The organism is Bradyrhizobium rifense (genome assembly GCF_008123425.1).
GTDB lineage: Bacteria > Pseudomonadota > Alphaproteobacteria > Rhizobiales > Xanthobacteraceae > Bradyrhizobium > Bradyrhizobium rifense.
Genome location: NZ_VSSS01000079.1, coordinates 1 through 40,510, shown reverse-complemented (window position 1 = coordinate 40,510; position 40,510 = coordinate 1). Strand labels below are relative to the sequence as shown.

At 61.9% G+C, this 40,510-nt stretch carries 36 protein-coding genes and 1 pseudogene; 20 read left to right on the top strand and 17 right to left on the bottom strand.

What is annotated here, in order from left to right; genetic code table 11:
* Positions 1 to 259: 259 nt before the first annotated feature.
* The 3 genes from FXB40_RS41885 to FXB40_RS41875 all read right to left on the bottom strand — a co-directional run bounded on the left by FXB40_RS41885 (position 260) and on the right by FXB40_RS41875 (position 2,397).
* Complete coding sequence (locus tag FXB40_RS41885; RefSeq protein ID WP_246208285.1) at positions 260 to 898, bottom strand: ABC transporter substrate binding protein; 639 nt, start codon at positions 896 to 898, stop codon at positions 260 to 262.
* The gene (locus tag FXB40_RS41880; RefSeq protein WP_148778101.1) at positions 868 to 1,224 is read right to left on the bottom strand and encodes a hypothetical protein; all 357 of its coding nucleotides are present in this window, start codon (positions 1,222 to 1,224) and stop codon (positions 868 to 870) included. The genes FXB40_RS41885 and FXB40_RS41880 overlap by 31 nt, the downstream gene beginning before the upstream one ends.
* A gap of 249 nt (positions 1,225 to 1,473) precedes the next feature.
* Positions 1,474 to 2,397, bottom strand: coding sequence for an ABC transporter substrate-binding protein (locus FXB40_RS41875; RefSeq protein ID WP_148778100.1), 924 nt, complete (start codon positions 2,395 to 2,397; stop codon positions 1,474 to 1,476).
* 283 nt (positions 2,398 to 2,680) lie between these two features.
* Between FXB40_RS41875 and FXB40_RS41870 the strand changes: the two are divergent.
* Positions 2,681 to 3,443 (top strand): annotated as a pseudogene (locus FXB40_RS41870) (IS5 family transposase).
* A 233-nt stretch (positions 3,444 to 3,676) separates the two neighbouring features.
* Here the strand turns inward: FXB40_RS41870 and FXB40_RS41865 are convergent.
* From FXB40_RS41865 to FXB40_RS41850, 3 genes are all read right to left on the bottom strand, one after another.
* Positions 3,677 to 4,012: a hypothetical protein gene (locus tag FXB40_RS41865; protein ID WP_148778099.1), complete on the bottom strand. Its 336-nt coding sequence runs from the start codon at positions 4,010 to 4,012 to the stop codon at positions 3,677 to 3,679.
* A gap of 11 nt (positions 4,013 to 4,023) precedes the next feature.
* Positions 4,024 to 4,530 (bottom strand): septal ring lytic transglycosylase RlpA family protein, encoded by a 507-nt coding sequence (locus FXB40_RS50615; protein ID WP_430648183.1) that lies wholly within the window; start codon positions 4,528 to 4,530, stop codon positions 4,024 to 4,026.
* 1,031 nt (positions 4,531 to 5,561) lie between these two features.
* Positions 5,562 to 6,272, bottom strand: a complete 711-nt coding sequence (locus tag FXB40_RS41850) for a hypothetical protein (RefSeq protein ID WP_148778097.1) — start codon at positions 6,270 to 6,272, stop codon at positions 5,562 to 5,564.
* 315 nt (positions 6,273 to 6,587) lie between these two features.
* On the opposite strand from FXB40_RS41850, the gene FXB40_RS41845 reads away from it, so the two are divergent.
* From FXB40_RS41845 to FXB40_RS41830, 4 genes are all read left to right on the top strand, one after another.
* Positions 6,588 to 7,253 carry a hypothetical protein gene (locus tag FXB40_RS41845; protein WP_148778096.1) on the top strand — a complete coding sequence of 222 codons (666 nt, stop codon included), beginning with the start codon at positions 6,588 to 6,590 and terminating at the stop codon, positions 7,251 to 7,253.
* Positions 7,254 to 7,424: 171 nt separating this feature from the next.
* On the top strand, positions 7,425 to 7,553 hold the full coding sequence (locus FXB40_RS50025; RefSeq protein ID WP_283813015.1) for a hypothetical protein: 129 nt from the start codon (positions 7,425 to 7,427) through the stop codon (positions 7,551 to 7,553).
* 537 nt (positions 7,554 to 8,090) lie between these two features.
* Positions 8,091 to 9,125, top strand: a complete 1,035-nt coding sequence (locus FXB40_RS41835; protein WP_148778108.1) for an AI-2E family transporter — start codon at positions 8,091 to 8,093, stop codon at positions 9,123 to 9,125.
* Positions 9,126 to 9,147: 22 nt separating this feature from the next.
* Positions 9,148 to 9,624: a potassium channel family protein gene (locus FXB40_RS41830; RefSeq protein WP_148778095.1), complete on the top strand. Its 477-nt coding sequence runs from the start codon at positions 9,148 to 9,150 to the stop codon at positions 9,622 to 9,624.
* A 157-nt stretch (positions 9,625 to 9,781) separates the two neighbouring features.
* Here the strand turns inward: FXB40_RS41830 and FXB40_RS41825 are convergent, their stop codons facing one another.
* Positions 9,782 to 10,465 (bottom strand): helix-turn-helix domain-containing protein, encoded by a 684-nt coding sequence (locus tag FXB40_RS41825; protein ID WP_148778094.1) that lies wholly within the window; start codon positions 10,463 to 10,465, stop codon positions 9,782 to 9,784.
* A gap of 304 nt (positions 10,466 to 10,769) precedes the next feature.
* Between FXB40_RS41825 and FXB40_RS41820 the strand changes: the two genes are divergently transcribed.
* A complete protein-coding gene (locus FXB40_RS41820) occupies positions 10,770 to 11,393 on the top strand; it encodes a response regulator transcription factor (protein WP_148778093.1) in 624 nt (207 codons plus the stop codon).
* Between the two features lie 8 nt (positions 11,394 to 11,401).
* Here FXB40_RS41820 and FXB40_RS41815 read toward each other — a convergent pair whose 3' ends face one another.
* Together FXB40_RS41815 and FXB40_RS41810 are read right to left on the bottom strand one after the other, a co-directional pair.
* Positions 11,402 to 11,974, bottom strand: a complete 573-nt coding sequence (locus FXB40_RS41815; protein WP_148778092.1) for an invasion associated locus B family protein — start codon at positions 11,972 to 11,974, stop codon at positions 11,402 to 11,404.
* Positions 11,975 to 11,997: 23 nt separating this feature from the next.
* On the bottom strand, positions 11,998 to 12,879 hold the full coding sequence (locus tag FXB40_RS41810) for an alpha/beta hydrolase family protein (RefSeq protein ID WP_148778107.1): 882 nt from the start codon (positions 12,877 to 12,879) through the stop codon (positions 11,998 to 12,000).
* A 264-nt stretch (positions 12,880 to 13,143) separates the two neighbouring features.
* Between FXB40_RS41810 and FXB40_RS41805 the strand changes: the two genes are divergently transcribed.
* The gene (locus tag FXB40_RS41805; protein ID WP_148778091.1) at positions 13,144 to 14,835 is read left to right on the top strand and encodes a SulP family inorganic anion transporter; all 1,692 of its coding nucleotides are present in this window, start codon (positions 13,144 to 13,146) and stop codon (positions 14,833 to 14,835) included.
* 75 nt (positions 14,836 to 14,910) lie between these two features.
* Positions 14,911 to 17,664 (top strand): decarboxylase, encoded by a 2,754-nt coding sequence (locus tag FXB40_RS41800; RefSeq protein ID WP_148778090.1) that lies wholly within the window; start codon positions 14,911 to 14,913, stop codon positions 17,662 to 17,664.
* 1 nt (position 17,665) lies between these two features.
* Here the strand turns inward: FXB40_RS41800 and aspT (FXB40_RS41795) are convergent, their stop codons facing one another.
* Together aspT (FXB40_RS41795) and aspT (FXB40_RS41790) are read right to left on the bottom strand one after the other, a co-directional pair.
* Complete coding sequence (gene aspT, locus FXB40_RS41795) at positions 17,666 to 19,357, bottom strand: aspartate-alanine antiporter (protein WP_148778089.1); 1,692 nt, start codon at positions 19,355 to 19,357, stop codon at positions 17,666 to 17,668.
* 14 nt (positions 19,358 to 19,371) lie between these two features.
* Positions 19,372 to 21,060, bottom strand: coding sequence for an aspartate-alanine antiporter (gene aspT, locus FXB40_RS41790; RefSeq protein WP_148778088.1), 1,689 nt, complete (start codon positions 21,058 to 21,060; stop codon positions 19,372 to 19,374).
* Positions 21,061 to 21,369: 309 nt separating this feature from the next.
* Here aspT (FXB40_RS41790) and aspD point away from each other — a divergent pair, with 309 nt between their 5' ends.
* Positions 21,370 to 22,989: an aspartate 4-decarboxylase gene (aspD, locus tag FXB40_RS41785; protein ID WP_148778087.1), complete on the top strand. Its 1,620-nt coding sequence runs from the start codon at positions 21,370 to 21,372 to the stop codon at positions 22,987 to 22,989.
* 60 nt (positions 22,990 to 23,049) lie between these two features.
* Positions 23,050 to 23,484, top strand: a complete 435-nt coding sequence (locus FXB40_RS41780) for a hypothetical protein (protein ID WP_148778086.1) — start codon at positions 23,050 to 23,052, stop codon at positions 23,482 to 23,484.
* A gap of 56 nt (positions 23,485 to 23,540) precedes the next feature.
* Here FXB40_RS41780 and ppk2 read toward each other — a convergent pair whose 3' ends face one another.
* Positions 23,541 to 24,341 (bottom strand): polyphosphate kinase 2, encoded by an 801-nt coding sequence (gene ppk2, locus FXB40_RS41775; protein WP_148778085.1) that lies wholly within the window; start codon positions 24,339 to 24,341, stop codon positions 23,541 to 23,543.
* A gap of 25 nt (positions 24,342 to 24,366) precedes the next feature.
* Positions 24,367 to 24,822, bottom strand: coding sequence for a hypothetical protein (locus FXB40_RS41770; protein ID WP_148778084.1), 456 nt, complete (start codon positions 24,820 to 24,822; stop codon positions 24,367 to 24,369).
* A 183-nt stretch (positions 24,823 to 25,005) separates the two neighbouring features.
* Here FXB40_RS41770 and FXB40_RS41765 point away from each other — a divergent pair, with 183 nt between their 5' ends.
* The 8 genes from FXB40_RS41765 to FXB40_RS41730 all read left to right on the top strand — a co-directional run bounded on the left by FXB40_RS41765 (position 25,006) and on the right by FXB40_RS41730 (position 33,185).
* Positions 25,006 to 25,419: a hypothetical protein gene (locus FXB40_RS41765; protein WP_148778106.1), complete on the top strand. Its 414-nt coding sequence runs from the start codon at positions 25,006 to 25,008 to the stop codon at positions 25,417 to 25,419.
* Positions 25,412 to 26,647 carry an HlyD family secretion protein gene (locus FXB40_RS41760; RefSeq protein ID WP_148778105.1) on the top strand — a complete coding sequence of 412 codons (1,236 nt, stop codon included), beginning with the start codon at positions 25,412 to 25,414 and terminating at the stop codon, positions 26,645 to 26,647. The genes FXB40_RS41765 and FXB40_RS41760 overlap by 8 nt, the downstream gene beginning before the upstream one ends.
* 21 nt (positions 26,648 to 26,668) lie before the next feature.
* Positions 26,669 to 27,085 carry a hypothetical protein gene (locus FXB40_RS41755; RefSeq protein WP_148778083.1) on the top strand — a complete coding sequence of 139 codons (417 nt, stop codon included), beginning with the start codon at positions 26,669 to 26,671 and terminating at the stop codon, positions 27,083 to 27,085.
* Between the two features lie 121 nt (positions 27,086 to 27,206).
* Positions 27,207 to 29,084: a sensor histidine kinase gene (locus FXB40_RS41750; RefSeq protein WP_246208283.1), complete on the top strand. Its 1,878-nt coding sequence runs from the start codon at positions 27,207 to 27,209 to the stop codon at positions 29,082 to 29,084.
* Between the two features lie 136 nt (positions 29,085 to 29,220).
* A complete protein-coding gene (locus FXB40_RS41745; protein WP_148778081.1) occupies positions 29,221 to 30,933 on the top strand; it encodes a DUF3300 domain-containing protein in 1,713 nt (570 codons plus the stop codon).
* Entirely contained in the window at positions 30,930 to 31,847 is a 918-nt protein-coding gene (locus FXB40_RS41740) for a DUF2950 domain-containing protein (RefSeq protein WP_148778080.1), read from the top strand. The genes FXB40_RS41745 and FXB40_RS41740 overlap by 4 nt, the downstream gene beginning before the upstream one ends.
* A complete protein-coding gene (locus tag FXB40_RS41735; protein WP_148778079.1) occupies positions 31,831 to 32,289 on the top strand; it encodes a hypothetical protein in 459 nt (152 codons plus the stop codon). Before FXB40_RS41740 ends, FXB40_RS41735 begins: the two co-directional genes overlap by 17 nt.
* Positions 32,290 to 32,441: 152 nt before the next feature.
* Positions 32,442 to 33,185 (top strand): DUF7168 domain-containing protein, encoded by a 744-nt coding sequence (locus FXB40_RS41730; RefSeq protein WP_148778078.1) that lies wholly within the window; start codon positions 32,442 to 32,444, stop codon positions 33,183 to 33,185.
* Positions 33,186 to 34,462: 1,277 nt separating this feature from the next.
* On the opposite strand, the gene FXB40_RS48460 is transcribed toward FXB40_RS41730, so the two are convergent.
* The 4 genes from FXB40_RS48460 to FXB40_RS41715 all read right to left on the bottom strand — a co-directional run bounded on the left by FXB40_RS48460 (position 34,463) and on the right by FXB40_RS41715 (position 38,226).
* Positions 34,463 to 34,756: a hypothetical protein gene (locus FXB40_RS48460; RefSeq protein WP_187437505.1), complete on the bottom strand. Its 294-nt coding sequence runs from the start codon at positions 34,754 to 34,756 to the stop codon at positions 34,463 to 34,465.
* A gap of 194 nt (positions 34,757 to 34,950) precedes the next feature.
* Positions 34,951 to 35,208 (bottom strand): DUF3551 domain-containing protein, encoded by a 258-nt coding sequence (locus FXB40_RS41725; protein WP_148778077.1) that lies wholly within the window; start codon positions 35,206 to 35,208, stop codon positions 34,951 to 34,953.
* A gap of 364 nt (positions 35,209 to 35,572) precedes the next feature.
* Positions 35,573 to 37,009 (bottom strand): NAD-dependent succinate-semialdehyde dehydrogenase, encoded by a 1,437-nt coding sequence (locus FXB40_RS41720; RefSeq protein ID WP_148778076.1) that lies wholly within the window; start codon positions 37,007 to 37,009, stop codon positions 35,573 to 35,575.
* A 299-nt stretch (positions 37,010 to 37,308) separates the two neighbouring features.
* Entirely contained in the window at positions 37,309 to 38,226 is a 918-nt protein-coding gene (locus tag FXB40_RS41715; RefSeq protein WP_148778104.1) for an AraC family transcriptional regulator, read from the bottom strand.
* A 199-nt stretch (positions 38,227 to 38,425) separates the two neighbouring features.
* Between FXB40_RS41715 and FXB40_RS41710 the strand changes: the two genes are divergently transcribed.
* The gene (locus FXB40_RS41710) at positions 38,426 to 39,391 is read left to right on the top strand and encodes an SDR family NAD(P)-dependent oxidoreductase (protein ID WP_148778103.1); all 966 of its coding nucleotides are present in this window, start codon (positions 38,426 to 38,428) and stop codon (positions 39,389 to 39,391) included.
* A 29-nt stretch (positions 39,392 to 39,420) separates the two neighbouring features.
* Entirely contained in the window at positions 39,421 to 40,413 is a 993-nt protein-coding gene (locus tag FXB40_RS41705) for an aldo/keto reductase (RefSeq protein WP_148778075.1), read from the top strand.
* Positions 40,414 to 40,510 lie beyond the last annotated feature (97 nt).

Sequence of the window (40,510 nt, the reverse complement as noted above, 5' to 3'; positions counted from 1 at the left end):
GCGTTCGAGTTCGTCTTCCCATCCCGGCATGGTCAGCCCTCCAAGAGCCGACCACCCATGAATCATTGAAAAATTGATTCGGGAATCCTATAAAACGCGGCAAAATCAACAATCTGCCAAAGTAGTGCTAGGGCGTGTACTCATTAACCGGCTGCGTGACCAATGTCCGCTTCCTCCCTCAACAGCGGCGCTAAACCGGACATTCCCTGACTTCCGGGTTGGGCCACAAATGGACTCTGCACCGCAGTGAACAGTACCTCTACTCGATCACCTCGTCGGCGCGAGCGAGAAGTGGGTGCGGAAACTCGAAGCCAATTTGCCGTGCGGCCTTGAGGTTAACAATGAAAGGAAAGAACGTGGGTTGAAAGAACGGTATGTCACCGGGTAGCTTGCCATGTAAAATTTCTGCTATCTGCTTTGCGGCATAGCGAAACGCGTCAGGAAGATCTACGCAATAAGCCATGAGGCCACCCGCCTCAGCGAGATCGCGGAAAGCATACATCGCCGGGACTCTAGCGTTTGTCGCGATCGCTACCGCGGCTTCCTTGTGCGCGATTTGATCAGGCTCGTCCGACACCAGTAGAGCGTTGACATTCAGCTCGGCGAGCTTGCTGGCGGCTTCCACATACGCCTGCTCGGTTATACTGTTCCCAAGATCAATATGCACGAGCGATGCCGACGCCCGGCGAGCCGTGCCCATGATCAGTGCCCCTTCAACACCATTCCAATTTCCCCGGGATGCGAGATAGCCGAGACGTGCGTTGGGCTTCGCCTCGAGGAGCAGCGAAAGACGCTTTGCGATCATCTCAATCCCGCCGTCCACCGTCGAGCCGGTAATGTTCCCGCCCGGTCTCGACAGACTGGAAACTATCCCGAATGCGATTGGGTCCGCGACCACGATAACGATCGGGATGGTTGTGGTCGTTGATTTGAACGCCAGAGATAGAGGGGGCCTGATGTCAGAATTGCGTCAGGATTGCGTGCGACGACCGCTCGCGCGAGATCGCCAAAAGCATTCCGTTCACCACGCCCGGAATAGGTATCGACAACAAGATTCTTGCCCTCCACAAATCCCAAACCGTTCAGTTCAGTCAGTACCCGCGCATAGTGCGGATACGTCCTTATCTTTTCCACTGGGACTGAAGGCGCAACGATGGCGATCCGCTTTAAACCTGCTTGGGCGATCGCTTCGGAGGCAACAACACTGGTGCCTGTCGCGATCAATGCGAGGAACTCTCGCCGTCTCATTTTACTACCTCACAGGACGTAATGGGCAGCTGGCTAAGTTCGGACACCTCGCCAGACATATTGTGCGATTGGAGCGGAAAAAGCGGATAGGGACAAGAATGATGCTTGAATTGAATAAGCGGTGATGAAGCGCTGCGGACGTGTGCGGCGTTCCGAACCTCTTCGCGCTCGGTCCAATAAGCTGACGATGACGCACCCTAGCTGCCCGCGCAAACAATGGATGCTCTATTCGATCACCCGATCGGCACGTGCAAGGAAAGATGGTGATAGGTCAAGGCCCAGCGCCTTGGCCGTCCGTGTATTGATGGCTAGTTCGAACTTTGTGGGCTGGTACACTGGGATTTCAATGGGCTTCTTACCCCTAAGAATGTCAGAAACTTGCGAGGCCATAAGACGAAAGAGGTCAGCAAGGTCGACGGAATACGACATCAGCCCCCCGGCCTCGACAAAATCGCGGAAAGCATAACCCGCGGGAAGGCGCTGCGCTGCGATTAGCTCCACCAAGGCGTGACGAAGCGCGAGATGCTCGCCCTCGTCGGAGACAATGATTGCGGTCGGTTGGTTGCGTTGTATTGAGCGGAAGCTGTGTTGATAGGCTTCTGGCGAGACGGTTCGGCCCAAAGGCAGTTCTATGATCGGAATGCTCGCCTGTCGCGCCGCCAACCGCACGGCGACACCCGCTGCCCGCTCCCAATATCCCTCGGATGCGAGATAGTGAATCGTTGACAGGTTCGGCATCAGCTCTGCAATCAGTTGAAAGCGTTTGCCGTGAAGCTCCAACCCAGCATCGATGCTCGCGCCGGTTACATTTCCACCCGGATGAGCAAGTGTTGCAACAATCCCCATAGCAATCGGATCAGCAAACAGCGAGACGACCGGTATGGTTTGCGTCGCTGTTTTTAACTGAATTGCTATGGGAGTGCCCGTCGCAACGATTACGTCAGGATGTGTTCCGACCACGTCCGCGGCGAGCTGAGCATAAGGGGCTGTTTCTCCTCCGCCCGAGTAACGCTCAATAATTATGTTCTGGCCCTCAATGTGTCCTAGTCGGCTCAACTCCTGGAAGAATGCCCGGTAATAGCCGGTGTTGCTGTTTGCATTCATATCGGCAGTTTTGGCGGCTGGAGACATCACGGCGATACGCTTCAATTTGGGCAGTTGCTGCGCGCCGACCAGTCGCAAGCGTGAGCCCAAAAACGAAGGCGCGGCGCCTCATCGGACTCCCTTTCCCCGACTTCATGTTCGATGCATTTGATCACAGCGGGCGGCGCCGGACTAGAACTACCGCAATGGGTCATGAACGACAAAACTCACTTTGAGCATAATAGGTCTGCTTTGAGGTGCATAGCGACCGAACGGCCCCCATCGGGCGATATGTGTTGGGCCTGACAACCGAGCTGTGATTCAAACTCCCGAACTGGGAGCTCGAATCATGCGCCACGAACTCGCCGACTATGAATGGCTTGCCATTAAGCCAATGCTGCCGAACAAGCCGCGTGGCGTTCCTCGGGTAAACGACCGACGTGTCCTAAACGGCATCTTCTGGGTCCTGCGATCCGGGGCACCTTGGCGTGATCTGCCGGATCATTTTGGCCCTTACACGACCTGCTACAACCGTTTCGTCCGCTGGCGGCGGGCCGGTGTCTGGGCCGCATCATAGACGCACTTGCCGCTGCCTACGATGCCGCTGTCCAAATGATCGATACCTCCATTGTCCGGGTACATCAGCATGGAGCCTGCATCACACGAAACCAGCGCCAATCGATGGCAAGGTCACGCGGCGGGTTGGCCAGCAAAATTCATGCGTTGGTCGATAGCAACGGTCTGCCGCTACGGCTGGCGCTGAGCCCGGTGAGGCGCACGACGTTCGGCTTGCCGGAAGACTGCTGTCTCGTCTGAAAGTCGGGTCGATGCTGCTTGCTGACCGTGGCTATGATGCCGACTGGATCAGAGAGCTTGCCATGAAGAAGGGCGCGTGGGCCAACATCCCACCGAAAAGCAATCGCAGCGATCCGATCTGCTTCAGCCCCTATCTCTACCGCGCTCGCAACCGGGTCGAGCGGTTCTTCAACAGGATCAAACAATGTCGTCGGGTGGCAACGCGCTACGACAGGCTCGCCGCTAACTACCTTGCGTTCGTCCAGCTTGCATCGATCCGGCTTTGGCTGGCTGCGCGTTTAAGAGCCGCGCCCTAGCACGAGGTAGAGGACGCCAACGGCCGGCTAGCAGCTATCAGCGCATCACGAAGCCGCCGTACGTCCTGCTCGTGGATGGCTTGCGCATCTCTCAGGGTGTCTAACACCTTGCGAGCGTTGGTGACGTTGTGGCCATCCCGGTCCAATTCCGCAACCAGTGCCTCTTGGCGCCTAACGAACCGGTTGCCTTCTGCTGCGTGCCGTCGGGCCATCGAACGGCTGCACTACTGGCCTTAGACGGGCAAACGAAGCCAGACGTCTCGACTCGACAGCGTACCGGTGGGTGTCGCAATCTCCATGTCGACGACAAGGAACGAGCCGGGATTGTCTTCGTACAGATAGCGAAGGTGCCAGATCGGTCCGAGTTCGGGCGTGATGGCGAAGTCGTCCAGCGCGTTTGTGATACTCCGAACTGCATCGCGGTGGGTTACCGGCCCCTTGAACATCGCATCCATCAGTGTGGCGAGGGTCATGCCCTCGACAAGCATGGTTCGCGCGGTCTCATCGCCGTAGAGGAGTCGGAGAGACGACAGGATGGTTGCAATAGCTTCAGGGTTCTTTAAGGGCACGGAGTCGTTCGCTACAACACCTCTGCTCGAACCAGGGCGACACCACGATCCGTAATACCCAAGCTGCGCGCGGCGGCTAGTGACAAGTCGATAACACGACCACGAACCCACGGTCCGCGGTCTGTGATACGAACCACTACCGACTTTCTGCTCGTTACCTCAGTCACGCGGACTCGCGTGCCAAACGGCAAGTTGCGATGCGCTGCAGTTAGAGAATCGCGGTCATACGATGAACCGTTCGCTGTTTTGCCCCTTGAGTACGAATAGAACGAGGCTTTTCCGGAGAACACGCGGTTGAGGGAGTGGGAAGTTGAACGATCTTTCAATGACTCTCGACGATCGTTCGACGTCTCTTGCCCGCTGGGAGCTTGTGCTCGCGGCTCGTCCTTCTTTGTCTGTTCGAGTTCATCGGGAGCCGGCTCAGCGTGAGCCTTTGGAATGATAGACCACCGCTCGTTGAAATCCTGTGCTGCAGCGGTGCTCGCGTTCAATCCAAACCAAGCAAGAACTGTTGCCATTGCAACCATTCTGAGGGGAAGACGCATCGTCGGCCTCTTCAAACAATTGAAGCACAAACCACCAATGCCACCCATCAGGCAGTGTTCCTGAACACGTGGTCGGCTCACTAAATAGGTGATTGCATACCGACATTGCGGGACATGTGCGGAGGAGCACCGCAGCAAGTCAATTGTCTCGCTGCGATGCATCACGCCATTAACCAACAGGCTGGGGGCTAGGGGCGGCCGGTCTTCCAGCGCGCAGCGACAGTGCCGCCTTCTTCCGTCGCGCTATGATTGATTTTGACGAGCACCATGTTCGGCTAATGATCCTTGCCTGCGAGTCTTCGGATACGGAGAGAGAACATGTTTTAAGGGAGTCGGCTTAGCCTGCCCACCTTACGCTCCAAGGGGACTTAGATCGGACGGACGATATCAAGACCAGGTGTATACGCTCTGCTTCGTCTTTCGTGAGCTTGTCTGCCCACCCGCAAGTAGGGAGCGCATGGCCTCGACGCTCGCGGTCGTAAACCCTCCATCCCGTTCCTCCCATACGGATGAAAAATCGCTTCTTCAATGTTGTCTTGTCCATTGCTCCTCTTCAGCCGAGCAGGGAATCCTTTCTGCTCGTTGCGCGCGGCGCCGTAGAAGATCAAGATTTTCGATATTTCCTCGCGAAGGGATTACACAATGAGCGTCAAAGCCATGCTGGCTAAGGCAAATTGTTGAGCGACTGAACAGCTACCTTCCCAGCTCCAACGTCGTGCTCGCCACACCTTTGCTCGGCTCGAACGTCTCGCCGCATACTCGTCAATGTAGTCGAGCTTTGCGCCGCAGAGCTCGCCCGCTGCGGTCCACAAGGAACACCTCGTCAGCATGAGGGCAGTCCGTCCCAAAAAGCGGGCCGTCGTCGTAATCGGATGTCCGTCTCAGGCAGCGCCAAACTCGATGAATGGCGCGCGGAACCTTTGTACATTTGGCAATGCGGGCGTCTTGAAATTCATGAGACGTGCGGTGGCGTGCCAGGTACCTGCCTAACGTATCGCGCCACCTCAATGGCATAATCTCACGGCGCGCCGTAGCGTGCGGCTCGAGCTTAAGAGCGAGAAGCCGCCAAGCGTCATCAGCAGCACCCCGAACCAGGCCGTCCAGCTGCGCGCTTCGTCCGGCACTTCTCGAATGCGCGCGTCCGCCGGCATAGCTTCAGGAGAGTCGGCGGACACGACGGCCAGAAGCTGCTCAACGTCCACTTGGTCTGGCCCGGAGTGATCAGCTGTGAGCTGTTGGCTGTGAAGACCGGCGACGGAGACTGCCAATGTCATGGGAGGGCCCGTGCGGGCATCGGAAGCGGCATCGGCTATTTTGAATACAGATGCGGGCGGCTGAGACGACTCTTCCGGTCCGGAGCGCAGGATCTCCGCGTGCGCATCAATGGCCGCGCTCTGCCTGGGCTGCGAGGCGCTGTTCTCGGCCAAACTGGGGGGGCGATCTTGGGCCCCACGGCGAACGGTCTTCTTCGCCTTCGCGGTACCCTCGGTCAGGAACCAGCATTTACGGTGCCCGTCCATTCGATAGACCCAATGTCCGCCGGGGATCGGGTTGCCGGGGCTTCTCTGGCATTCCGCTTCCGGCGGGGAGGTTACCGCCGGCTGGGGCGCAGCAGTATTAAAGATATCCGTAAGAGAATTGGAGGACGCTGGTGCCGACGCAAGAGCTCCAACAGAAAGCAAACCGGCGACGCAAAATCGCAAATAACCGGACATCGAAAACTCCCGGTGTTGCGCCCAACCCTAGATGACCCTCCACGCCGACATAGGCGGCGATGCGGCTCAAATCTGGCGGTGCGATGGATTCATTGTGCTCCTAAGGATAGATCGGGGGCGGAATGCAGGCGCGGGTCAGCAGCTCACGGTTGCAAACACAATCCTACTGCTATGTGGCCGAGCCCGGCGTTCGCCGGATATCTAACTTCGGCTTCTTGCGCGAAACACTGCTGGGTTTTGGGGCTGAGCGCACCGGCTGTTAAGGGATGGTTTAGTTCGCCGCATGATCATCGGGGACCACAAGGGAACCCCAGCATGCAATTCCATCATGCAAATACCTTGGAAAGGATCGAGGTGATCGCGGATCGCGGACATGGCGAGGTCGCATGGCCCGTCACTCTCGACCAATTGGATTTCTCGACCTCCAATCGGAAGGAGATCCAGGCGCTATTGGCGCCAAGCGGCCATTCAAAATCTCGTATTTGGGTGGTCGCGGTCGCAGTGTTTGGTGGCTTTGGATCAGGTTGGGCTGGTGCTTGGTACGGCCCTGCAGCCGTCTCGGCTGTCTATCCAATTGCTCAGACAGAAACGGCTTCTCGCCGCGTGCGGGACACAAACCTGGGCGGTAAGGTCGAAAGCGCCCGAAAGATGCCGCCTCGTCTTAGCTTTGCTCCGAAGCCTCCGGCCAGAGCATCCAGCGCGGCGCAATTGGCGGATGCTATCCAGGCGGACATGACTGTGACGGGCTCAGTTCAGCCAACGGGGCCGCTTCTGTCGCTCCCCGAGACCAGGCCGACCACCATTGTGGGTTGGGCAGTCCTCGACGTTCGCGGCGGAACGGCAGTAATTGAAGGGCCTGACGGGATTCGAATGGCGGCACGGGGCGATGTGGTCCCCGGCATCGGACGGATCGACTCGATTGTGCGGTGGGGCAATCGTTGGATAGTAGCAACAGCAGGCGGATTGATCTCGACGCGATAGGCGTGCACCGGCTTTCGGCGCGTTGTTGTTTCAGAAGTAGCGCGCGAGGATCTGGGCTGCGTCATAAAGATCGGAGCCCATTCCGAAACCCACATCGTCGAGCTCGACGATGGTCGCGCTGGCAGATATTTCCCGGCGACCTCGATCTGACGCTGAACTGGAAGCCCGATCGTGGTCGTTCCGGCTGACGACGATCTCAGTTCTCACGCACTGGTCGGCGGAGACGCGAAGGTGCGGGTGTTCGCTGAGGGCGGAAGCTGGTCGGTGGGCGAGGTCAAGTCGGTGCTGAGGGAAGGGTAGGACGACCTCGTCGGTGCAGTGGCCGGCTGCTGTTGCGTCGGACAGGCGTGGACGTCGACCTCGATGGACTCAAGAGCACCGTCACCCTTTGCGGCGCGGGTCTCTTCCTGTCCATTGTGAAGGCGATGACCGACATCCGCGGTCGGAGGGCGCCAGTCTCGATCATTGGCGGCCGGGGCGGGAAAACTACGGTTGGGATATTGCTGAAGCGACCGTTGCAAACACCGTAGCTATTCTTCCGAGACGCAAGAAAAAGCCAGTTGAATCAAATAAGTTGACAAGACACCCCTTCCGCCAAATGCTTCAATAAATACAATATCATACAGCTGGATCAGCTCCAATCGTGCCGGGCGGTCAGGCCTGGTTTTCCTCCGCGCCGCTTCGTCGGGCGCGGAATTCCCCGGCGTCCCGCTTGATCTGGGTCAAGTCTGCTGCGTGACGCCGGCCTCTCTTCGAGAGGGCATCGTTCATGCAGACAAAGGCGCGACCTTGAAGACCCTTCGCCAGCTTCTCTCCGCCGAAGAGGTGGTCCAGCTCATGATACGGCTCGGATTGCTCGGGCTGTTGATCGTGTGGGCCTTCCTGATCATACGGCCCTTCGTGCCGATCCTGACCTGGAGCGCGGTGCTTGCGGTGGCGTTCTATCCGGCCTTCAGTTGGCTCGCCAAGCTTCTCGGGGGACGCCCGCGAACCGCCGCCGCCATTCTCACCCTGGTCACGCTCGGCATTGTCATTGGTCCGGCGACGTGGCTCGGATTGAGCGCAGTGGAAGGCATCAGGGACCTCGCGAGCCAGATCGGCAGCGGTGATCTCGCGCTCCAGGCCGCGCCCGAGCAGATCAAGACCTGGCCGCTGATCGGCCCGCAGCTCTATGATTTCTGGAATCTGGCCTACACCAATATTCGTGCGGTGCTGCGCGAGGTGGCGCCGTATCTGAAGCCGTTTGCAGGCGTGATGCTGTCCTTTGCCGGCAGCGCTGGCGTCGGCACCCTCCAGTTCCTGCTGTCGGTCGTCGTCGCCGGATTCCTGTTTCCGTACGGGCCGCAACTCGTTGCTGCGGTTCGTGGCTTCCTGTTCCGCATCGTGCCGGAGCAGAGCGAGCATTTCGTCGGACTGGCGGGTGCGACCATTCGGGCGGTGTCGCAGGGCGTGATCGGCGTCGCGATCATCCAGGCGCTGTTGGCCGGCATCGGGCTGAAGCTCGCCGGCATTCCGAGCGCAGGCTTGCTTGCCATCATCGTCCTGCTGCTGTCGATCGTGCAGATCGGCGCGGCCATCGTCTTCATTCCCGTGCTCATCTGGATCTGGATGGACAAGGACGTGCTCACGGCGCTGCTTCTGACGATCTTCCTCGGCGTCGTCGGCATTCTCGACAACATCCTGAAGCCATTGGTGATGGGACGTGGCCTGACCACGCCGACGCTGGTGATCCTGATCGGGGTGATCGGCGGCACGCTCGCGCATGGGATCATCGGCCTCTTCATCGGGCCGATCATTCTATCGGTCGCCTGGGAATTGGCGGCCGCCTGGATCCGTGTCGACCAGGATGCGCGAGGCAGTCGCCCGACATAGGAAAGAAAGCTGGTCGATTCTCATGCTGCTGCAGTTTCTCGTTGGCACACTGGTCAGCGCGATCACCATCGGCATCCACGCGCTGGTGACCATCGTCGCTGTCTCGATTGCTCGCATGGCTGGTCTGCGGCCGACCGATCGACCGCGGCTGCACCTGATGGGCGTGATGATCGCGACGGCTGCGGTGCTGCAGATCGCGCATACGCTGGAGGTCCTGGTGTGGGCAGGGGCGTATGGCGTTGTTCAGGCCGCAGCAGCGGACAGCGGTCTGCTCTATTTCGCCTTCGTCAACTACACCACGCTCGGCTACGGCGATATCACGCCGGTGCGGGAATGGCGGCTCATCGGCCCGCTGACTGCGATGAATGGCGTCCTGTTGTTCGGCTGGTCGGCCGCGATCCTGTTTGAGGTCCTGCGCAAGACACTCGATCACCTCGGAATGACCGAGGTGGCAAATGATCCTGAGCGGACAGACGGCGTTCGACGGAGACTGGTTTAGCCGAGGAAAAGGATCATGGCCGTGAGCGCCACCGGCAGTGCCCCGAACGCAATGACCGCGACCTTGAATGCAACCTCGTTCGACATGAGTTGACGGTAACACCGGATCGGGCCGGTGTGATGTGCAGTTTGTGCCACGCCGACAATGGCCGGCCAGCTCAAGACGTCAGGTCGAGGCTCGCGAGCTGATGCCGATCCAGGAGTACGATCTGGCGCTGGGTGTTGCCGATGAAGCCGAGAACACCGAGCTCGTGCAGCCGCGACAGGGCGCGGGAGACGGTTTCCAGCGTCAGGCCGAGATAGTCGGCGATATCGCGCCGCGACATCGGCAGCGCCATCACGCCCGCTGCGGTTAGCCGTTTGTCCATCTCGAGCAGGAAAGCGGCCACCCGCTCCAGCGAGGTCTTGCGGCCGAGCAGCAGCATATGATCTTCCGCATGCTGGAGATTGCTCGTGGTCATGCTGAGCAGATTTCTGGCGACCATCGCGTCGCTTTCGGCCACCAATTCGAGGCTCTTCCGTTTGACGAGACGCACCGTGGTGTCAACGATCGCCTCGGCCGTGAACCGGTGCTCGCTGCCATTCTCCAGGCCAAAGATATCTGTGGCCAGGTGAAAGGCTCCAATCTGTCGGCGGCCGTCCGATAACAGCTTGTAGCTTCGCACCGCACCAGACTTGACCTGATAAACATATTCGGCGGGCTCTTTCTCGCCGTAAACCTCGACGCCTTTCTTGTAGGAAAATTCGCTTAAACCAACGAGCGGATTTGAATCGCTGGTCATGCCGAGATCACGGAGGGAATTGGGGCGTGGTGCGGAATCTGTCGTTATTCGAACGAACATGGCCAACTCCTCGGCTCATCGCCGAATTGGTCTGTCAGACTGAGACTCATGCCGGGGAAAGCGCCGCGCTATCACGCCCCGCGGAGGTTGATTTAGAACCAAGGTCGTCTTTCAATCCATTGTCCCAAGGTTCATTGTACCAAGGGACAGAACTTGCGTTTGCTGCACGCATTGAGAAGAGCTCGATCCGAGCAGGACATGCTCCCCGTTGCGAAGCAGATCATTTGCTTATCGAATGATTGGGCAGTAGCGCTGCCTCGCTTTGAGAGCGTTGATATTCGTCCCACTTGGCGAAAGGTGGAAAATGCTTGGCCTTGTCCATGTGGTCGACGATGACGCTTCGTTTCGTACCGCGATTGAACGCCGGCTGAAGCTCGCTGGCTACGAGGTCGCGACCTACGCTTCATCGCAGGACCTGCTGGATGCGGCACCGGATGACGCGCAACCTGGATGCATCCTGCTCGACGTTCGGATACCGGGGCTGAGCGGCCCGGAGTTGCAGCGTCATCTGAGCGCGTCCGGCTCCACCCTGCCGATCATATTCCTGACCGGTTACGCCGATACGCCGACCACTGTGCAGGCCATCAAGGCGGGAGCGGAGGATTTCCTGACCAAGCCGGTCTCGTCGGAGCTGCTGCTCGATGCGATTGCGCGCGCGCTGGCGCGGCAGGACGCGGCGCGCGGGCAGCGCGGCAGGCTCGATACGTTCCGCGCTTGTCTGGCAGCGCTGACCCAGCGCGAACGGCAGGTGTTCGATCTCATCGTGCGCGGCAAGATCAACAAGCAGATTGCCCATCAGCTCGGGACGACCGAGCGCACGATAAAAGCGCATCGGCACCAGGTCATGGAGAAGATGCAGGTACATTCGCTCGCGGAGCTCGTTTCGATCGCGGAACGGCTTGGCATGCTCGATCCGAACAACCTTTAGCGGGCGGCTCATTCGTCGACATATTGCTCCAGCGTCTTGGCTGGTGCGCCCTTGTGAGCCGACGCAAACTGGGCCAGCGGTATCGATGTCGTCAGCGCGAGCAGGTTGGAGTCGACGGTCTCGAGTGTCAGTGTCTTTCCGGACTCCATCTGCTTGACCATTGCCGCGGGTGCGACGTCGGCGGCGATGCACCCGTTTGTCAGGCACCAGCTATAGGGCACGCGGAGGGGGCTGCCCTGGTCGACGGTCAGCTTGGCCGGTTGTTGCAGATACATGCCGACCGGTACGAAAAGCTGCAGCCGCGCCGTCGGCGCGCCTTCGCGCTCGATCAGGTCCACGCGCACCGCCATCTGGCCGGTCGGGAATTTACCCGTGATCGAGGTCCGGCACAGCATCGGCGCGCCACCTGGCTTGAAGCAGAGCTTTTGCCAGTCGCCATAAGTGATGTCCTTGGCCTCGCGCTGACCGCGTGTTGCGACTTCGGCAGGCTTATCGGCCTGTGCGGCGAGACTGGGCAGTGCCGCCGTCGCGCCGATCGCGGCGACGGCAAGGGTTGCAAGATAGTCACGGGCGCTGGGCATGGTGGCATCTCCGGAGCCGGTCTCTATTTTTGCGCATCGAGAAATTTGCTCACCAACGGCGACCAGAGAGGGATCGCGTCCGGTGAGCCGATGAAAAAGTGGCCCTCGTTGCCGAATGGCGGCATCAGATGGTATTCGGCCTTGCCGCCGGCGGCGGTGAAGGCGGCACGCATGCGCTTCGATAGATCAGGGCCGAAGAACGTGTCGTTCTCGATGTAGATCCACAACATCGGCACCCGCGAGGTGCGGCCGAAATCCGCGGTCGCCTCGACCAATTTAACAGGCGCGCAATTGTTGTTGGGCTTGCCCCCGACGCGGCCGCCACGGCCGGCGGCGAAAGTGATGATGGCCTTCACCGGCGCCGGGTTCACGCTCGACAGGGCGATGGCCGCCCAGCCTCCCGCGGACTGGCCGACTACGATGACGTCCTTCGGAATGATGCGCTTTTCGGCGGCCATGAAGTCGATGATCCAGAGATCGACTTGCGCGACCGCAAGCCCGGCATCGTGGAAGTTGGGCTTGATGCATTTGCCGATTTTGGAGAAGAACGGGCCGTAGATCGCCCGTTCGGGGATATCGATGGCGGCGGCGCCATAGCCGCTTCCGACCGGGGCCACCACCAGATAGCCGCGTTTCGCGAACCATTTGGCGGCGTCGCGGAATTCGACCAGCGGAAAGAAGCTGCGGTCGGTCGGATTGAGCGAAACGCCGTGGTTCATGATCACCAGAGGGAATGGGCCGTCGCCGACCGGACGGACCAGATAAGCGAACATCGGCAGCGGCAGCGGAAGGGCCCAGATCTCCTCCTGGATACGGACGTCGTCCTCGGCGCGTGCTGGAGCGGTACAGGCGGCGATCAGGAGCAGGGCGCCTGTCAAAAGCCGGACGATTGAGTTGAGAGGCATCCCCACGGCGATCTCCCTCAGATCTTGAACGCCGTCGCCACGATGATCGGCCAGCGCGTGACCGTGGTCGCAGCTCCGCCGATGGCTTTCCCGCGATTTGATTGGCGGCGAGAGGAGGTTGCTTGATCCAGATCAAGCCCCGGCGGGGACGCGGCGACGTCTATCAACTGATGAGGAGCGTGCGCCAGCCGATATTGCCGATATGAGTACTCTGGACGTGGTCGTCCTGTTGCGCTGCGAAGCGACGCCACGCGAGGTGGTCGAATGAATTCGCCACCCGAACCGAACTGGACGCGCTTCTTTCCACCGTTCGGCTGGCTCGCGGCCTATCGGCGCGAATGGTTGCCATCTGATGCCGTCGCCGGCGTCACGCTGGCCGCCTACGCAATTCCGGTCTCGCTCGCCTACGCGGCGCTGGCCGGGCTGCAGCCGCAGATCGGCGTCTATGGCTACATGCTCGGCGGCATCGGCTATGCCTTGCTCGGGGCGTCGCGGCAGTTGGCGATCGGCCCGACGTCGGCGATCTCGTTGATGATCGCCGCGACCGTCGGCGCGCTCGCCGGTGGCGATGCCGTGAGGTATGCGCAGATCGCAAGTCTTGCGGCGTTCGGTGTCGCGGTGCTGTGCTTCATCGCCTGGCTGTTCAAGCTCAGCGTGCTCGTCCGCCTCGTCAGCGACAGCATTCTGGTTGGCTTCAAGGCCGGCGCGGGACTCACCATCATCATGAGCCAGTTGCCGAGCCTGTTTGGCGTCGCCGGCGGTGGTCACAATTTCTTTGACCGCGCCATAAAATTGATCGGGCAGCTCGGCCATCTCGATCCGCTCGTTCTGGCGATCGGCGCGGTCGCGCTGCTGTTGCTGCTGCTGGGTGAGCGGCTTTTGCCGGGCAAGCCGGTCGGCATCACCATCGTGGCGCTGGCGATTGTGGTGGCGACGGTGTTCGGCTTTCCGGGCCTCGGTGTGCCCGTTACCGGGAAGATACCGGAAGGGCTGCCGGCGCTGGGGATGCCGACCTTTGGGCTGCTGGAGTTCGACGAGCTGTTTCCGCTCGCTGCAGGCTGCGTGCTGCTGGCCTATATCGAGGGCGTTTCCGCAGCCCGCAGCTTTGCCGCCAAGCATGGCTATCCGCTCGACGTCCGGCAGGAGTTTCTGGGGCTGGGCGCCGCAAACCTCGCCGCCGCTTTCGGCCATGGCTATCCCGTTGCGGGTGGCCTGTCGCAATCAGCGGTCAACGACAGCGCCGGTGCGCGAACACCTCTGGCTCTGGTCATCTGCTCCGTGACGCTTGGGCTGTGCCTGCTGTTCTTCACCGGGCTGCTCACCAATCTGCCCAAGGCGGTGCTCGCGGCGATCGTGTTTGCCGCCGTCTACAAGCTGGTCGATGTGCGTGCGCTGGTTCGGATGTGGCAGGTCAGCCGGATCGATTTCTACGCGGCGTCGATTGCCCTGATTTCTGTGTTGCTGCTCGGCATCCTCCAGGGCGTCCTGCTGGCGTCGATCGCGTCGATTGTCCTGCTGCTGGCGCGAGCGTCGCGGCCGAATGTCGCGTTCCTTGGCCGTTTGCCGGGCAGCGGGCGCTATTCGGACAGCGCGCGGCACGCGGACGTCGAGCCGCTGGTTGGAGTCATCGCGTTCCGCCCGGAGGCCTCGCTGCTCTACATCAATGCCGAGACGATTTTGGACACGGTTCTGACGACGCTCAGGCGTTCGCCGGGCATCCATCTGGTCGCCTGCGACCTTTCGGCGTCGCCTTATATCGATCTGGCGGGCGCGCGCATGCTGCATGACCTCCATGATGAGCTCGCGTCACGCCGGGTGAGCCTCTGCATCGTCGGCGCGCATGCACAACTCCGCGACCTCCTGCGCGCCGAGGGGCTCGGGGAGAAGACCGACAGCAACCAATGGCTTCGCTCGCTCGACAGCGTTCTCGGTGACCGGAATGCAGACAACCGTTGACTTGGATCAATGGAGCGACCGGCGCCGAAAGCACGATCCCTCATCACCTTCGCCCCAAACGATCGGGAGAGACGCATGGCCAAGGACACAAAGCCCGCGCAGAAGCGCATCGACCAGTTCTTTTCCGGGCCCGGCGCACGGGCCGACGACTGGCGTGATCTGGTCGAGGCCGCAAAAAGTTGGGCCCGCGGCGGCGATCGCGCGCCCTATGACGCGGCGCTGGCCGGCCTGTCGGTGACGGAAGAATTCCACGGCTATCCCGGCCTGCAATTGATGGCGGCCCTGCGCGAAGCGGCCTCGGCCGGCGATGCGGCCGCGTCGCTGTCGCTTGCAACCCGGATCACCCAGGCGTTGGCGACGCGATCCTTCCGCCAGCATGCCGGCGACTGGAGCGCGAAGGACGATGGCGATGGCGATGCGCCCGAACTGGTGTCGCCCACCTTCGGCACGCATAAGGCACGCCGGCCCTATTTCGAAACCCTGATCGTCACCGGCGTGTCGCCCGGCCAATGGCCGGCACTCGCAGCCGAATGGCGCAAGCTGCGCCGTCCGGAAGATGGCTTCATCTATGAGCCGGTCATCGTCGGCAGTCTCGAAGACGCCTTCTGCGCGACCATGCTCAATCCTAACCTCGGGGCCGTCATCATCAACGAGGGCTTCGGTCTGCGCTCGCGGCACGATGCGCCAGTCCTCCGTTCGATCACGGCCACGGCCGGCCTCAAGGACGAATCCGATGCCTCCGCGCTGCGGCTCGCGCAGATCATCAAGCGGGTCAGGCCCGAGCTCGATCTCTACATGATCTCGAACCGCGATGTCGAAGAGTTGGCCGGCAATCCCGAGGCCAATGTCGTTCGCCGCATCTTCTATTCGGTCGAAGAGCTTCTGGAGCTGCATCTGTCGATCCTCGAGGGCATCCAGGACCGCTACGACACGCCGTTCTTCGACAATCTCAAGAAATACGCGCAGCGCCCCATAGGGACGTTCCATGCGCTGCCGATCGCCCGCGGCAAGTCGATCTTCAAGTCCGACTGGATCCGCGACATGGGCGAGTTCTACGGCCCGAACCTGTTCCTGGCCGAGAGCAGCGCCACCACAGGCGGCCTCGACAGCATGCTGGAGCCGACCGGCAACATCAAGAAGGCGCAGGAGAAGGCGGCGAGGGCGCTCGGCGCCGACCGCGTCTTCTTCGTCACCAACGGCACCTCGACCTCGAACAAGATGGCGGTGCAGGCGCTGCTCGCGCCGGGCGACATCGCGATCGTCGATCGCAACTGCCACAAGTCGCATCACTACGGCATGGTGCTCGCCGGCGCCCAGCCACTCTATGTCGAAGCCTACCCGATGACGGAATACTCGATGTACGGCGCGGTGCCGCTGAAGACGATCAAGCAGGCGCTGTTGAGCGCCAAAGCTGACGGGCGGCTCGACCGCGTCAAGCTGCTCGACCTCACCAACTGCACCTTCGACGGCCACATCTACAACACCCGCCGGGTGATGGAGGAATGCCTCGCCATCAAGCCGGACCTGATCTTCCTGTGGGACGAGGCCTGGTTCGGCTTCGCGCGCTTCTCGCCGTTCCTGCGCCGTCGCACTGGCCTCGGCGCCGCCAACGAGATCGAGGCGTGGATGCACGACCCGAAGTCGGTTGCGGCCTACGAGAAGCAGCAAACCGAGCTCGGCAAGAATCCGACGGACGAGGTGCTGCTCAAGACCAGGCTCATTCCCGATCCGCGCCAGATTCGCCTGCGCGTCTATCAGACCAACTCGACCCACAAGTCGATGTCGGCGCTCCGCCAGGGCTCGATGCTGTCGGTCAAGGACGTCGAATTCCACACAGTCGAGCAGCAGTTCAAGGAGGCCGTATTCACTCACGCTTCCACCAGCCCGAACCAGCAGCTCATCGCCAGCCTTGACATCTCGCGGCGGCAGATGGAGCTGGAGGGCTATGGCCTCGTCGCCAATGCGATCGAGATCGCGTTCGCGATCCGCCACGCGGTGAACAACAATCCGCTGCTCTCGAAATACTTCCATGTCCTCGGCGCCGACGCCATGGTGCCGGCGCAATACCGCCAGAGCGGATTCACCGATTATCTCGCGGCTGGCGTGAACTGGGCCAATACGCTCAAGAGCCTGGACGATGATGAGTTCTGTCTCGACCCGACCCGCATGACGCTGGTGTGCGGCACGGCCGGCTTCGACGGCACCCAGTTCAAGGGCATTCTGGCCAACGAGTACAACATCCAGGTCAATAAGACCTCGCGCAATTCGGTCCTGGTCCAGTCCAACATCAACAACACCCGCAGCGACGTCGCGCATCTCGTCCGCGTCCTCGCCGAGATCGCGGGTGAGGTCGATCGCGGGCTGGCGCAAGGTGGCGCCAATGCGCGCCAGACCTTTGAGGCGCGGGTCAAGAGCCTGATGAAGGACGTGCCTGATCTGCCGAACTTCTCGCACTTCCACCCGAGCTTCCGTGGCGATGCCGGCACCAAGACCAATGAAGGCGACATCCGCAGCGGCTTCTATGCCGCCTATGACGCCGCGGGATGCGAGCACCTTCGCCTCAACGATCCCGAGATCGACCGGCGGCTGAAGGCCGGGCCCGAGCTCGTATCGGCCAATTTCGTGATCCCGTACCCGCCGGGCTTCCCGATCATGGTGCCGGGCCAGGTCATCACCCAGGAGACCATCGACTTCATGCGCAAGCTCGATGTGAAGGAGATCCATGGCTACGACGCCAAGGAGGGGCTGAAGCTCGTGCGCACGGAGGCCCTGGCGAAGCTCGGCCGGCCGAAGCCCGGTGCGCAGCCGAAGCTCAAGGCCGCGTCCTAGGTCAGGCGAAGACGGCCACGATGATGGAGCCCCAGGTCGTCAACAGGATGTTGGCGACCGGGTAGGCCGGCGTGTAGCCCAGAACCGGGACAGGGCTGCCGGCGCGTTCCTGGAGCGCGGCCATCGCGGCCGTGACCGTCTGCGATCCGGTCAATCCGCCGAGCAGGAGGATCGGGTTCATGCGCAATACGAAATGGCCAAAGCAAAATCCGACGATCTGCGGCAGCAGCGTCACGGCCATGCCACCCAGCAGCAGGCCGATGCCGGCTTCCCGCAGGGCCGACAGGAAGATCGGCCCCGCATGGATGCCGGTCAGGCCGACGAAAGCTGCGAGCCCGAGCGAGGTCATTAGGCTGATGGCGCCGTCGGGAATTTGTCCGAACAGCGGGTAACGCGTGCGAAGAGACCCGACCAGGAGTCCGGCCAGCAATGTGCCAACGCTCGTACTGAGCGAGATAGTGACGCCGCCGACGGAGAAACTCAGGAGAACGCCAGCGAGGCCGCCGAAGAAGATCGCAAGGCCCATCACGATGAAATCGATGCTGGTGCTCGGCGCCACGACGGCACCGATGCTCTTGGCGGCGGTCTGCACGATCGGCTCGGGCCCGACGATCCGCAGCAGATCGCCGCGTTGCAAGGCGATGCCGGCTGCCACGGGAATCTCCTGACCGCCCCGGCTCAGCGAACGCAGATAGACGGCGCGAGCCCAGCTCTCTCGCGAGGCGGCTTCCAGCGTCATGCCCGCGAGCTTCGGATTGATCAGCATGACATCAACGGAGATCAGGGGAATGTCGAGCAGCTCCCTGTCCTCGACTTCCGCGGCGCGAGGGCCGATCCATTCGACGATGAGCTGTCGCGGAGCGGACAGAGCGACGAGGTCGCCGGCCGCCAGAACGGTTCCGGAATCCGCTTCGAGAAGGCGTTCGCCGCGACGGATCCGATGGATGAACAGCCGATGATCCGGAATGCGGGCTTCCGCGGCCGCGACCGTCACCCCGACGAGGGGAGAGTGCTCCTCCAGCAGATAGGCGCGCAGCTCGAATTTGCGCCAGGCGGATGCCAGGCCCGGCTTGGAGCGGGTGACGCCCAATGCCTGCTCGAGCTTGAGCGCCTCGGCTCGCAGATCGATTTTCAGGAGGGCGGGTGCAATCTGGGTGACGAAGAGGATGACGCCCGCATAGCCGAAGATATAGGTGACTGCGTCCGCCACCGCGACGTGCGAGACGAAAAGCGCACGCTGCGCGTCGGGGATGGCCAATCCGTTGATCGCGTCGGTCGCCGTCCCCATGGCCGCGCTCTGGCTCAGTGCGCCCGACATGAGGCCCGCGGCGAAGCCGGGATCGAGCCGCAACACCTTCGCAACGGCAATGGCTGTTGCAAGACCCGTCAAGCACACGACGACCGCGAGCAGCATCGGCTTCAGCCCGTCGCGCTTCATCGTTTGCACGAATTGCGGTCCGACCAGATAGCCGACGCCGAACAGGAACAGCAGGAAGAGAAAGGACTTGGTCATGCCGGAGACGGGCACATGCGCGAAATCGCCGACCGCCAATCCGGCGAACAGAGCGCCGGTGACCGGGCCCAGACTAAACGTTCCGATCCTGAAGCTTCCGATCCAGTAGCCCGCGGCGATCACAAGGAACAGCGCGAGCTCGGGATAACGAACGAGAAACTGCTCCAGCCAGGCCAACATCGCGGCCGGCCTGGCTAAGTCATCAGCATGACAAGGACCATCCCCCAGATTGTCAGCAGCGTGTTTCCGACCGCGTATGTCACGGTATATCCCAGCCCCGGAATCTGACTCTTGGCGCGATCGTTGACCATGCCGAGCGAGGCAGTGGTGGTCCGTGCGCCGGAACAGCATCCGAGCAAGATGGCGTCATGGAAGCGGAACACGTACTTGCCGACATACATTGCGAGGATCAGCGGCACGGTGGTTACCACGATGCCCCAGAGGAACAGGCCAATGCCAAGCGCCTTCAGGCCGGCAACGAAGCCGGGTCCCGACGAGATGCCGACTATGGCAATGAAAACGTTCAGGCCGACGGAGTTCATGAACCAAACGGTAGGCGAGGGAATCCGGCCAAAGGTTGGCCGCACGGAACGCAGCCAGCCGAAGAACAGCCCTGAGATCAGTGCTCCGCCCGAGGTGGACAACGTGAGCGGCACGCTGCCAATCTTGTAGACGATCGCGCCGACCAGCGCGCCGATGGCAATGGCGGCACCGATAAAGGCAACGTCGGCAGTATCGGTTGCTCGATCCGGCCGGCCAAGCATCTTTGTGGCCGCCGCGACATCGGGCGTGCGTCCAACGATGGTGACGATGTCGCCCCGGTTCAGCTTGGTGTTGGGAAGAATGGGGATCTCAACCGCAATCGCGCCCCTCGTGATCTTGCGCAGGAATATGCCGCGCGATGCCGGGCTCTTGGCTAGCTCCTCCAGGGTCTTGTTGTCGACGTCCTTGCTGGTCACGTAGACCTCGAGACCTTCGATCGGCATGGCGAGCAGCTCGCGATCGTCGACTTCCTCCGCCTGTTCACCGATCAATTGGACAAGCACGTCGCGCCGGCCCGCCACGGCCACGACATCACCCGCGTGAATCACGGCATCCGCGATGGCATCGATGATCTTCCCGTCCTGTCGCAGCCGCAGAATGAACACCCGCTGATCGGGAACCAGCGCCTCGGCTTCCTGCACTGTCCTCCCGACCGCCGGGCCGCGTTCGCGAACGCGGAATGCACGGACCTCGAACTGGTGCCACGCGGTGCCGGGACCACCCAACTGCTTCTTGCCGCCGTACTCCTCCTCATATCGCTTGCACGCCGCTTCCAGATCAATGCCGAGCAGGGCCGGGCCAATCAGAGCAAGGACGATCGCGGATCCGACGGTGCCGAAGATGTAGGTGACCGCGTAAGCGACAGGCATCCCGTCGAGCAGCTTCTTCGCTTCCTCCGCAGGCAGGCCGAGCCGGTTGATGGCGTCGGTCGCAAGGCCCATGGAGGCCGAGATGGTCTGCGAGCCGGCATAGAGCCCCACGGCAGATCCGACGTCGTAGCCGGCGACCTTGGCGCCGAGATAGGCGGCTGCGAGGCAGAATACGCAAACGACGGCAGCGAAGATCGCTTGCGGGACTCCGTCCTGCGCGATGCCGCGCACGAATTGCGGTCCGACGCCGTAGCCGATGGCGAACAGGAACATCAGGAAGAAGAACGGCTTGAGCGGACCTGAGATGGTGATCCCGATCTGGCCGATGATGACAGCTGCAATCAGCGTCGCCGTCACCGCGCCGAGGCCGAGGCCCTTGTAGGTGAAGGAGCCAAAGTAATAGCCCAGAGCCAGCGAGAGGAAGATCGCGATTTCCGGGTAGCTCTTGAGTGTCTGGAAGAACCAATTCATCACGTCCCCCGTTCATGCTGCGCGAAAGCGTTGAAGAGCCGGCGAAGGGCTCAAATGGAGTCAGCCAACAACAGGGGACGGCTCGTCTGCTGATGTTGATCTATGTCAACCGTATGCGCCGACTTGCGGCCCGACGTCGGCGCGGTCGCGTCATTCGCTGCGTTGCAGCGCTCCGGCGCCGTTCGTTGGGGGCGAAGCGTTGAGATAGATCAAGGGTCGTCGTCGGCCACCGACGATCCTGCGGTGATCGCGCAGGCGATGAAGCCTGTCCGCCCCGCCTTAGCAGGTTGCACAGCTCGGGAGTTTCACATGGCCGACCTCTTAACTCTAAAGAAATTCGAGGCATTGAGCCCGTTCGAGATCAAGGACGAACTGATCAATTTGGCGAAGGCCAACTCGAAGCGGACCCAGAGCGCGTTCCTGAACGCCGGCCGGGGCAACCCGAACTGGGTCGCGACCACGCCGCGTGAAGGCTTTTTCCTGTTGGGACAGTTCGCCATCAGCGAAAGCAAGCGGGTGATGGACCATCCCGCCGGGATCGGTGGCATGGCCGAGGCAAAAGGCATCGCTCGAAGGTTCGAGGCCTGGCTTGCAAAGCACGCCGACATGCCGGGCGCGAGCTTCCTGTCGGCGATGCTGCCTTATGCGGTCAAGACGTTCGGCTTCGATCCCGACGCCTTCGTCCACGAGCTCGTCGATTCGATCATCGGTGACAATTATCCCGTGCCGGATCGTATGCTGGTGCACAACGAAAGGATCGTGCACGAATATCTGATGTGGGCGGTCTGCGGTGCGCCGCGGCCGTCGGGCAAGTTCGACATCTACGCTGTAGAGGGTGGTACGGCGGCGATGTGCTATCTTTTCAAGTCGTTGAAGGCCAATCGCCTGCTGCAGCCCGGCGACACGATCGCGCTGGGAACGCCCATCTTCACGCCCTATATCGAGATGACGCACCTGGAGGACTATGACCTCAAGGTCGTTCAGATCAAGGCTCCGCAGGAAAACAAGTTCCAGTTCACCGACGAGGAAATCAAGAAACTGGAAGATCCGAAGGTCAAGGCTTTCTTCGTCGTGAATCCGTCCAACCCTCCAGGGATGGGGTTGAGCAAGGAAACGATCGCCAAGCTGGCAAACCTGGTCAAGACCAAGCGGCCCGACCTGATGATCCTGACCGACGACGTCTACGGCACCTTCGTGCACGGTTTCCGATCGCTGCTCGGCGAGCTGCCGCACAATACGATCGGCGTGTATTCCTACTCAAAGTACTTCGGTTGCACCGGCTGGCGGCTCGGCGCGATCGCTATTCACGAGGACAACATCTTCGACAAGATGATCGCCAAACTGCCCGATGCCGCCGTGAAGGCCCTCGACAAGCGCTACGGGCCGCTGACGCTGGAGCCACGCAAGCTGAAGATGATCGACCGCATTGTCGCCGATAGCCGGGACGTCGCGCTCAATCACACGGCAGGCCTGTCACTGCCGCAGCAGGTCATGATGACCCTGTTCTCCCTTTCGGAGATGCTCGATGAAAAGAAGGCCTATCAGGCCGCCTGCATGGAGATCGTCAACAAGCGGCTGTGGGCGCTGCTCGACGGCCTTGGTCTTGCCGACAAGCTTACTCCGAACCCAAATTACGATGCCTATTACGGTCTGATCGATTTTGAGTTCTGGGCGCGGAAGAACATTGGCGACAACGCCGTCGACTACCTGAAGAAGAACATTCATCCTCTCGATCTCGCGTTTCGGCTGGCCGAAGCCCATGGCATCGTGTTGCTGAATGGCGGTGGTTTCGACGCACCCGAATGGTCACTTCGGGTGTCGTTGGCAAATCTCCCGGACGACGTCTACGACGATATCGGGCGAGGCGTGCGCGCCATCGCGCGAGGTTACCGGGACGCTTACGAGGCGACCAAAGGCGGCACGAAGTAACGGAGAGCTCCCGGTCAATCTGGAGCGCTCCGCCATCATTATCAAAGGGGAAATAGAACGATGAAACAGACCGCCATCTACGCTGCCTTGGTCACCTCGCTCGTAACGGTCGCCGGTTTCAGCACGCCCTCGCGCGCCGACACCGGCCAGGTAGCCGTCGTCTTCACCAAGGGCGGCTTCATTGTTGGCGTTGGCGGCGGGGAGGGCGTCCTCGTGCTCCACGGCAAGAAGTATCCGTTCACCGTCTCCGGCATGAGCGTCGGTTTCACGATCGGAGCCTCCACCACCAAGTTCGTCGGCCGCGCTCTCAATCTGAGGGGGCCGGCGTCGATCGAAGGCTCCTATGCGGCGGGCGGAGCAGGTGGGGCCGTTGCGGCGGGCGCAGGTGCCGTGCAGTTGCAGAACGGCAACGGCGTCATCCTCCAGCTCAGCGGCCCAAAGATTGGCGCTGAAGTGTCGGCCGCGGTGGGTGGCGTCACGATCCGCTTGAAATAGGCGAGGGAACAGAGGCTAGAGCAAACGGGCTGCGGCGACGCAGCCCGTTCCACGTTTCAATATCTTTCTTCGACAAACTTCAGTCCGCGCAGACTCGCTTGGTCGTTATAGCGACCCTTGTGGGAGCGCGGCGGCAGCGTGACTTTCTCCCGCTTGACCTTCTTGTAAGGGATCGTCCTCAAGATGTGCGAGATGACGTTGAGCCGTGCGCGGCGCTTGTCGTTCGAGCGGATCAGCCGCCAAGGCGCATGCTTGGTGTCGGTCGCCTCGAACATCATGTCGCGCGCGCGGGAGTAATCGTACCAGCGCCCGAACGACTCGGTATCCATCGGGCTCAGCTTCCACTGCCGCAGCGGATCCTCGATGCGCGCCTTGAAGCGAAGCTCCTGCTCCTCCATCCCGACCTCCAGCCACAGCTTGATCAGGACGATGCCGGCATCCACGGCGAATTTCTCAACCAGCGGACACAATTCGAGAAAGCGCTTGTGCTCGGTCGGCGAGCAGAAGCCCATGACATATTCAACGCCGGCGCGATTGTACCAGCTGCGATCGAAGATCACGATCTCGCCGCCGGCGGGGAATTGCTCGATATAGCGCTGCAGGAACAGCTGGGATTTTTGCCGGTCGGACGGCGCGGGCAGGGCGCAGACCCGGAATACGCGCGGGCTGACCTTTTCCGTCAAGGCCTTGATGGTGCCGCCCTTGCCGGCGGCGTCGCGCCCTTCGAAGATGATGATCACCTTCAGTTTCTGGGCCTTCACCCATTCCTGGAGATGACACAGCTCGACCTGGAGCTTTTCAAGCTCCTTCTCATAGGCCTTGCGCTTCATTTTCTCCGCGGGCTCGTCCTTGGCCATACCTGTCCTTTCGCTGCTTCTGTCGTTAGTCGTGGTCCCAGGAAATAGTCACGCCGATGTCGCCGGGAATGCCGCCCGGGAAATCGATGACCTGGTAGGCGATGCGATAGCCGCGCGGTTTCAAATAGTCGGTCCAGAGCTGGAAGATCTCCTTGGGGATCCCGGTCAGCGTATTCTCCCAGCCTTTTTCCATCTGGTTGATGGCGCGCCCCTTGTCCGTGCAGAGCGAATTGGGGAAACGATAGACGAGCACCTCAGTCAGGCCGTTGCGCACCGCACGCTGGATGATTGTCGCGGCGAGCTTGATCTTTTCTTCCTCGCTCTTGCCGGAAGGCTTGCTCAGGCGCTCGATCAGCGCGCGTTTCTCGGCCTCGACGGCTGTAGCGAGCCGAACGTATTCTTCAGCCTTCTCGGCTTCCTTGAGAGCTGCCTCTTTGCGGATCTGCGAGGCCTTGGGAATGAGTTCGTCAAGCCCGGGCATGGCTGCGGCTCCTCAATGGCTGATTGCAGTTCTGTGCGTTGCGAAAGGCTAGGGCCGGCAGGGGGCATTCTCTTGATTCAAATCAAGCAACGGCAAGACTCGCCTGCCCACTGTGCCGGACATATCCTGCGCTGACACAGCGATCCTGACCGGGAGAGACAATTGAACGATCAGCTACATCCGATGGCGCCGCATCATCTGCCGTTCTATCTCGCCCCTGGAAGCGGGGTCGATACGCTGATGGTGGTGATGGGAATCTTCCTCATTGGCACCATGCTCTGGGTCGGCACCCTCTATTGGAAGCTGCACAGCCTGCCGGAGCGGATGGCGCACAAGTCGCAGAAGCTGCAGTTCGAATTCGTGGCCGTGCTCGGCCTGATCTCGCTCTTCACGCATATGCATATCTTCTGGGTGGCGGGCCTGCTGCTTGCGCTGATCGATCTCCCCGATTTCGGCACGCCGCTGCGCAGCATCGCCGGTTCGGTCGAGAAGATTGCCGATGCGACACCCGGTGAGCAGAGCGAGGTTGTCGCGCCCGGCTCCCCGCCAGCCGAGCAGTTCGGACCAGTCAAGGAAAAGGAGCGCAGCCATGTTTGAGCTGATGTTCTGCTCGCTTCTGACGATCCTGCCCGACTATCTCTATCGCCGCTATGCCCAGGGCAAGCGTTTCGGCAAGGAGATCACGTTCTTCTCGGTCTGGTACGAGCTGCGCTGGGGCATCACCGGCTGCCTGATGCTCACGGTGTCGCTGATCACCATGATCTTCTATTTCCATCCCGCAACCGATTCCGCGACACTTTATTTCCGCACCGTGCCGATCATGCCCGTTGGCTCCGCGGGCCGGGTGGCTGAGGTGAATGTCGGCTACAGCCAGGACGTGAAGCAGGGCGATGTGCTGTTCAAGCTGGACAGCGCCAAGGAACGCGCGGCGGTGGAAACCAACAAGCGCAAGGTGGCCGAGGTTGATGCGTCTCTGACGAGCGCGGAATCCGACGTGGTCAAGGCTGAAGCGCAGATCGAGGAAGCCAAGGCCAACCTTCAGCAGGCCAAGGATGAACTGGACGTTAAGTCGGAGTTGCAGCGCCGCAATCCCGGCATCGTGCCGCAGCGCGACATCGAAAAGCTGCAGGTGCTCGTCAATCAGCGGCAGGCCGGGGTCGACGCGGCCACGGCTTCCAGACAGTCGGCGGTCTTGCGCGTTTCGACGCTGTTGCCGGCCGAGAAGGCCAGCGCTGAAGCGGCGTTGGCAGAGGCGCAGGTGCTTCTGGATCAGACGATCATTCGGGCCGGCGTCGACGGCCGTGTCGAACAATTCCTTCTTCGCGTCGGCGACGTGGTCAATCAACTGTTACGGCCCGCTGGCGTGCTGATTCCGGACGGCGCGGGTCGGAAAGGTCTTCAGGCCGGCTTCGGGCAGATCGAAGCGGGTGTGATCAAGGAAGGGATGGTGGCGGAAGCGACCTGCATCTCCAAACCCTGGGTGATCATCCCGATGGTGGTTACGTCCGTTCAGGACTACATCGCCGCCGGCCAATTCCAGGGCGGACAGCAACTCCTCGAAGCACAGAATGCCGTGAAACCTGGCACAATTCTCGCGTTCATGGAGCCACTCTACAAGGGCGGGCTCGAAGGCGTGACGCCGGGCAGTAGCTGCATCGTCAACGCCTACACCAGCAACCACGAGGAGATTAACGCGAAGGAGACCAGCACCAGCCGGGCCATCGGCTTGCACGTCATCGATGGCATTGGCCTCGTGCACGCGCTGCTGCTGCGCATCCAGGCGCTGCTGCTACCGATCAAGACGCTGGTGCTGAGCGGGCACTGACGAAGCAACAGGATTGAAGATATGACCACATCACAAATGCTCGCTGCTCTTGCTGTGCCTCTATTCGGCCTGTTCGTCGCAACGGCTGAAGACGCCGTTGCCGTCGAGCTGAACGGCGCATGGGCCACCAGCGCCGATCAATGCGACAAGGTGTTCACGCGGGAGGACGGGAAGCTCACCTTCACCGATATGTCCGACGTCTATGGCGGCGGCTTCATCGTCGATGGCAATCAATTGATCGGAAAGTTCGCACGGTGCAAGGTCAAGGCGCGGAAGGATAACGGTCCGAACGTCAACCTTGTCGCGTCCTGCGCGACCGACATCATGCTGTCCAGCGTTCAGTTCAGCTTGAAGGAGCTGGACGCCGACAGCATTGCCCGGCTGTTCCCGGGCATGGAGGACATGGAAATCCGCTATCATCGCTGTTCCCCGAAATAGCCGCGCGCCGCGGCGGCGGATGCCTCCCCGGGTCTGTCGAAATGACGCCGTTCCCGCTAGGATTGCGGCCACGACGGCCGGAGAATGCCGTCAGAGGAGGCGGATGAGCTGGCGAAGATGTATGACGTCAGGCCGTTCGCGGCCGGTCGTGGCCGCGTGGCTGGGCCTCGGGCTGTTGCTTGCTGCCTGCATCCTCCCGGGCACCGCTGGTGCGGTCGAGCGCAGCGCGCGCGGGGACCTCAAGCGCGTGCTGATCCTGCATTCCTTCGGCCGCGAGTTCCGGCCCTGGAGCGAATACGCGCGGAGCATCAAGGCCGGGCTCGAGCAGCAATCGCCGTGGCCGCTCGATATCCAGGAGCAAGCGCTGCTCACGGCGCGTTTCAACAATCCCGGGCCGGAAGCGCCCTTCGTCGAGTATCTGCATTCGCTCTACCAGGGAGCGCCGCCTGACATCGTGTTGAGCATTGGTGCACCAGCCGCTCGTTTCGTGCAGCGATACCGCGGAAAGCTGTTCCCCGACACGCCAATGGTGTTGGCCGTCGTCGAGGAGCGGCTGGTGGATCGCGTCGACCTCACCGACAACGATGTCGTCGTGTCGGTTCGCAATGATTTCATGGTCGTGTTCGACAACATTCTCCGCGTCTTGCCGGAGACCAAGACCGTCGCCATGGTGATCGGTGCATCACCGCTCGAGCAGTTCTGGATCGACGAGGTGAAGCGGGAGCTGAAGCCGCTTGGGAATCGCGTCGACCTGGTTTGGTATGCGGACCTGCCTTTCGAGGAGATCCTCAAGCGAGCGGCGAAACTTCCGCCACATACGGTGTTGTTCTGGGGTCTGATGACGGTTGATGCCGCCGGAATTATCTATGAAAGCGACATCGCCTTGCGTAGCCTGCACGCGGTCGCCAATGCCCCGATTTTTTCCTACCAGGACCCCTTCTTCGGCGGCAGCACCGTCGGTGGCCCAATGCAGCTGACGGCGGAGACGAGTCGGAAGACCGTCGATGCGGCGATGCGCATCCTCGGGGGCGAGAAGCCAACTGCAATCAAATACGAGCCGATCGAATTCGGGGCAGCGAAATACGATTGGCGCGAACTGCAACGCTGGGGTATCAGCGAACGCAAGCTGCCTGCGAACAGCGAAATCCTGTTCCGCGAGCCAGGGGTCTGGGAGCGCAATCGCTGGCAGATATTGCTGATCGCCACGATCATTCTGGTGCAGACCGGCCTGATCAGCGGGTTGCTTCACGAACGCCAGCGTCGCCGGGCCGCCGAGGTCGAAGCGCGCCAGCGCTTTGCCGACCTCGCCCACGCCAATCGCTACGCGACCGTCGGCGAGTTGACGACATCGATCGCCCACGAACTGAACCAACCGCTCGGCGCCATCCTGACCAACACCGAGACCGCAGAGCTCATGCTCAATGCGTCTTCGCCCGATATTGACGAGGTCCGGCAGATTCTCGCCGACATCAGGCGCGACGATCACCGGGCATCAGAGGTCATCCGCAGGCTGCGTAGTGTCTTGAAGAAGAGGCCGTTTGAGATCAAAGAGGTCGAGCTTAACGACACCGTGCGAGAAGCGATTGGCCTGGTAAGGGCGGTCGCCGACGGACGCTCCATCGGGCTCACCTATGAACCCGCCTTCGCGGATATGCATGTCAAGGGCGATCCTGTGCAGCTCCAGCAGGTCGTTCTCAATGTGGTCATCAACGCGATGGATGCCGTTTCCGACGCGGCCATAGAACTGCGTGAGGTCCGCGTGTCGACCGCGCGCGCCAGCAACCGTGCCGAGATCAGGATCGCAGATAGCGGTTCTGGCATCGCGGCCGATGACCTGACAAAAGTCTTCGATCCTTTCTTCACGACCAAGCCTCAGGGCATGGGCATGGGGCTTGCGATCGTCAGGACCATCGTGGAGGCGCATCACGGCACGATCGCCGCCGAGAACCAGCCATCCGGCGGCGCGTTGTTCACGGTCCGGCTTCCGATTGTCAGGTAGCGGGCCGACAATAGCGCGCGATGATGCCGCTCTCGCGCCGCAGCAATCCGGCGAAGCCGTCTTTCGTTGATCTCGATCAACAAACGCCTGTGCCTCGGTCCGATCTTCGCGGACAGATAGCCTTGTGGAGGTTGCGATGTTTCGTTGCGGCAAGATCCTGATGGCGCTTGCGCTCGTTGTGGCGATGCCCGCCGCTGCAATGGCGCAGGCCACCACGCCGGCGGCTCCAACGACGCCGGCCGCACCGAGTACGCAGGCGCAGCCTGCGGCTCCGCCGGCTGCAGAGCTGCTGAAGCCGGAGCAGCTCGAAGCCCTGGTCGCGCCGATTGCGCTCTATCCCGACGAACTGCTCGCCAACGTGCTGGCGGCCTCGACCTATCCGCTCGAGGTGGTGCAGGCCGACCGCTTTCTGAAGGAGCGCAAGAGCCTGAAGGGCGATGCGCTGAAGACCGAGGTCGACAAGCAGGGCTGGGATGACAGCATCAAGGCGCTGGCCAGCACTGCCGATGTTCTCACCACAATGAGCGACAAGCTCGAATGGAGCCAGAAGCTCGGCGACGCCTTTCTGGCCCAGCAGCCCGACGTGATGGATGCGATCCAGCGTCTGCGCAACAAGGCTTATGACAACAAGAAGCTCGTCACAACCAAGCAGCAGAAGGTCAGCGTCCAGACCCAGGAAGGCAAGCAGGCCATCGTGATCCAGCAGGCCGATCCCTCCACGATGTACGTGCCGTATTACGATCCGGCGACGGTCTATGGCACCTGGCCCTATGCGGAATATCCGCCGGATTATTGGGGCTATCCGTCCTATCTCGGCGCGGGTGTGGTCGCCGCCGGCATCGCCTTCGGCACCGCCTGGGCGATCGGGCGCTGGGGCAATTACTGGGGCGGCGGCTGCAACTGGGGCAACCGCAACGTCTACGTCAATCATCGCACGACCAACATCGGCAACGGCTGGCAGCACAATCCGGCGCATCGCGGCGGCGTGCGCTACAACAACACCAACGTCCAGCAGCGCTTCGGCAACAACAACGTCAGGGCCGGCGCGTCGGACCGGATGGATTTCCGCGGCCGCGACGGCAACCAGGTGCTGCGGCCCAATCAGGGCGGTCCGGGAGACCGTGCAGGCGATCGCGCTGGCGATCGTGGCGGTCCGGGCGATCGGGCAGGTGACCGGGCAGGTGACCGCGCGGGCAATCGCGGCGATCGGCCGGGCGGTGGCGACCGCGCTGGCGCCAGTGATCGCGCCAAGGGCAGCGGTGACCGCGCCAAGGTCGGAAACAAGGCCGGCAACAAGGCTGGCAACAAGGGCAGCGGAGATCGTGCCAAGGCTGCGAACCGCGGTGGCGGTGCTGCCGCCAACCGTGGCGGTGGCGGCAATCGCGGCGGCGCGATGAACGTGTCGTCCGGCCGGTCCGCGGCCGCAGCGTCGGCGCGCGGACGCGCCAGCATGGCGAGCATGCCACGCGGGGGCGGTGCTGGTCCGAGCATGGCCGGTCGCGGTGGCGGTGGTGGAATGGCGGCGCGAGGGGGAGGCGGCGGCTTTGGTGGTGGTGGTCGCGGAGGCGGCGGCGGTGGCCGGCGCTCTGACATCGCGCTGAAGCACGACATCGTCCTGCTCGGCCATCTCGGAAACGGCCTCGGCTATTATCGTTTCAGCTACATCGGCAGCGAAAAGGCCTATGTCGGTGTGATGGCGCAGGAGGTCGAGCAGGTCATGCCCGACGCGGTGACCCGCGGGAGCGACGGATATCTGCGTGTTGATTACGACAAGCTCGGGCTGACATTCCGCACCTACCGCAACTGGGTCGCCGGCGGCGCGAGGATCCCGGCGGAGGTGATGCGATGATTGCTCTGAAATCGCTCCGCCGCGCGATCCTGCCCGGCATGCTGGCGCTCGCGTTGTTCGGCTCACCGGCACTTGCGCAGGAATCCTACAAGTCTCCGGAGGACGCCGCCGCCGCGCTCGCCGCCGCGGTCAAGAGTGGCCCGAAAGACATCCTGAAAGTGCTGGGCAGGGCCGCCGAGGACATCGTCTCCTCCGGCGACGAGGTCGCCGACAACGACATCCGCGCGCGCTTCTCGTCCATGTACGACGCCAAGCACGGCATCAAGGCGGAAGGCAACAAGACCGCGACGTTGCTGCTGGGACCGGATGATTTCCCGTTCCCGATTCCGCTGCTCAACACCAAAACCGGCTGGGCGTTCGACACCGACGAGGGACGGATCGAGGTGCTTCGTCGCCGCATCGGCCGCAACGAGCTCGACGCGATCCAGACCGCGCTCGCCTATGTCGATGCGCAGAACGAATATGCCGACAAGGACCGCGGCGAGGGCGCCGGCGTCTATGCCCAGCGCATCGTCTCGTCACCCGGCAAAAAGGACGGCCTGTTCTGGCGCGATGACAGCGATCCGAGCCCGCTCGGCGCGCTGGCGGCCGAGGCGTCGAAGGAGGGCTATCGCGCAGGCGATGTCGGGCCCGCGCCCTATCACGGCTACTACTTCCACATCCTCAAGGGGCAGGGCCGCGATGCGCCGGGCGGCGCGCTCAACTATGTCGTCAAGGGCAAGATGATCGGCGGCTTTGGCCTGATCGCCTGGCCCGCCGAATACGGAAATTCCGGCGTGATGACCTTCCTCGTTAATCACGCCGGCACCGTCTACCAGAAGGATCTCGGCAAGCGCACCGGGTCCATCGCCGAACGCGCCACGCTGTTCGACCCTGATGAGACCTGGAAGAAGGTCGATGCCACAAAACCCTGAACGGCGTGCGCGCACCTTTCGCCTGATTGCTGTCCTCTCGCTGGCACTCGGGCTCGCGGTGCCGGCAACGCCATCCTTCGCGCAAGCCGCCGGCCAGGTCCACGTCAAGATCGTCAAGGCTGGCCTGCTGCTCGGCGGTGGCGCCGGCCGCGGCATGCTGACCTATCGCGGCAAGACCTATCCGTTCAGGATGACCGGTCTGAGTTTTGGCATCACGGCCGGCGCCACGGTCGGCCGTCTCGATGGCTGGGCCTCCGACATTCGCGACGTCGGCGACTTCGCCGGCACCTACAGCTCCGTCGGCGGCGGCTTTGCGCTGGTCGGCGGAGTCAACGGCGTCCACTTGCGCAACGAGAAGGGCGTCACCATCGTGCTGCAGGGCCCGAAAGCGGGGCTCGAGCTCGCGGCCAATATCAGCCAGGTCACAATCTCGCTGAGATGAGCGACGCCACACGCGCCGTGGGGTGGCACGTGGGTTGGGTTTCCAAATTCGGGAATTTAGTTGTAAAGACAGCCCCCTTTGGTTGACACCCCTTGCGCCAATCGATTATCCGACCGGGGTATGTCGGTCAGGCTTTCCCGGGCAGGTGATCGGTGAATCAGACGTTCAATCCGGCCACGCTCGACAAGCTGAAGCTCCGCATTCAGGCGTTGCGCGCCAAAACCATCGCCAACGGCTGCACCGAGGACGAGGCGCTGTCTGCCGCCGCCAAGGTCGCCGAACTGCTGGATCGCCACGATTTGTCGCTCTCGGACGTCGAGCTGCGCGCGTCGCCGTGCGAACGGAGGGTCTACGAGACCCATCGCAAGAAGCGAATTCCCCTGGACGACTGCATCGGCGCGATCGCTCATTTCTGCGATTGTCGGGTCTGGCGCGAGAAGAACGCGACCGGCGAGAGCAGCTATGTGTTCTTCGGTCTCGGCGCGGATGTCGAGGTCGCGCATTATCTGGCCGAATTGATTGACGGCGCCGTGCGCGCCGAACTTGGCCGCTTCAAGACCTCGGTCGACTACAGCAGGTTCCGGCACCAGGAGCGGCATCTGGCCAATGCCTCCTTCGCGCTCGGGATGGTGTCGTCAATCGCGCACAGGCTGGTGGCGATCAAGGCCAGTCGCGATCAGGTCAACGAAAGCACCGGCCGCGGGCTGGTGGTCCTCAAGACCTCGGTGGTCGATGCGGAATTCGACAAGCTCGACCTCAAGCTCCGGACCCAGCGCAGCGCCGGCCGGATGGTTTCGATGACGGCCTATGAAGCCGGCGGCGCTGCCGGAGCGTCGCTGGCCATCAATCCCGGCCTTGGCGAGTCGCAGTCAGGGACCACACCCAAAGGGAGCTGAACGCACCAGGGAAGCGGCGCGGCTTTGGCCGGAGCTGAGAGCATGGGCGATGTCATTCCGGTTAATCAGCTGCCCTCTGTCGTCAATGCTGCGCATGCTAATAAAGTGCAGCGTCACCGTAATTCCCGAGCAACGAAAGATCGAGGCCTTGATCGATCTGCTCCTGGCGGAGCGCAGCCAATGAAGCGCCGGCGCCGAATTCACAGGAAGCGCGACCGGCAGCGGCTGATGACGCACCGCCGGCGGTTGTTCCGCTAATCCCTAAAAGATACGCCGCCGGGCTCGAAATGCATTGTCCCGGCGGCGCCCTGTCTCAAACTGGGTCCTACAATCCCAGTCACCTTGATATCAGCAACACCCGTGCCACAGAGATGTGACAGGCCGCCGTTCACCGGGTTCCTTCGGCAACTTTCTCGATGTGAGCAAAATTGACCATGTGTGCGGTACCTTTCCGGCATCACCGCGCGGCCCTTGGCTTTCATCGGTAAACCGGCTCGCGCATAAGCGAGTGGCTGAGATCGCCCGGCTTGCGGCCGCCGGAATAATTTTTCCCCGGACTGACCCCGTCCTGCGTTCCTTCGTATCTGTGTTACGTTGTGGACGCAGGAACCGAGTCGATGGCCGATGAAGAGCAACACGTGGTGGCCCCACAGGCGCAAGACGTCGGGCCCCGCTGCCCATCATGCGCCGCGCCCGCCCGCCGCCTCACTTCGATTCTCGACGTGAAGAACAACAGATCGATCCAAATATTCCGGTGCGATAGCTGCCGTAAGGAAGTATGGGAAGATTGAGCCGCTGGCGGCCTCTTGCGTGATGGGCAGCGGATAGGCCGACGCTTTACGATAGCGGCTACGCTTCTCTCAAAAGGCTAAAAACCCCAGCTCAGTCGGGGTCAGGGCGAGCTGGCCAATACAACCAACGTTCCTATTCCCAGGGAACGGTTATCGAGCCCGCCGGTTCAAACTGGCGGCTCGCGTCAGTCGTCGAATGGGAATAGACGATCGTCTTCAGGCAAAACGCTGATAGCAAAATAGGCCAACGCCAGCGAGCCCAGAACAAGAAGAATTATCGCGGCGAGCCCGTACCACAAGGTGTCAACCGCCTTTTTTCGACGCGTTTCCGGGGCGCACCATCTTTGTGCGCCAGCTCCTTCGACGAGCAGGATGACTGCGCGGCGCGCGCCCCGCAAGCGCGAGGATGGAGTACCCCATGAGATAGCCATCGAGGTCCGTGACGACAGCGGCCCGCTTGCTTCAAGGATCAAGCTGGCGGCCCGATCACGCCGTACGCGAAGGCCACGCCCTCGGGATCGTTCTCCTCGAACCAGATTTCCGCGGCTTCGACCGAGGCAAGACCTTGATGTGATCGACGTCGCCGACCTGCTTGGCGGCGTTCACGTCGACAAAGACGGTCATTGATCCCACTTCAGCTTGCGCCCCCCAGTGCGGCTCTTTGCCCTTCGGGTTGAACTCCGGGACGAAGTGTCGGTTCGCCGCATCATCGAGGAATATGCGAACGACCTGCGCGCGATCGTCAGGAAGCTCCGCCGACACTTCAATTGACTTGCGCATCTTGACGGGCAGTTCACAGCCGCAGCTTCATCGGCCCTCGTGGTGCGGCATCAGCACGACATCGACGAGCGCTAGGCTGACGCTCGTCTAGAAGTCAGACCGGCCCGTCTCCGCCGCGGGTGAGGTACCTCACGGCGAGCACAAGCAGGGCGAAGGTGGCGCAGATGGCTGCTCCAGAGAGGAGGAGGGCGTCGCTAATATCCGCGTCGTTCCTGCAATTTCTTAGTCCCGGGCTGGGCCTGCTGCTGCTTGAATCTCACACGCGGATTGATGTCACACGTCGTGTCCCAGCGGCCGGATGCAGAAGCCATGCATTGCTCCCGGGTCTCGTACATGCACTCGCCGGGCCAGCCGAGATCGTCGCCAACGACACACCAGGGATAATCGCGCTCTGCGTGCGCGGCAGGAAGAGATCCCAGAAGGATCAACAGGGCCAGGATTGTGGTGCGCATCTCGAGTCTCCAGGTATCACGCGCTCAAAGAGAGCTTTGAGGCGCCGAGGCCAATGGCTGTTCTGGGCCTTGGTTCCTGCGGAGCCCATAGCTCACCCGACCAGCCAGGGCGCGTCAAATCACACCCGCGCTGTTGCGGCTCATCCGAGGCCCGGACTAACACCGACAGATCCTTCGATCGATTCGGAATAATCGCGTCATGCCGGTGTTTTGCTCGACCCGTCAATTGCCTCTTGAGAGGTCGGGGAGCCTGGACGCATAAGTCAAAAGCGGCGTGCCCGCGCGCAAATTCCGCGCCTTAAAGCGGTGACGAAGAAAAAGGGGGCGCCGCTTGCGACGCCCCCTTCGTAGATCGTGCCGAATCTCAAACGCCGGTCTGCGAAATGAATTTCGTGCTCAGATAGGCTTCCAGCCCTTCGGTACCGCCTTCCGAGCCATATCCGGAATCCCGAACGCCGCCGAACGGCGTTTCCGTCAGGGCCAGCGCGAAGCTGTTGATCGACATCATGCCTGCGTCGACCGCCGCTCCAATTGCGGCCGCCGTCTTGGCCGATCTTGTGAACGAATAGGACGCAAGACCGAAGGGCAGGCGATTGGCTTCCTCGACCGCCTCGTCGAACTTGGCAAAGGACGAGATCAAGGCAAGCGGAGCGAACGGCTCATCATTCATCGCGCGCGCCGATTTGGGAACGTTGGTGACGACGGTCGGCTCGAAGAAATAACCCTTGTTCCCGACGCGATTGCCGCCGGCCTGCACCTTGCCGCCCTTGCTGACGGCGTCCTGAACCATGTCTTCAATCGCAGCAACGCGGCGATCGTTTGCAAGCGCGCCCATCTTCGAATCCGGCTCGAGGCCGTTACCGACCTTGATGGATTTCGCCCCGTCAACAAAGTGCTGGACGAACTTGTCGTAAACGGCCTCCTGCACCAGGAACCTGGTCGGCGAGATACAGACCTGGCCGGCATTGCGGTACTTTGCCGCGACCATGATCTTCGCCGCCGACTCGACGTCGGCGTCATCGAATACGATGACCGGCGCGTGGCCGCCGAGCTCCATCGTGACGCGCTTCATATGCAAGCCCGCCATCGCTGCCAGATCCTTGCCGACCTTGGTCGAGCCGGTGAAAGAGATCTTGCGGATGACCGGGTGAGGGATGAGGTATTCGGAAATTTCCGAAGGGATACCGTAGACCAGGTTGACCACGCCATCGGGCAGCCCGGCATCGACAAAGGCCCGGATCAATTCGGCAGGCGATGCCGGCGTTTCCTCCGGCGCCTTGACGATCATCGAGCAGCCCGCGGCCAACGCCGCGCTGAGCTTCTTGACCACCTGATTGATCGGGAAATTCCAGGGCGTGAACGCTGCGACCGGGCCGACAGGCTCCTTGATCACCAATTGGTAGACGCCGGGGCTGCGTGCCGGGATGAGACGCCCATAGGCCCTGCGTCCTTCTTCAGCGAACCAGTCGATGATGTCGGCCGCGTTCATCGTTTCAAGCCTGGCTTCAGCCAAAACTTTTCCCTGCTCCATCGTCATGATGGCCGCGATCTTGTCGGCCCGCTCGCGGATCAAATCAGCGGCCTTGCGCATCACTTTGGACCGGTCGAGCGGCGACACGTTGCGCCACAACCGGAATCCCTTTTCGGCCGACGCCAGCGCTTCGTCGAGGTCGGACCGGTCCGCGTGCGGGACCGTGCCGACCGGCTCCTCGGTCGCAGGATTGATCACCTTGAGTGTGCGGCCGGTCGCGGCCGGGCGCCATTTGCCGTCGATATGCAGTTGAACCGAGGGGTAGCTCATAATTCCTCCCATTTCGCTATCAACTGCAATGGCAGTGGATCGCGGATAAGCTCAGCTTCGCCATGATTGGTCTGTGGGGGTGCTTATCGCGCATTCTTGCAAGCTTTTGAACCGTCTCTTCGCGTGGTGGTCTCCGGTCAGCCTTGCAAATTTGGGCGGGCATCTCGGCCTGATGGAATGGACCGAGCTGCGATCGGTGATCGTAGGATGAGCCGCCCGCATGAAGTGCAGGGAGCTTTAAAAAACTTAAGCGCTGACAGGGAGGAGGTGCCATGGACCCCAAGACTGGACCCCAAGACTTATGACGCATCGATTGCGGCCGTAATGTCGACGGCCTCCATGACAATCGGCCTACCACGCAGGCGCTCGGCGTCGCGCGCGGGCGGCGCGCCGAACATGCGGGCGTATTCGCGGCTGAACTGCGAGGGGCTCTCGTAGCCGACCGCGTAGGCTGCGCGCGCGGCGTCGGCACTGGCGATGAGCAGCCGTCTCGCCTCCTGGAGGCGCAGCATCTTCTGATATTGAAGTGGGCTCATCGCAGTCGCAGACTTGAAATGGCGGTGGAATGATGCCGGGCTCATTCCCACCTGCTCGGCAAGTTGCTCGACGCGCAGCATCTCGTTGAAGTGCGACCGTATCCACGCGATCGCCTGACGAACCTGGCTGAGGCGGCTGTCTACCCGCGCTATCTGTCTGAGCGCGCCTCCCTGTGGCCCTTTGAGCAACCGGTAAAGGACCTCGCGTTCATGCATTGGCGCGAGCACCGGGACGTCTTGCGGCGTATCGAGGAGCGAGAGAAGCCGCGACCATGCGTCCAGCAGATCGGGCGTGACGGCGCTGATCGCGAAGCCTCTGGTCTGGCCTTCGGAGGCTGACGGCATGTCCGAAATCAGCGATGTGAGGCACTCCCTGTTGAGCCTCATGCTCACGGCGATGTAGGGTTTGGCGGGTGTCGCCTCCACAACCCAGCCGGATGCAGGAAGCTCAATCGTCGCGATGAAGTAGCTCGCGGGATCGTAGCGCAAAAGTCGGTCACCGATCATGGCCTGCTTTGCGCCCTGAAGGACGAGGCACAGAGCCGGCTCGTAGACGTTCGGCGTCGGTTTCGTCCTCATGCCGCCGATATGCAAGGCGACGCGTGGGATGATCGTCTCATGGCGTGCGCCATTGGCGTGACGCTCGGCGATCATCCGCATCCGGTTCAATTGTTCCAGCATCGCCACAATATCGGCGCGCCCGCTCACCGGTGCAAGGGGCGGCGCCCGACCGACGGTTTTGCCGTGATAGGATCAGGCAAGAGATCGACGGGATCGGGCTTTGGGCAAGGAGCGGCTGATCCAATATCACGAGCAACGACCGCGAAGGCCGCGCCGCGGCAGCCGTCCGCGCCGCGCCAATCGATCAGGAGAAGCGATGATGATCAGCACCTTTGGAGCGGAGACGACGACTGATGAGGTGCTGGAAGGCGCCGATCTGAAGGGCAAGCGCATTCTCGTGACGGGCGTTTCCGCTGGCCTGGGCATCGAGACGGCGCGCGCGCTGGCCGCGCACGGCGCGGACATCGTCGGCGCTGCTCGCGACCTCGGGAAAGCGCGCGCCGCAACCAAGAGCGTAAAGTCCGCAGCCGAGGCGGGGGGCGGCAGTCTCGAACTGGTCGAACTCGACCTTGCCTCGCTCGCCAGCGTGCGTTCCTGCGCCGATGCGCTGCTCGCAGACGGCCGTCCGTTCGATATCATCATCGCCAATGCCGGGGTCATGGCCTGTCCGCAGGGGCAGACCCGGGACGGGTTCGAGACGCAGTTCGGTACGAACCATCTCGGACATTTCGTGCTCGTCAACCGTATCGCATCGCTGCTGAAGCCCGGTGGTCGGCTGGTGAACCTCTCGTCGGCCGGACACCGTTTCGCCGACGTTGACCTCGATGACCCGAATTTCGAGCGCACGCCTTATGCCGAGTTCGTTGCCTATGGCCGTTCCAAGACCGCCAATATCCTGTTCGCCGTCGAGTTCGATCGCCGGTATCGCGACCGCGGTATCCGCGCGACGGCACTCCATCCCGGCGCCATCAAGACCGAGCTCAGCCGTTACCTGACCTCGGAAGCGACCCAACAATTGATCGATACGATCAATAAGGGACAACAGGCGAGCGGCGCGCCGCCCTTCAGTTACAAATCAATCCAGCAGGGCGCGGCGACATCAGTGTGGGCAGCGATCGTCGCACCGGCAGATGAGGTCGGTGGCCGCTATTGTGAGGATTGCCATGTCGCGGAAATCCAGGATGGCGATGGCATCCGCGGCGGCGTTCGCCCCTACGGGCTCGATGCCGAGCACGCCAAGGCGTTGTGGGCAAAGAGCGAAGCGATGGTCGGCGAGCGGTTCTGACGCCGAGGAATTCAACTCAGGAGGCAAATATGAAATACCGTACTCTGGGCCAGGGCCTGAAAGTATCTGCAATCGGTATCGGCTGCATGCCGATGATCCGTGATGGCAATATCAACTATGGCGCAGCCGACGACACCGTCTCGACCCGGACGATTCACGAGGCGATCGACCTCGGCATCACCTTTTTTGACACCGCCGAGATGTACGGGCCGTTCCGCAACGAAGAACTGGTCGGCGCCGCCATCAAAGGCCGTCGCGACGGGCTTGTCATCGCCACCAAGTTCGCGATGCGCTGGAATGGAAACACGCCGACCGGAGTCGATGGCAGCCCCGAGAATGTTCGACGCGCCTGCGAGGGATCGCTGAAGCGACTTGGCATCGACACGATCGACCTGTTCTATCAGCATCGCGTCGATCCGAACGTGCCGATCGAGGAAACGGTCGGCGGTATGGCTGAATTGGTGAAGGAAGGAAAAGTCCGCTTTCTCGGGCTTTCGGAAGCCGCCGCCGGCACGGTTCGCCGCGCCGCCAAGGTGCATCCGATCGCAGCGTTGCAGACCGAATATTCGATCTGGGAGCGCGACGTGGAGGCAGATATCCTCCCGGCCTGCCGGGAGAATGGCATCGGCTTCGTTCCCTACAGCCCGCTCGGCCGTGGCTTTCTTGCCGGTGGAATCCGGAAGCTGGACGATCTTCCCGCCGGCGACTGGCGCCGCAGCGATCCTCGTTACTCGCCCGAGAACATGCCGAAGAACCTTGCCATCGTCGACGCGATCGCCGAGGTGGCCGTGCGTCATGGCGTTTCGAACGCCCAGATCGCGCTCGCCTGGCTCCTGGCGCAGGGCGAAGACATCGTGCCGATCCCCGGGGTCAAGCGCAGCGAAACGATGCGCGACAGCGCCGGCGCATCCGATGTCACGCTGACCGCCGACGATCTCGCCGCCCTGACGGCGGCGGCGCCCGCTGGACGCACGGCGGGACCACGCTATGCCGAAGCGGGAATGGCGCGCGTGAAGCTCTGACGCAGGAATGTCCGATGGCCGGTCTGCACAGGGGTCTCTGGCAGCCGCCCGTTCGACAATTTCGGAATAATAGCATAATGCGCCTGTTTTGCCCGAC

Coding starts and splice junctions, on each gene's coding strand:
- aspD (WP_148778087.1), top strand. CDS start 21,370: ATGGCCGACCTCTTAACTCTAAAGAAATTCGAGGCATTGAGCCCGTTC.
- FXB40_RS41820 (WP_148778093.1), top strand. CDS start 10,770: ATGCTTGGCCTTGTCCATGTGGTCGACGATGACGCTTCGTTTCGTACC.
- FXB40_RS41835 (WP_148778108.1), top strand. CDS start 8,091: ATGATACGGCTCGGATTGCTCGGGCTGTTGATCGTGTGGGCCTTCCTG.
- FXB40_RS41805 (WP_148778091.1), top strand. CDS start 13,144: ATGAATTCGCCACCCGAACCGAACTGGACGCGCTTCTTTCCACCGTTC.
- FXB40_RS41780 (WP_148778086.1), top strand. CDS start 23,050: ATGAAACAGACCGCCATCTACGCTGCCTTGGTCACCTCGCTCGTAACG.
- FXB40_RS41735 (WP_148778079.1), top strand. CDS start 31,831: ATGCCACAAAACCCTGAACGGCGTGCGCGCACCTTTCGCCTGATTGCT.
- FXB40_RS41725 (WP_148778077.1), bottom strand. CDS start 35,208: ATGCGCACCACAATCCTGGCCCTGTTGATCCTTCTGGGATCTCTTCCT.
- FXB40_RS48460 (WP_187437505.1), bottom strand. CDS start 34,756: ATGCGCAAGTCAATTGAAGTGTCGGCGGAGCTTCCTGACGATCGCGCG.
- FXB40_RS41720 (WP_148778076.1), bottom strand. CDS start 37,009: ATGAGCTACCCCTCGGTTCAACTGCATATCGACGGCAAATGGCGCCCG.
- FXB40_RS41740 (WP_148778080.1), top strand. CDS start 30,930: ATGATTGCTCTGAAATCGCTCCGCCGCGCGATCCTGCCCGGCATGCTG.
- FXB40_RS41825 (WP_148778094.1), bottom strand. CDS start 10,465: ATGTTCGTTCGAATAACGACAGATTCCGCACCACGCCCCAATTCCCTC.
- FXB40_RS41760 (WP_148778105.1), top strand. CDS start 25,412: ATGTTTGAGCTGATGTTCTGCTCGCTTCTGACGATCCTGCCCGACTAT.
- FXB40_RS41850 (WP_148778097.1), bottom strand. CDS start 6,272: ATGTCCGGTTATTTGCGATTTTGCGTCGCCGGTTTGCTTTCTGTTGGA.
- FXB40_RS50615 (WP_430648183.1), bottom strand. CDS start 4,530: ATGGCAACAGTTCTTGCTTGGTTTGGATTGAACGCGAGCACCGCTGCA.
- FXB40_RS41810 (WP_148778107.1), bottom strand. CDS start 12,879: ATGCCTCTCAACTCAATCGTCCGGCTTTTGACAGGCGCCCTGCTCCTG.
- FXB40_RS41715 (WP_148778104.1), bottom strand. CDS start 38,226: ATGCTGGAACAATTGAACCGGATGCGGATGATCGCCGAGCGTCACGCC.
- FXB40_RS41765 (WP_148778106.1), top strand. CDS start 25,006: ATGGCGCCGCATCATCTGCCGTTCTATCTCGCCCCTGGAAGCGGGGTC.
- ppk2 (WP_148778085.1), bottom strand. CDS start 24,341: ATGGCCAAGGACGAGCCCGCGGAGAAAATGAAGCGCAAGGCCTATGAG.
- FXB40_RS41830 (WP_148778095.1), top strand. CDS start 9,148: ATGCTGCTGCAGTTTCTCGTTGGCACACTGGTCAGCGCGATCACCATC.
- aspT (WP_148778088.1), bottom strand. CDS start 21,060: ATGAATTGGTTCTTCCAGACACTCAAGAGCTACCCGGAAATCGCGATC.
- FXB40_RS41705 (WP_148778075.1), top strand. CDS start 39,421: ATGAAATACCGTACTCTGGGCCAGGGCCTGAAAGTATCTGCAATCGGT.
- aspT (WP_148778089.1), bottom strand. CDS start 19,357: ATGTTGGCCTGGCTGGAGCAGTTTCTCGTTCGTTATCCCGAGCTCGCG.
- FXB40_RS41845 (WP_148778096.1), top strand. CDS start 6,588: ATGCAATTCCATCATGCAAATACCTTGGAAAGGATCGAGGTGATCGCG.
- FXB40_RS41750 (WP_246208283.1), top strand. CDS start 27,207: ATGACGTCAGGCCGTTCGCGGCCGGTCGTGGCCGCGTGGCTGGGCCTC.
- FXB40_RS41770 (WP_148778084.1), bottom strand. CDS start 24,822: ATGCCCGGGCTTGACGAACTCATTCCCAAGGCCTCGCAGATCCGCAAA.
- FXB40_RS41745 (WP_148778081.1), top strand. CDS start 29,221: ATGTTTCGTTGCGGCAAGATCCTGATGGCGCTTGCGCTCGTTGTGGCG.
- FXB40_RS41815 (WP_148778092.1), bottom strand. CDS start 11,974: ATGCCCAGCGCCCGTGACTATCTTGCAACCCTTGCCGTCGCCGCGATC.
- FXB40_RS41710 (WP_148778103.1), top strand. CDS start 38,426: ATGATCAGCACCTTTGGAGCGGAGACGACGACTGATGAGGTGCTGGAA.
- FXB40_RS41755 (WP_148778083.1), top strand. CDS start 26,669: ATGACCACATCACAAATGCTCGCTGCTCTTGCTGTGCCTCTATTCGGC.
- FXB40_RS41800 (WP_148778090.1), top strand. CDS start 14,911: ATGGCCAAGGACACAAAGCCCGCGCAGAAGCGCATCGACCAGTTCTTT.